The sequence below is a fragment of the Microbacterium sp. UFMG61 genome, assembly GCF_015354505.1.
GTDB lineage: Bacteria > Actinomycetota > Actinomycetes > Actinomycetales > Microbacteriaceae > Microbacterium.
This window is the reverse complement of sequence record NZ_JACAFP010000016.1, coordinates 1-48,233: the sequence shown is the minus strand read 5'-3', so window position 1 is coordinate 48,233 and position 48,233 is coordinate 1. Positions and strand designations below refer to the sequence as shown.

At 69.8% G+C, this 48,233-nt stretch carries 45 protein-coding genes; 35 read left to right on the top strand and 10 right to left on the bottom strand.

Annotated elements, in window-relative coordinates; genetic code table 11:
* From IXW21_RS16615 to IXW21_RS16545, 15 genes are all read left to right on the top strand, one after another.
* Positions 1 to 1,650, top strand: a 1,650-nt coding sequence (locus tag IXW21_RS16615; protein ID WP_228528682.1) for a sensor histidine kinase, incomplete at its 5' end; no start/stop codon positions are given.
* A 1-nt stretch (position 1,651) separates the two neighbouring features.
* Entirely contained in the window at positions 1,652 to 2,311 is a 660-nt protein-coding gene (locus IXW21_RS16610) for a response regulator transcription factor (RefSeq protein WP_194765352.1), read from the top strand.
* Positions 2,308 to 3,918, top strand: coding sequence for an SLC13 family permease (locus IXW21_RS16605; RefSeq protein WP_194765351.1), 1,611 nt, complete (start codon positions 2,308 to 2,310; stop codon positions 3,916 to 3,918). Before IXW21_RS16610 ends, IXW21_RS16605 begins: the two co-directional genes overlap by 4 nt.
* A 112-nt stretch (positions 3,919 to 4,030) precedes the next feature.
* Positions 4,031 to 5,233: a glycerate kinase gene (locus IXW21_RS16600; protein WP_194765350.1), complete on the top strand. Its 1,203-nt coding sequence runs from the start codon at positions 4,031 to 4,033 to the stop codon at positions 5,231 to 5,233.
* Between the two features lie 37 nt (positions 5,234 to 5,270).
* Positions 5,271 to 5,738: an FAS1-like dehydratase domain-containing protein gene (locus tag IXW21_RS16595; protein WP_194765349.1), complete on the top strand. Its 468-nt coding sequence runs from the start codon at positions 5,271 to 5,273 to the stop codon at positions 5,736 to 5,738.
* On the top strand, positions 5,738 to 6,136 hold the full coding sequence (locus IXW21_RS16590) for a MaoC/PaaZ C-terminal domain-containing protein (RefSeq protein WP_194765348.1): 399 nt from the start codon (positions 5,738 to 5,740) through the stop codon (positions 6,134 to 6,136). The genes IXW21_RS16595 and IXW21_RS16590 overlap by 1 nt, the downstream gene beginning before the upstream one ends.
* Positions 6,137 to 6,150: 14 nt before the next feature.
* The gene (locus IXW21_RS16585; RefSeq protein ID WP_194765357.1) at positions 6,151 to 7,281 is read left to right on the top strand and encodes a UDP-N-acetylmuramate dehydrogenase; all 1,131 of its coding nucleotides are present in this window, start codon (positions 6,151 to 6,153) and stop codon (positions 7,279 to 7,281) included.
* Between the two features lie 9 nt (positions 7,282 to 7,290).
* Positions 7,291 to 7,902: a nicotinamide riboside transporter PnuC gene (gene pnuC, locus IXW21_RS16580; RefSeq protein ID WP_194765347.1), complete on the top strand. Its 612-nt coding sequence runs from the start codon at positions 7,291 to 7,293 to the stop codon at positions 7,900 to 7,902.
* Entirely contained in the window at positions 7,899 to 8,969 is a 1,071-nt protein-coding gene (locus tag IXW21_RS16575; RefSeq protein WP_194765346.1) for an AAA family ATPase, read from the top strand. Before pnuC ends, IXW21_RS16575 begins: the two co-directional genes overlap by 4 nt.
* Before the next feature lie 5 nt (positions 8,970 to 8,974).
* The gene (locus tag IXW21_RS16570) at positions 8,975 to 10,561 is read left to right on the top strand and encodes an AAA family ATPase (protein WP_194765345.1); all 1,587 of its coding nucleotides are present in this window, start codon (positions 8,975 to 8,977) and stop codon (positions 10,559 to 10,561) included.
* 11 nt (positions 10,562 to 10,572) lie between these two features.
* Positions 10,573 to 11,232 (top strand): potassium transporter Kef, encoded by a 660-nt coding sequence (locus IXW21_RS16565; RefSeq protein ID WP_323742288.1) that lies wholly within the window; start codon positions 10,573 to 10,575, stop codon positions 11,230 to 11,232.
* Positions 11,229 to 13,142 carry a VWA domain-containing protein gene (locus IXW21_RS16560; RefSeq protein WP_323742287.1) on the top strand — a complete coding sequence of 638 codons (1,914 nt, stop codon included), beginning with the start codon at positions 11,229 to 11,231 and terminating at the stop codon, positions 13,140 to 13,142. The genes IXW21_RS16565 and IXW21_RS16560 overlap by 4 nt, the downstream gene beginning before the upstream one ends.
* Positions 13,135 to 13,743, top strand: a complete 609-nt coding sequence (locus IXW21_RS16555) for a phosphohydrolase (RefSeq protein WP_194765343.1) — start codon at positions 13,135 to 13,137, stop codon at positions 13,741 to 13,743. Before IXW21_RS16560 ends, IXW21_RS16555 begins: the two co-directional genes overlap by 8 nt.
* Positions 13,736 to 15,115, top strand: a complete 1,380-nt coding sequence (locus tag IXW21_RS16550) for an AMP-binding protein (protein ID WP_194765342.1) — start codon at positions 13,736 to 13,738, stop codon at positions 15,113 to 15,115. Before IXW21_RS16555 ends, IXW21_RS16550 begins: the two co-directional genes overlap by 8 nt.
* A 62-nt stretch (positions 15,116 to 15,177) precedes the next feature.
* Positions 15,178 to 15,579 carry a VOC family protein gene (locus IXW21_RS16545; RefSeq protein WP_194765341.1) on the top strand — a complete coding sequence of 134 codons (402 nt, stop codon included), beginning with the start codon at positions 15,178 to 15,180 and terminating at the stop codon, positions 15,577 to 15,579.
* Between the two features lie 3 nt (positions 15,580 to 15,582).
* On the opposite strand, the gene IXW21_RS16540 is transcribed toward IXW21_RS16545, so the two are convergent.
* On the bottom strand, positions 15,583 to 16,782 hold the full coding sequence (locus IXW21_RS16540) for a pyridoxal phosphate-dependent aminotransferase (RefSeq protein ID WP_194765340.1): 1,200 nt from the start codon (positions 16,780 to 16,782) through the stop codon (positions 15,583 to 15,585).
* 49 nt (positions 16,783 to 16,831) lie between these two features.
* A complete protein-coding gene (locus tag IXW21_RS16535) occupies positions 16,832 to 18,259 on the bottom strand; it encodes an amino acid permease (RefSeq protein ID WP_194765339.1) in 1,428 nt (475 codons plus the stop codon).
* A gap of 196 nt (positions 18,260 to 18,455) precedes the next feature.
* On the opposite strand from IXW21_RS16535, the gene IXW21_RS16530 reads away from it, so the two are divergent.
* The 8 genes from IXW21_RS16530 (at position 18,456) to IXW21_RS16495 (ending at position 26,532) form a co-directional block, all read left to right on the top strand.
* The gene (locus tag IXW21_RS16530; RefSeq protein WP_194765338.1) at positions 18,456 to 18,914 is read left to right on the top strand and encodes an Lrp/AsnC family transcriptional regulator; all 459 of its coding nucleotides are present in this window, start codon (positions 18,456 to 18,458) and stop codon (positions 18,912 to 18,914) included.
* A gap of 37 nt (positions 18,915 to 18,951) precedes the next feature.
* Positions 18,952 to 19,776, top strand: a complete 825-nt coding sequence (locus IXW21_RS16525) for a PaaX family transcriptional regulator C-terminal domain-containing protein (protein ID WP_194765337.1) — start codon at positions 18,952 to 18,954, stop codon at positions 19,774 to 19,776.
* Between the two features lie 79 nt (positions 19,777 to 19,855).
* Positions 19,856 to 20,296 carry a cupin domain-containing protein gene (locus IXW21_RS16520; protein WP_194765336.1) on the top strand — a complete coding sequence of 147 codons (441 nt, stop codon included), beginning with the start codon at positions 19,856 to 19,858 and terminating at the stop codon, positions 20,294 to 20,296.
* Positions 20,293 to 21,159 carry an acyl-CoA thioesterase gene (locus IXW21_RS16515; RefSeq protein ID WP_194765335.1) on the top strand — a complete coding sequence of 289 codons (867 nt, stop codon included), beginning with the start codon at positions 20,293 to 20,295 and terminating at the stop codon, positions 21,157 to 21,159. The genes IXW21_RS16520 and IXW21_RS16515 overlap by 4 nt, the downstream gene beginning before the upstream one ends.
* A 33-nt stretch (positions 21,160 to 21,192) precedes the next feature.
* Complete coding sequence (locus IXW21_RS16510) at positions 21,193 to 22,866, top strand: AMP-binding protein (protein WP_194765334.1); 1,674 nt, start codon at positions 21,193 to 21,195, stop codon at positions 22,864 to 22,866.
* Position 22,867: 1 nt separating this feature from the next.
* Complete coding sequence (locus tag IXW21_RS16505) at positions 22,868 to 25,252, top strand: bifunctional salicylyl-CoA 5-hydroxylase/oxidoreductase (protein ID WP_194765333.1); 2,385 nt, start codon at positions 22,868 to 22,870, stop codon at positions 25,250 to 25,252.
* Positions 25,253 to 25,291: 39 nt separating this feature from the next.
* The gene (locus IXW21_RS16500; protein WP_194765332.1) at positions 25,292 to 25,699 is read left to right on the top strand and encodes a RidA family protein; all 408 of its coding nucleotides are present in this window, start codon (positions 25,292 to 25,294) and stop codon (positions 25,697 to 25,699) included.
* Positions 25,699 to 26,532, top strand: a complete 834-nt coding sequence (locus tag IXW21_RS16495; protein WP_194765331.1) for a fumarylacetoacetate hydrolase family protein — start codon at positions 25,699 to 25,701, stop codon at positions 26,530 to 26,532. Before IXW21_RS16500 ends, IXW21_RS16495 begins: the two co-directional genes overlap by 1 nt.
* 68 nt (positions 26,533 to 26,600) lie before the next feature.
* On the opposite strand, the gene ald is transcribed toward IXW21_RS16495, so the two are convergent.
* Entirely contained in the window at positions 26,601 to 27,695 is a 1,095-nt protein-coding gene (ald, locus tag IXW21_RS16490; protein WP_194765330.1) for an alanine dehydrogenase, read from the bottom strand.
* Between the two features lie 115 nt (positions 27,696 to 27,810).
* Between ald and IXW21_RS16485 the strand changes: the two genes are divergently transcribed.
* Positions 27,811 to 28,320 (top strand): Lrp/AsnC family transcriptional regulator, encoded by a 510-nt coding sequence (locus IXW21_RS16485; protein WP_194765329.1) that lies wholly within the window; start codon positions 27,811 to 27,813, stop codon positions 28,318 to 28,320.
* Positions 28,321 to 28,484: 164 nt separating this feature from the next.
* Positions 28,485 to 29,555: an AraC family transcriptional regulator gene (locus IXW21_RS16480; RefSeq protein WP_194765328.1), complete on the top strand. Its 1,071-nt coding sequence runs from the start codon at positions 28,485 to 28,487 to the stop codon at positions 29,553 to 29,555.
* Between the two features lie 453 nt (positions 29,556 to 30,008).
* Here IXW21_RS16480 and IXW21_RS16475 read toward each other — a convergent pair whose 3' ends face one another.
* The 3 genes from IXW21_RS16475 to aceA all read right to left on the bottom strand — a co-directional run bounded on the left by IXW21_RS16475 (position 30,009) and on the right by aceA (position 33,572).
* Entirely contained in the window at positions 30,009 to 30,443 is a 435-nt protein-coding gene (locus tag IXW21_RS16475; protein WP_194765327.1) for a hypothetical protein, read from the bottom strand.
* Between the two features lie 111 nt (positions 30,444 to 30,554).
* On the bottom strand, positions 30,555 to 32,222 hold the full coding sequence (gene aceB / locus IXW21_RS16470; RefSeq protein ID WP_228528680.1) for a malate synthase A: 1,668 nt from the start codon (positions 32,220 to 32,222) through the stop codon (positions 30,555 to 30,557).
* 24 nt (positions 32,223 to 32,246) lie between these two features.
* Positions 32,247 to 33,572 (bottom strand): isocitrate lyase, encoded by a 1,326-nt coding sequence (gene aceA / locus IXW21_RS16465; RefSeq protein WP_194765326.1) that lies wholly within the window; start codon positions 33,570 to 33,572, stop codon positions 32,247 to 32,249.
* Positions 33,573 to 33,708: 136 nt separating this feature from the next.
* Between aceA and IXW21_RS16460 the strand changes: the two genes are divergently transcribed.
* Entirely contained in the window at positions 33,709 to 35,181 is a 1,473-nt protein-coding gene (locus IXW21_RS16460) for a helix-turn-helix domain-containing protein (protein WP_194765325.1), read from the top strand.
* A 13-nt stretch (positions 35,182 to 35,194) separates the two neighbouring features.
* Here IXW21_RS16460 and IXW21_RS16455 read toward each other — a convergent pair whose 3' ends face one another.
* The gene (locus IXW21_RS16455; protein ID WP_194765324.1) at positions 35,195 to 35,752 is read right to left on the bottom strand and encodes a TetR/AcrR family transcriptional regulator; all 558 of its coding nucleotides are present in this window, start codon (positions 35,750 to 35,752) and stop codon (positions 35,195 to 35,197) included.
* 55 nt (positions 35,753 to 35,807) lie between these two features.
* On the opposite strand from IXW21_RS16455, the gene IXW21_RS16450 reads away from it, so the two are divergent.
* On the top strand, positions 35,808 to 36,515 hold the full coding sequence (locus IXW21_RS16450) for an MBL fold metallo-hydrolase (RefSeq protein WP_194765323.1): 708 nt from the start codon (positions 35,808 to 35,810) through the stop codon (positions 36,513 to 36,515).
* Positions 36,516 to 36,578: 63 nt separating this feature from the next.
* Here IXW21_RS16450 and IXW21_RS16445 read toward each other — a convergent pair whose 3' ends face one another.
* Together IXW21_RS16445 and IXW21_RS16440 are read right to left on the bottom strand one after the other, a co-directional pair.
* Complete coding sequence (locus tag IXW21_RS16445; RefSeq protein ID WP_194765322.1) at positions 36,579 to 37,901, bottom strand: MFS transporter; 1,323 nt, start codon at positions 37,899 to 37,901, stop codon at positions 36,579 to 36,581.
* 107 nt (positions 37,902 to 38,008) lie between these two features.
* Complete coding sequence (locus IXW21_RS16440) at positions 38,009 to 38,668, bottom strand: amino acid deaminase (protein ID WP_194765321.1); 660 nt, start codon at positions 38,666 to 38,668, stop codon at positions 38,009 to 38,011.
* A gap of 126 nt (positions 38,669 to 38,794) precedes the next feature.
* Here IXW21_RS16440 and IXW21_RS16435 point away from each other — a divergent pair, with 126 nt between their 5' ends.
* The 6 genes from IXW21_RS16435 to IXW21_RS16410 all read left to right on the top strand — a co-directional run bounded on the left by IXW21_RS16435 (position 38,795) and on the right by IXW21_RS16410 (position 43,830).
* A complete protein-coding gene (locus IXW21_RS16435) occupies positions 38,795 to 39,439 on the top strand; it encodes an HAD family hydrolase (RefSeq protein ID WP_194765320.1) in 645 nt (214 codons plus the stop codon).
* Between the two features lie 74 nt (positions 39,440 to 39,513).
* Positions 39,514 to 40,503: a phosphate/phosphite/phosphonate ABC transporter substrate-binding protein gene (locus IXW21_RS16430; protein WP_194765319.1), complete on the top strand. Its 990-nt coding sequence runs from the start codon at positions 39,514 to 39,516 to the stop codon at positions 40,501 to 40,503.
* A gap of 1 nt (position 40,504) precedes the next feature.
* A complete protein-coding gene (gene phnC / locus IXW21_RS16425) occupies positions 40,505 to 41,329 on the top strand; it encodes a phosphonate ABC transporter ATP-binding protein (protein WP_228528679.1) in 825 nt (274 codons plus the stop codon).
* Complete coding sequence (gene phnE, locus IXW21_RS16420) at positions 41,326 to 42,153, top strand: phosphonate ABC transporter, permease protein PhnE (protein ID WP_323742286.1); 828 nt, start codon at positions 41,326 to 41,328, stop codon at positions 42,151 to 42,153. Before phnC ends, phnE (IXW21_RS16420) begins: the two co-directional genes overlap by 4 nt.
* Entirely contained in the window at positions 42,150 to 42,983 is an 834-nt protein-coding gene (gene phnE, locus IXW21_RS16415) for a phosphonate ABC transporter, permease protein PhnE (RefSeq protein WP_194765318.1), read from the top strand. The genes phnE (IXW21_RS16420) and phnE (IXW21_RS16415) overlap by 4 nt, the downstream gene beginning before the upstream one ends.
* Positions 42,970 to 43,830 (top strand): MurR/RpiR family transcriptional regulator, encoded by an 861-nt coding sequence (locus tag IXW21_RS16410; protein WP_194765317.1) that lies wholly within the window; start codon positions 42,970 to 42,972, stop codon positions 43,828 to 43,830. The genes phnE (IXW21_RS16415) and IXW21_RS16410 overlap by 14 nt, the downstream gene beginning before the upstream one ends.
* A 397-nt stretch (positions 43,831 to 44,227) precedes the next feature.
* Here the strand turns inward: IXW21_RS16410 and IXW21_RS16405 are convergent, their stop codons facing one another.
* Entirely contained in the window at positions 44,228 to 45,736 is a 1,509-nt protein-coding gene (locus IXW21_RS16405) for a PucR family transcriptional regulator (RefSeq protein ID WP_194765316.1), read from the bottom strand.
* A gap of 116 nt (positions 45,737 to 45,852) precedes the next feature.
* Between IXW21_RS16405 and gabT the strand changes: the two genes are divergently transcribed.
* Both gabT and IXW21_RS16395 read left to right on the top strand, forming a co-directional pair.
* Complete coding sequence (gabT, locus tag IXW21_RS16400; RefSeq protein WP_194765315.1) at positions 45,853 to 47,214, top strand: 4-aminobutyrate--2-oxoglutarate transaminase; 1,362 nt, start codon at positions 45,853 to 45,855, stop codon at positions 47,212 to 47,214.
* A gap of 1 nt (position 47,215) precedes the next feature.
* The coding region (locus IXW21_RS16395) for an amino acid permease (protein ID WP_194765314.1) at positions 47,216 to 48,233 on the top strand (1,018 nt) is incomplete at its 3' end.

Sequence of the window (48,233 nt, the reverse complement as noted above, 5' to 3'; positions counted from 1 at the left end):
CTCCCGCACCGCAACCCCAGGACGACGACGGAGACGATGACGGAGACGACGGCGGCGATGATGACTGACGCTCCGACGCTGCCGATCGACGTGATCGAGACGCCTACCCCTCGCCAGACCGATCGTCCGGCACCGCACCGCGGAGGCGAGCCGCTGCGCACCCTGCGACCGCGCACCCTGCCCGCACGCTGGCGCATCACACTGTGGATCATCCTCAGCACCCTCATCACGCTGGTCGCCGTCGGATTGATGGGGCGGAGCATCTTCCTCGCGAGCGTCGAGCAGACGGCCAACACCGAGATCGAGCAGGAGGCGGCGGAGTTCACGCGGTTCGCCGAGGATGCGGCGGCCGGCGGGTACTCGTCGGCCACGGCGCTGCTCAGTGAGTACCTGGCTCGTCAGTCGGTCCACGAGGACGAGGTGGTGGTCGCCGCCGTCGACGGAGCGCCCATCGCGATCGCGAGCGGCCGCACCGGCACGCCGCACGCCGCAGCGTCGGGCGCCGGCGGTCGTGCAACGGGCGACAGCGACGTCGACTTCTCCGGGGTCCCCGGGGGCGAAGCCCTCGTCACGGCGCTGCTCGCGGACGATGCGCGCTCGGGGGCGACGGAGTCCTCCGACTCGGGGCCGTTGCGCTGGGGACGACTCGACTTCACCGCCGGAGAGCAGCAGGGGGCGGTCCTGATCGTGCAGTACACGCAGGATGCCCGCGACCAGGTCGACGGCACCTTCGCCACGATCGCCTGGGTCGCACTGATCGGTCTGCTTCTCAGCTCGGGCGTCGCGTGGCTGGTCGCAGGTCAGATCCTCGCTCCGGTCCGTGAGGTCTACCGGGTCGCCCGTGACATCAGCGAGCACGATCTCACCGCTCGGGTGCCCGTCGAGGGCACCGACGACATCGCCGCCGTCGCCGCGACCTTCAACGGGATGCTCGACAGGCTCGAGACCGTGCATGCGACCCAGCAGCGGTTCGTCGACGATGCCGGCCACGAGCTGCGCACACCCATCACGATCGTCCGCGGGCAGCTCGAGCTGCTCAGCGAAGACCCCGAGGAGCGCGCCGCGACCCTGCGTCTGGTGAGCGGGGAGCTCGATCGCATGAGCCGCATCGTCACCGACCTGCTGGTGCTCGCGCGGGCCGAGCAGCCCGACTTCGTGCGCGTCGCCAACTGCGAGGTCTCGACCCTGACCCTCGACATCGAGGCGAAGGCACAGGCACTGGGCGATCGGCGCTGGCAGCTCGTGGAGATCGCCGAGGGACCCACCGCCCTCGACCCTCAGCGCGTGACCCAGGCAGTACTGCAGCTCGCCGCGAACGCCATGCAGGTGACCGAAGCCGGTGACCGGATCGAGCTCGGTTCGCGGTTCGACGGCAGCGGAGCAGACCGTCGCCTCCGCGTCTGGGTGCGAGACAGCGGCCCCGGAGTGGCGGCCGCGGATGCCGAGCGCATCTTCGAGCGTTTCGCCCGGGGTGACAGCGCCGGTGTGCGCCGGGGGTCAGGGCTCGGCCTCGCGATCGTCCGCGCCATCGCCGACGGACACGGCGGATCCGCCTGGGTCGACAGCGTGCTCGGCGAGGGCGCCACCTTCGGCATCGACATCCCCGCTCCGTCAGACGCGGTCGCAGACACCGCGGAGAGGAAGGCCTGACATGCGCAGCATCCTGATAGCCGAGGACGACCCGCACATCACGTCGTTCGTGCGACGCGGCCTGCGGTCCGCCGGATACGACACCGCCGAGGCGGCCGACGGCCACACCGCGCTGCTGATGGCCCGCAGCGGAGCCTTCGATCTCGTGCTTCTCGACATCGGTCTCGGCGGCATCGACGGGTTCGACGTGCTCGCGAACCTCCGCGGCGAGGGCGTCACGACCCCCGTGATCATCCTCACCGCACGCGATTCGGTCATCGACACGGTGCGCGGACTCGAGAGCGGCGCCAACGACTACGTCACCAAGCCGTTCCAGTTCGCCGAGCTCGTCGCCCGGGTGCGCCTGCGCATCGGAGACGGCGAGGGGCGTTCCACGGGACCGGTCCTGTCGCACGGCGACGTGAGGGTCGATGTGCGGGCCCGCAGTGTCACCGTCGCCGGCGCGATGCGCGAGCTCACCTCGCGCGAGTTCTCGCTGCTCGAGGTGTTCCTCGAGAACGCCGGGCAGGTGCTGTCCCGCGATCAGCTGATCGGACACGTGTGGGGCATGGACTTCGATCCCGCCTCGAACGTCGTCGATGTGTACGTCCGTGCGCTGCGCGGCAAGATCGGCGCCGATCGCATCGAGACCGTGCGCGGGGCAGGATACCGATTCCGATGAACACCTCCGTCGACAGCACCACACCGGTCGCCGAGCGCGCGCGTTTCGCCACGGTCCCGCCGCAGCGCTCCGGCGCGCGGTGGACCGATCCGCAGACCCTTTCGCTCCGCACCCCGGCGGAACGCCCGCCCCGGCCCCGTCGCCGGCGGACACCCCTCCGACGCAGCACCGTGATCCGGCTCGTGATCGCTGCGGCGATCCTGCTGGCCGGCGTCGCGATGGCGACCGTCGGCTCCGCCCCGACCGGCAGCGGCGGCATGACCCTGCCGATCGCCGTGACGATCACGGTGTTCCTCCTCGCAGTGTGGGCGTGGGCCGCCACGGCGCTCGACGACACGCTCGTCGCATTCCTCGCCGCTGTCGCGCTGATCGTCACCGGCATTCTTCCGGCGACCACGTTCTTCGCGTCGCTCGGAGACGAGACGATCTGGCTTCTCATCGGAGCGTTCGTCATCGCAGCGGGAGTCTCGTCATCCGGGCTCGCCCTGCGCGGTGCCGCGCACCTGCTGCGCTTCGCCCGCGGACCGCGCAGCCTGTTCCACCTGACCACCGTGGCGCTCACGATCACCGCCTTCGCCGTGCCCGCCACGTCGGGGCGCGCGGCGCTCGCCGTGCCGGTGTTCACCGCGGTCGCCGACCTCCTGCCCGGTCGCGAGCGCGTCGTCAGGGCACTCGCTCTGCTCATGCCGACGGTGGTCCTGCTGTCGGCCGTCGGATCCCTGCTCGGCGCGGGAGCGCACATCATCACCGATCAGCTGCTTCGTGCGGCAGGAGAGCCGGGATTCAGCTTCCTCGGATGGCTGTGGCTCGGGCTTCCGCTCGCGGTCGTGTCGTCGCACGCGGCGTGCGAGATCATCCTGTGGCGCTTCACGCGTCGTGCCGACCGGGCGACACCGCTGCGCCTGACCCCCGCCGACATCGCTCGCTCTGCCACGACGCATGTGACCGGCCCGCTCAGCGCCGTCGAGCGTCGGGCGGCGATCCTGCTCGGAGCCGTGATCGTGCTCTGGGCGACCGAGCCCCTGCATCACCTCACTCCGGCGCTGGTCGCCCTGCTGGGAGCCGTCGCCGCCGTGTCGCCGGGCATCGGATGCACGACGTTCCCCTCCGCCGTCACACGCGTCCCCTGGTCGCTCCTCCTCTTCCTGTCGGCCACGCTCGCCCTCGCGTCCGCACTCACCAGCACCGGGGCGGCGACCTGGTTGAGCACGACGGCGCTCGCTCCGCTCAGCGGTCTCGGCACCGCCAGCGCCGTGGTGTTCGTGCTGGTGGTGATCGCGGTGTCGACCGCGGCCCATCTGCTCATCCCGTCGCGGTCCGCACGCTCGGCGGCGATCATCCCCGTCGTGATCTCCCTCGCTCCCGCCCTGGGAGTCGATCCGATGGCGGCGGCCTTCGCGTCGACGGCCGCCGCGGGTTTCTGCCACACGCTCCCCAGCTCGGCCAAGCCGGTCGCGATGTTCGCCGACCCCGATGTCGTGCCGCACGGCTTCACCCCGAAGGATCTGCGCCGACTGTCGGTGCTGCTCGCCCCGGCGATGTTCGTGCTCGTCGCCGTCTTCGCCCTCTGGATCTGGCCCGCGATGGGTCTGCCGCTTCTGCGCTGACCTCCCGTTCCGGACTCCCCGTCACACCCGTTCCGCGTGCACCGCCGGTGCAGCGGTGATCGTCGTGCCCGAAAGGGCGAAGCCGCCCTCCGGGGCGCATAAGGAGGAAATCATGTCCATCCACATCCCGCAGCGCATCCTGATCGCACCGAGCGGTTTCAAAGAGAGTCTCAGCGCCGAAGTCGTCGCGCAGGCGATCGCCTCCGGTGTGCGCCGGGTCATCCCGGGCGTGCAGGTCGACGAGTTCCCGGTGCCCGACGGCGGTGAGGGCACGGCAGCGGCGCTCGCCGCGGCCACCGGGGGCGAACTGGTGCCGCTCACCGTCACGGGGCCGGTCGGCGCACCGGTCGCTGCTCACTGGGCGCGTCTGGGCGGACACGCACGAGGCACGGCCGTCGTCGAGATGGCATCCGCCGCAGGTCTGCGGCTCGTGCCCCGCGACCGTCGAGACCCCGGCGAGACGACCACCCGCGGTGTCGGCGAGCTCATCGCCGCGGCGCTCGACGACGGAGCCGAGCGCATCGTGGTCGGGTGCGGAGACTCCGGCACGAGCGACGGGGGAGCGGGAGCCCTCGAGGCTCTCGGCGTGCGCATCCTCGACGCCGACGGCGTGCAGATCGCGGCGGGTGGCCGCCACCTCGCCGAGGCGGTGCGTCTCGACCTCGACGGTCTGCACCCGCGCATCGGGGATGTCGAGATCATCCTCGCCTGCAACATCCACAACGTGCTGTGCGGACCGCGGGGCGTCGCGCGTGTGTTCGGGCCGCAGAAGGGCGCGACGCCCGAACAGGTGGAGGACCTGGCCGTGGCCTTCGATGCGTGGGCGGGGCTGCTCGAGGAGCAGAGCCCGCACGGCTCGAGCATGGACGTGCGCACGGGCGGCGGCACCGGAGCATCCGGCGGTCTCGGTGCCGGACTGGCGGCCGTGCTCGGCGCCCGACTGGCCCCCCGCTTCGAGGTGCTGCTCGACAGTGGCCTTCTGCCCAATGAGCTCGACGAGCTGATGGCCGTGGCCGACCTCGTCATCACGGCGGAGGGCGCGATCGACTTCCAGACGCCGCGAGGCAAGGTGCCCGCGGAGATCGCCATGCGAGCGCGCGTCGCCGGAGTGCCGGTGCTCGGGATCGCAGGGTCGCTGGGACAGGGGGCGCCGACGGTGCACGACATCGGGATCGACGCGATCGCCTCGATCATCACGGTCCCGATGCCCTTGGAGCAGGCGGTGGTGCACGGCGAGGCGCTGCTGCGCGACGCGGCGGAGCGCTGCATGCGCATGGTGCTGCTCGGCTCGGCCATGTCGGCGCGGGCGGCCTGAGGGCAGGTTCACCGCCATCCCTCGATAGGATCGAGGGGTGGCAGTGAACCAAGATCTGGTCGGCCGGGAGTTCCCGCCGACGACCCCCTACCTCGTCGGCCGCGAGAAGGTGCGCGAGTTCGCGCGTGCCGTCTTCGCCGACGCTCCGCAGCACACCGATGTCGAGGCCGCTCGGGCAGCGGGCTTCGCCGACGTCGTGGCGCCCCCGACCTTCGCGATGGTCATCCAGGACCACACCCTGCAGCAGCTGCTCGCCGAGCCCGACTCGGGCATCGTGCTCGCACGCACGATCCACGCCGAGCAGAAGTTCTCGTACACCCGGCCGATCGTCGCGGGCGACGAGCTCACGGGGCAGCTGCGCGTCACCGGCATCCGCATGATGGGCAATAACGCCATGATCACGAGCGAGGCTCAGATCACGGATGCCGAGGGCGAGCACGTCGTGACCGCCACCAGCGTGCTGCTGGTCGGTGCGGACGACAGCGCAGAAGAGGGAGCCGAGTGATGCCGTACGCCGTCGGAGACGTGATCGCCGAGCGCACCGTCCACCTCACGCGCGAGTCCCTGGTGCGCTACGCCGGCGCCTCGGGCGACTTCAACCCGATCCACTACCGTGACGACGTCGCCGCCGCCGTGGGGCTGCCCGGCGTGCTCGCGCACGGCATGCTCACGATGGGCATCGCCTCGTCGGTGGTCGTCGCGGCACTCGAGCCCGGCACGCGCATCCTCGACTACGGCGTCCGCTTCACGAAGCCGGTCGTCGTCGACCCCGAGAACGGTGCCGACCTGCACGTGGTCGCGACCGTGGGTGCGGTCGACGAGACGGCCAAGCGCGTCGACCTCAAGGTCACGTTCGGCGAGACCACCGTGCTCGTCAAGGCGCAGCTGCGCATCGCCGCCTGATGAGCGACGCCCTGCTGCACGAGATCGAGCCGCTGCGGCTCTCGACGCTGACGACCCTGCGCACCGGCGGTGCACCGGAGCGGATGCTGGATGCCACGACGACCGACGAGCTCGTCGCCGCACTGCGCGACGTCTGGGCGCGCGGTGACGAGTGGTTCGTCCTCGGCGGCGGCTCGAACCTGTTCGTCGGCGACGAGACGTTCGACGGCACCGTGATCCGCGTGCTCACCCGGGGGATCGAGGAGCTGCCCTCGCCCCATGACGGCCGCATCCGCCTGCGCGTGCAGGCCGGGCACGGCTGGGACGACCTGGTCGCCTACGCGGTCGAGCACGGCTACGCGGGGCTCGAGGCCATGAGCGGCATCCCCGGCACGGTCGGCGCATCGCCCGTGCAGAACATCGGTGCGTACGGGCAGGAGATCCAGGAGACCCTGGTCGAGGTCGAGCTCATCGACGAGAACACGGGCGAGGTCTCGGTGGTTCCGGCATCCGATCTGGGACTCGGCTTCCGCACCTCGGTGCTGAAGCACCACTACGGCAGCGTGCCCGAGCGCCGCGCGGTGATCCTCTCGGTCACGGTCGATCTGCTCGTCGCCGGTGAGCGCGTCGTGCGCGGTGAGCAGCTGCGACGCGCCCTGGGACTCGACTCCGACGCCCCCGTGCCGCTGACCTGGGTACGCGAGCGCATCCTCGCCACCCGCGCGTCCAAGGGGATGCTGCTCGATGACGACGATCCCGACACGCACAGCGTCGGCTCGTTCTTCCAGAACGCGATCGTGCCCGAGGTCGTCGCTCGTGCGCTGCCGCCCGAGTGCCCGCGCTGGCCCGTGGCTCCCGACCTCGACGCCGTCACGGTGATCCCGCTCGCGTCATACGACGGACTCGTTCCGACCTCGAAGACGGAGGCGCCCGATGTCAAGGTGAGCGCCGCCTGGCTGATCGAGCACGCCGGCATCCGCAAGGGCTTCACGCTGCCGCGTTCGCGCGCCTCGGTGTCGACCAAGCACGCGCTCGCTCTGACCAACCGGGGCGGGGCCACGGCCGCGGAGGTCTCGGAGCTCGCACGCTTCATCCAGAGCCGCGTCCACTCCGAGTTCGGTCTGGTGCTGCAGCCCGAACCGGTGCTGCTCGGCGTCGAACTGTAGGGCCCGCTAGTGCTCGAGTGGCTCCAGACCGAGTGGCCCCAGGTGCTCGGCTTCGTGACAGGCGCCGTGTGCGTCTGGCTGGCGGGCCGCCGCAACGTGTGGAACTATCCGATCGGCATCGCGAACAACGTCGTGCTGTTCATCGTGTTCATCGGCGCGGGGCTCTACGCCTCATCGGCGCTGCAGGTGGTGTACCTGCTCATGGGTGTGCACGGCTGGTGGCGCTGGACCCGCGGCGCCGAGCAGAGCCGCACGTACGTCGCGCGCACTCCGAGTCGGGCATGGCCGTGGCTCGCGCTCGCCGCGGTCGTGGGCACCGTCGTGCTGGTCTGGGTGCTCACGACGTTCACCGACTCGCAGGTCGCGATCGCGGATGCCGCGACGACCGCCGCGAGCCTCGTGGCGCAGTACATGCTGAACCGCAAGTGGATCGAGAACTGGTTCGTCTGGATCTGCGTCGACATCGCGTTCGTCGGTCTTTCGATCGCCGCAGGCCTGTGGGTCATCGCGGCGCTCTATCTGCTCTTCATCGGACTGTGCGTGATCGGCTACCGATCCTGGCGGCGGGCCGCGAGCGATGAGCTCGCCGGAGCGCCGGATGCGGCGACCGCCCCCGCATGAGCGGTCACGGACTCGTCCTCGGGAAGTTCTATCCCTTCCATAGCGGGCATTCGCATCTGATCCGCCAGGCGCAGCGGCTGAGCGATCGCGTCACGGTGCAGGTGCTGGGCGCGTCGGTCGAGTCCATCCCTCTCGACGTGCGAGCCGACTGGATCCGCGAGTCGCACCCCGGAGTGCGCGTCGCCGCCGCGATGGACGACGCCCCGGTCGACTTCGACTCGGAGTCGGCGTGGGATGAGCACATGGCGGTGATCGAGGCGCTGCTCGACGGACCCGTCGACACCGTCTTCTCGTGCGACGCATACGGCGGCGAGCTCGCCCGACGGCTCGACGCGCGCTGGGTGCAGGTCGATGAGGGGCGACGGATCAACCCGATCTCCGGCACGGCCATCCGCGCGGATGTCGCCGGGAACTGGCACGAACTCGCGCCCGCGGTGCGCGCCTGGCTCACGGCGCGTGTCGTGGTGCTGGGCGCCGAGTCGACGGGCTCGACCACGCTCGCCGAGGCTCTCGCCGACAGGCTCGGCACGTTGTGGGTGCCGGAGTACGGTCGCGAGCACTCGGTCACGCGCGAGGGCGGGCTCGACGCGCCGTGGCAGAGCCCCGAGTTCGACCTGATCGTCGACCGGCAGATCGCGCTCGAGCGGCAGGCACGGCGCGAGGTGCCGGTTCCGGTGCTCGTGTGCGACACCGATGTCCTCGCGACCGCGTTGTGGCACGAGCGCTACGTCGGCGCGAGCGCACGGCGTCTCTTCGACGCCGCCGACGCGCACCGGCCGCTGCTCTACGTGCTCACGGGTGACGAGATCCCGTTCGTGCAGGACGGCATGCGCGACGGCGAGCACATCCGGCACGACATGCAGCAGCGCTTCCGCGACGTGCTCGCGGCGCAGCCGGTGCCATGGATCGAGGTGCGTGGCGGTGTCTCCGAACGGGTGGACGCCGCGGCATCCGCTCTCGAACCGCTCCTGGCCGCACACCTGCGGTTCGCCGTGCCGCTCGAGGCGCGACCCGTCGACGAGCAGCGCGCACTGCAGCGGGACGCCGAGGCCTCGTCGTTAGGATGAGACGCATGCCAGAGCGCGGGAACAGGCCGGATCGGTGGAGCAGAGTCTCTTCGTCGCCCACGAACCCCGGCACCGGGCTCGGCGTCCGCGAGCTGACCGCGGAAGACCTCTTCCGGCCCGCCGAGGCCAGCACCGTCCCTCTCGACGAGAGACTCCGCCAGGTCTACTACTGGATCGTGAACCGTGCGGTGATCTCGCCCTACTACGACATGGAGTTCTCGCACGGCGAGCCGCTCTCGATCGAGCTGGGCGATGCCGGAGCGACGGTGTCGCTGCCGACGCAGGCGTCGTTCTCGTCGAACGTGCTCGTGCCGCTGCTGACGTTCGCGGTGGGCGGCAAGTGCCTGCTGATCGGCGGTCCGGGGCGCGGCAAGACCACGGTGGCGGTGCTCATGGGCGTGCTCGCGGGCACCGCATCCGACGACGTGCGGCGCGCCGTGCAGCAGGGGCAGCCGCAGCTGACCGTCAGCGATCTCGTCGGCATCCCGCTTCCGCGCGATCTGGTCGGCGCGGAGCGGCTGTCCGACATCCGCATCGCCTGGCGCGAGTGGCTCGGCCTGCCCGTCAAGATCATCGACGAGTACAACCGCATCCCCACCAAGACGCAGTCCGCGCTGCTGACGATGGTGGCCGAGGGGTACGTCGAGAGCCATGATCAGATGCGCCGCACCGCGCCGGACGGGGGAGTGGAGAGCTGGTTCTTCACCGCGAACGACGATGCCGGCGGCGGCACGTTCCCGGTGATCCAGGCCCTGCGCGATCGCATGGACGTCACGGTGCAGGCGGCCGGATTCAACAGTCGCTTCTTCGACGAGCTGATCACCCGGGTCGAGGCGGGGGAGAAGCCCGAGGAGCATCTGCCCGCTGAGCTCGCCTTCGACGCGGCGCAGCAGTCGGAGATGCGAGCGGCCATCCGCACGGTGCCGATTCCGGATGCGGTGCGCGACCGCCTGCGGTTCTTCCTCAGCCACTTCGAGTTCGTGCAGCACGGCGGACGCCGGTTCGAGTACCGCACGAAGGACGTGGTGACGACGGCGGGCGGCCGCGTCGGCGAGGTCATCGAGGCCAACAGCGGCGCCGACCTCGACGTCGACCTCGGTGCCCAGACCCGCAACGGGCTGTCGGTGCGGGCGCTGCAGACCCTGATCCTCTACTCCAAGGCGATGGCGTGGTTCCGCGGCGTGGATGCCGTCGAGCTCGACGACGTGGCCGCGGTGCTGCCCTTCGTGCTGCGCGGCAAGCTGCTGCCGAACGCCACCCACCCGCGCTTCGACGTGGGCGCGGAGCGCGAACTCAGCACGGACACGGTGAGCTGGCTGGCCGATCTGTTCGCGCAGTCGTGCCGACAGTACGACTCGCTCGGACGCGATGCCGATGACGAGGTCGCCGCGCTGCTCGCCGAGTTCGATCGGGGACTCGACGGCGTCTCCGCCCTCGAGGCCTCGCGGCGGGTCACGGCCGTCGAAGCGCAGCTGCGCCGCATCGCCACGGTCGGCAAGCTCTACGGTCGCGACTTCGACGACGTCATCGCGCTGAAGTACCTGCACCAGCGCTACACCGCCTACGTGCGCTGGCAGGAGATGCGCGGGTGAGGGGCCTCCCCGTGCAGCTGGCGAATGCGCCGGCTCCCTTCGCCCCGGCGGCACTGCCTGACCTCTCCTCCGTCGGACTCGACGCCGCGCTCGCCGCGATGTCGGTCTCGCAGGCGCACGGCGATTCCGAGCTGTTCACACGAGCGCTCGGGGCGGGCGTCGCCGCAGACCCGTCAGCACTCGACGACAGGGACCGTGCGCTCGACCTCGTCGCCATCGCGGCCTGGCGTGCCGGTGCGCTCGGCCTCCGCGGCGATGCGCTGGCCAGACTCGGCGCGCTGCCGACCGCCGACGCGCGCGTGGCGGCCGCCGCGGCACTCGGGATCGGCGTCGACCAGCTCGATCACTTTCTCCGTCGCCAGCAGAGCGACCGGTTCTGGTGGCCGGGCCGCGCCGACCAGCGGGGATACGTGCTGGCCGTCGGCGGGTTCCGCGGCCTCGGCGGCGCCTGGATCCGTCCCCCCGAGCGCATCGAGCACCTCACCGACCCCGGAGCCTTCGCGTTTCTCGTCGCGGGCACCTGGTGGCGCCTCGACGCCGACGCCTGGGGCTCACGACTCGCGGTGCTCGCAGAGGAGCCCGAGACGGCACCCGCGGTGCATGACGGCGTGACGGTGGTGATCGGCCCCGACACGCATCTCGCGTGGGTGCACGTGCGGGAGGGCGCGTGAGCGCCGAGTCCGAGTCCGAACGCGGAGCCGCAGCGTCAGCGGCGCCGGAGTCGACCCCGGCGCCGCTGGGCGACGAGGCTCGGCAGGCCTGGGAGCGAGCGCTCACCCTGTGGCGGGTGCGGCTCGATGACCCACGGATGCATCCCGGTGCCGCCGCTCGTCACGGAGCTCCGGCGTGGTTCAGCTTTCCGCCCTCGGTCACCGTGGACCCGCAGTATCTCGCCGAGCGCGGACTCGGCGACGAGCTGTGGAGCATGTTCGCGCACGAGATCGGTCACCACGTGCTCGCCCCCAGCACCCGCATCGACGCGCTCAAGATCGATCACCAGATGGCGAGGGCGATCACGACGGTGTCGCCGAGCCGCGATGCCGGCGAGGGCGCCCGGCGGCTCGGCAACATGTGGAGCGATCTGCTCGTCAACACCCGTCTCGCGCAGCTGCAGCGCCTCGAGGTAGGCGCATCCTCCACCGCGACCCGCGATCTGGGCATCGTCCGGCTCGGGCGTGCGCTCTACCCCGCGCCCGCCGGCAGCGCCGATCGTCTCTGGTGGGTCTACTGCCGCGCCTACGAGCTGCTGTGGCAGCTTCCGCAGGGCACGCTGTGTCCGGCCGATCCGCCCGCCCGTCCGATCGCGAGGCCGCTCACTCAGCGGTTGACGCCGCTGAGTGAGATCCCCGAGAAGCATCGCGAGAAGGAGCGACTTCTGCGTGAGGCGAGCGCGGAGCGCGCGCGCGTCGCCGCAGAGCTCGCGGATGCGACGGCCACGAACCCTCCGGTCGACGCGACACTGGTGGCCGACGCCGTGCGCACCTTCGGCACCGACCCGGTGTCGGGGGCGGCACTGTTCGGAGTCATCGCGGCGCCGTACCTCGCCGAGCAGGATGCCGCCGGCGGGTGGCCCCTCGAACCTCCCGTCGGGTGCGGTGTCGACGATCGCCCGCCGACCGGCGCGGAGCTCGGTCGTCTCCTCGCCGATCAGCGTCTGCGCGGCGATCTGCCGCGGCATCCGGGCACCGTGCGCGACGGCGCCGACGAGACCGACCCCGACGATGCGATCGACGAGAAGAAGCAGAGCGCCGGGCAGCGTCTCACTCTCGCGCGTACGCTGCAGCTCTACCGCGACAGCGGCAAGGACGCCGTCGTCGCCGCGTGGTACCGCAACGAGGCCTCGGCGTGGGTGCGGCCGTACACACGGCCCGCACCGTCGATCCCGACCGGAGGCATCCCCGGGCCGCTCGAGCTGTGGGAGGTCGGCGACGCCCTCGGCGACATCGACTGGCCCGTCACGATGCGGTCGGGAGCGGTGATCCCCGGCGTGACCACGCGGCGCCGCTCCGAGCTCGACGACGAGCCGATCGTGCGCGAGACGAGCCTCGAACTCGACCTCTACATCGACTCCTCGGGGTCGATGACGCATCCGCATCGCGGCTCACCCGCCGTGCTGGCCGGCACGATCCTCGCCCTGTCGATCCTGCGCGGCGGCGGACGCGTGCGGGTCACGAGCTTCTCGGGCACCGGCGAGGTCGCGGGGATGCCGCGTTTCGGCCGCGATCCGGACGAGATCATCGCAGCGATCTCCCTCTTCTTCGGCCGGTCGACGTCGTTCCCTCTCGACCTGTACTCCGCCCGATATGCGAACCTCCCGCCGGCGGGCGACGACGCCCAGCGTCACGTGGTCGTGCTCTCCGACGACGGTCTCGTCTCGATGTTCGGGGTCGGCAACGAGCCCTACGCGGGCGTCGCCCGCGCCGTTCGCGAGGTGCTCACGACGGGTACGCTCGTGCTCATGGATCCCCGTCGTCAGGTCGCTCAGCTCGCCGAACGCGACGGCTACGACGTGGTCTACCTGCAGACGATGGCCGATGCCCCCGCGGCATGCGCGGCCCTGGCGGCGACCCTGCATGGCTGACACCGAGGCGCTGCTCGCGGCGTGGAGCGAGAGGTCGGGGGGAGAGGCCGAGGCCTGGGCGCGCGCGACACCGGGACCCTCGCTCGACTCGGTCGCCGCTCGGATCTCCCGGGTCCCGCAGGAGTTCCTCGACGAGCGGGTGTCGCTCCGGGCGCTCGCCGGCGACATCCTCGGCGGGCCGATCGCCGCGCAGGGCATCGATGACGACCCGCGGGTGCGCCTCGGCGCAGGCATCGCGCTCTGGCTCGTCGCCAGCGAAGGCGTCATCGGGCCACTCGAACCCGCGCTGGCGCACGGACGCACGGCACTCGCGGTCGACGCGCTCGCGCTGCGGGTCGCACCGGTCGCGGACCCCGCTTCCTGGACGTCCGACGATGAGCGCCGCATCGAGGCCGCCCGCACCTTCCTGCTGTGGTGCGGATATCTGCCGGCGGGGGAGGACGCACCCACGGCCGCCTCGCTGCTCGCCGCCTGCGACTCGCTCGCGCGGGACCGGGCGCTCGCGGATGCCTACGAGGGCCACCGGCACCGCGCCGAGATCGCCCGCAAGCTCGACGAGGCGCGCCGCCGAGAGGCGGCGGCGCGGTACTCCAGTGAGTGAAGCGACGTCGCCGGCCGACCCCGACCTTCTCGGCGGACTCGCGCTCGCCGAGTACGCGCCCGGCGAGGCGGCCGTGCTGAGCGACACCGAGCGCTGGCCGACGCTCGACTCCGCGGGTGCGGCCAGGCTGTCGCGATGGCGCACCCACCCCGATGCTCCGCAGTGGACGCATGCGACCGGCGACCGGCTCACGGCCCCGCAGGCGGAGCGGGTCCGGCATCCGCTGCCGCTCGACGGCTGGATGACCGAGCACCTGGACCTCGCACGGCGCACGCTGCGCTATCGCGGTATGCCCGAGTACGCCGTGCTCGACGACTTCCCGACGATCTCGCGGCGAGACCTCGTCGACGATCTCGCCGCGTTCGTGCCGCTCGACGCGGATCTCTCGCGCATGCTGCACGGCACCAGCTCAGGCTCGACCGGGGCTGCGCTGCTGATCCCCGACGACGTCGAAGAGGTGGCGCGCGGTTTCCATCTGCTCGTCGCGCTCGCCGCATCCGCCGGGGTCTCGATCACAGCCGAGGGTGAGCGCATGGCCGTGGCCAACCTCGTGTTCCAGCGACAGGCCTTCACCTACGTCTCGGTCATCTCGAGCTTCGAGCAGCGGGCGATGGCCCGGCTCAACCTGCATCCGTCGGCGTGGCCCGGACCCGATGCCCGCGAGCGCTTCCTCGCCGAGGCCGATCCGCAGATCCTGAGCGGTCACCCCACCAGCCTCGCCGAGCTCCTCGACGGGGGCCTCGACGCCGTGCTGCATCCGCGGGCCGTCTTCTCGGGAGCCATGGCGTTGTCCGGTCCGCTGCGGGCGCGTCTTGAGACGGCCTTCGGATGCCCGGTGTTCGACGTGTACGGCCTGCACGAGACCCGGCCGATCGCGGTGCGAGCCGACGACGGGCCCTTCCGGGTGCTCGATCGCCGGGTGCATGTCGAGGTGCTCGATCCGCTCCGCGATGTCGCGGTCGCTGACGGCGCGATGGGGGAGATCGTCGTGACCGCGGGCGAGAACCCGCTGCTGCCGCTCGTGCGCTATCGCACCGGCGATCACGGGCGGCTCGTGGCGCTCGACGACGGCGCGCTCGGAATCGCCGATCTGGAGGGGCGGGAGAACACGCGCTTCCGTGCCGCGAGCGGTGCGCTGGTGCCGTGCGTCGAGCTCACGCAGCACCTGCAGGCCCACGGCGCGGAGGGCTGGTCGGTCGAACAGGGCGCGGACGGACGCGTGAGTGCAGTGATCGCCGGAGGCGATGAGGTCGGCGCGCGGCATGCGCTCACCGCGCTGCTCGGCGAACCGGTCGAGCTGCGCCGAGTCGCCCGGGTGATCGATCTCGGCGAGGGCAAGCCGCGACGCTACCGGAGCGCCGTGCCAGACTGACGAGCTGACCGATCGGGTGCGATGGCCCTGACAGTGTCGCCCGACCGTCGTACACTCGCGGGATGAGCGGACTGATCCCCTACCTCCTGTTCCCCGGCAATGCCGAGGAAGCGCTCGACCACTATCGGTCGATCTTCGGCGGTGAGCTGCAGACCGTCGACTACGCCACCGCGGGGCGGCACGACGGCCCTGCCGACTCGATCGCGCACGGTCAGCTGTCCGGTCCGGTCGAGCTGGCCGGAGCGGATGCCGGCGCCGACGACGACGCGGTGCAGATGAGCGGCATGTTCCTGTCGCTGCTCGGCACCGCCGACGCGACCACCCTGACGAGCTGGTTCGACCGACTGTCGTCAGGGGGCCGCGTGATCGACGCCCTGCAGAAGAGGCCCTGGGGCGACTACGACGGCACTCTCGTCGATCGCTACGGCATCCGCTGGCTCATCGGCTTCCACGACGAGGAGTGATGATCAGCTGAACAGGCGCTGCAGCCGCTGCACTCCTTCGAGCAGCTGATCGTCGCCGAGGGCGTACGACATGCGGATGTAGCCCGAGGGACCGAACGCCTCGCCGGGGACGACCGCGACCTCGGCCTGCTCGAGGATCAGGTCGGCGAGCTCGAGCGAGGTGGTCGGCGTCACGCCGCCCCAGGTGCGGCCGAGCAGGCCCTGCACGTCGGGGTAGACGTAGAACGCGCCGAGCGGGTTCGGCACCACGAGGCCGTCGATCTTCGACAGCTCCGAGACGATCAGGCGGCGGCGGCGGTCGAACGCCTCGCGGAACTGCTCGGCCTCGGTCTGCGGGCCGGTGAGCGCGGCGATCGCGGCCTTCTGCGCGACATTGTTCACGTTGCTCGAGAGGTGCGACTGCAGGTTGCCGGCGATCTTGATGGCATCCGCCGGTCCGACCATCCAGCCCACGCGCCATCCGGTCATCGCGTACGTCTTGGCCACGCCGTTGACGAGGATCGTCTGACCGGCGAGGGCCGGTACGGCCTCGACGATGGAGGTCGCTGTGACGCCCTCGTAGGTGAGGTTCTGATAGATCTCGTCGGAGATCACCCAGATGCCGTGCTCGAGCGCCCACTCGCCGATGGCCGCGGTCTCCTCGGCGGTGTACACGGATCCGGTCGGGTTCGACGGCGAGACGAACACGAGCACGGTGGTGCGCTCGGTGCGTGCGGCCTCGAGCTGCTCGACCGTGACCTTGTAGTCCTGGTCGGCTCCCGCGAAGACCTCGACCGGGGTGCCGTCGGCGAGACGGATCGCCTCGGGGTATGTGGTCCAGTACGGCGCGGGGAGCAGCACCTCGTCGCCCGGGTTCACCACGGCCTGGAAGGCCTGGTAGACAGACTGCTTGCCGCCGTTGGTCACGATGACCTGGCTCGGCGAGACCTCGAGGCCCGAGTCGCGGAGCGTCTTCGCCGCGATCGCCTCGCGCAGCGCGGGGAGTCCGGGTGCCGGCGTGTAGCGGTAGCTCGCCGGATCGGCCAGAGCCTCGGCCGCGGCGTCGACGATGAACTGCGGTGTCGCGAAGTCGGGCTCGCCCGCGGCATACGAGATGACGGGCTTGCCTTCGGCCTTGAGAGCCTTGGCCTTGGCATCGACCTTGAGGGTCGCCGACTCGGCGATGGCGGACAGCTTGCGAGAGAGAGGAGCGCGTTCGGTCACGACTACGAGCGTACTCGGCCGAGCGCGCGTCGTGAGGGGGCGACCGTCATCAAGAACGGGCATTCTTTCCGGTCGACTCGACGCTCGCCGCATCCATCGCGACGGACGCCTGCGCGCGACGGCGCCTCTGCACGAAGAAGAACGCGACGATCGCGATCACCAGACACGGGATGCCGAACGGCAGCGTCGCCCGGAACTCCTCGGTCAGGGCCGTCGAGACGGCGATCGCGATCATCAGCAGTGCTCCGACGACGGCTCCGACCCGCGCGCCCCACACCGTGTAGGCCGGCTTCTCGCCCCGCGCGGCCAGCGTGCGGCGGAAGGCGACGTGCGTGACGAAGATCATGAACCAGGTGAAGAGCGCCCCGAACATCGAGATCGCGAACATCATCGTGAAGGCCTGGTCGGGATTCAGCACGTAGATCACGGTGGCCACGACGATGCCGCCTGTCGAGAGCAGGAGGGCGTTCAGCGGGGCGCCGTTGCGCCCGACCTTGCCGAACACGGCGGGTGCCTCGCCGGCGCGCGAGAGCGAGAACATCATGCGGGTCGAGATGTAGAGCTGGCTGTTCATCGCCGACAGGGCGGCGATGATGACGACGAAGTTCAGCACCGAATCGGCGAACGGGATGCCGATGACCTGCATGACCGTCACGAAGGGGCTGGACCCCGACAGGATCTCGGAGACCGGGGCGATCGAGACGATGAGCGACAGCGTCAGGATGTAGAAGATCAGCAGACGGAAGGCGCTGACCTTGAACGCCTTCTTCACGGCTTTCTCGGGCTCTGCCGCCTCGCCCGCGGCCACCGCGATCATCTCGATGCTGAGGTAGCTGAAGATCGAGACGATCACCGCGAACCACATGCCGCTCAGGCCGTTCGGCATGAAGCCGCCCTCGGCACCCCAGTTGTGCAGGCCGCGCTCCTGGTCGCCCGAGAAGAACACCAGCCATCCGGCGACGACGATGAACGCGAGGATGGCGAAGACCTTGATCGTCGAGAACCAGTACTCGAGGGTGCCGAAGCTCTTGACGTTCATCGCGTTCACGAGGATCAGCGCACCGCCGAAGAGCACCACCCAGATCCAGGGCGGGGTGCCGGGGAACCACAGCTGCATGTACTCGCCGACGGCGGTCACCTCGGTGCCGACCGCGAGGACGATGCATCCCCAGTACATGTAGCGCACGAGGAACCCGGCGAGCGGGCCGACGTAGTGCTCGGCATAGGCGCCGAACGACCCGGAGGTCGGGTGCTGCACCGTCATCTCGGCGAGCCCCGCCATGAGCAGCAGTGCGATCATGCCGCCGATCAGATAGCTCAGCACGACGCTGGGGCCCGCGAAGCCGATCGCGAACCTGCTCCCGAGGAACAGGCCGGTGCCGATCGCGCCGCCGAGGGCGATCATGCTCAGCTGCCGTGCCGTGAGTGCCTTCTGCAACCCGATCTCTCGGGTCTGGATGTCGGAGAATTCGGCCATCATCGTCCTTCCACGCGTCGTCGCCGGGGATGTCCGAGCGACGCAGCACTGCGGCGCGGACGGTCCTGCCCGGAAGTCGATTCCGGCACGGAGGCAGAGTCTTGCAAGAATTCGACCCGCATGGCACTGTTTCGAACAGGATTCAGAGATCGAGCGTTTTTCTGTACAGGATTCGATCCGGGAGTGAGGAGAAGCCGTGGGGATCGTGTTGACCGAGAGCGACCGCGGGATCCTCCGCGCGCTCGCCGCAGACGGCCGGCTGTCGAACAAGGAGCTCGCCGACCGCGTCGGTCTCGCGCCGTCGACCTGCCACGGGCGCGTGCGTGCGCTCGAGGAAGCCGGGGTCATCCGCGGATATCGAGCCGTGGTCGATCCGGTGGCGGCGGGGGCGGCCATCAGCGCGCTGATCTCGGTGGCCGTGCTCGATCACGCCCGCAGCCAGGTCACCGAGCTCGTTCCGATGCTCCGCGCGATCCCGGGGGTGCAGCAGGTGTTCCTGCTCGGCGGCGACCGCGACATCGTCCTGCACGCCTCGACGGCCGACGTCGCGTCGCTGCGCGAGCTGATCCGCGTGCACATCGGTTCGCACCCGGATCTCGGTCAGTCCCAGACGCAGCTGATCTTCGAGCACGCGGTCGGAGAGGCGCCCGCATGAGGCGTTCGTCGACGCGCCACTACGCTGAGGAGACGTGATGACGGACGGGGAAGTCGTGGATGCCGACGAGTTGACGCCCGAGGCCGCGGTGCGTCCGCAGCATCTCATCGTGACGATCTTCGGGCGGTACGTGCGAGCGCACGGCGGGGAGATCCGCATCGCGGATCTCATCGAGATGATGGGTGCCCTCGGGGTGGACCCCGGCGTCGTGCGGTCATCCGTCTCGCGCCTCAAGCAGCGCGGCATCCTGGTCGCCGAGGGCGGCGGCGCCTATCGGCTCGCGCCATCGCTCGACGAGGTGTTCGCCGCGGGTGACCGGCGCATCTTCGAGCCGCGCCGTGCGCAGCTCGACGAGCCGTGGCTGCTCGCCTCGTTCAGCGTGCCCGAGAGTGAGCGGCCCGTGCGGCACCGGCTGCGCAGACTCCTGCAGCGCCTCGGATTCGGTCAGGTGAGCGGTGGTCTGTGGGTCGCGCCAGGACAGCTCGTCGACGAGACGGCGTCCGCTCTGCGCAGTGCGGGACTCGACGGGTACGTCGAGCTGTTCCTCGGCTCGCGGGTGTCATCCGAGCCGCTGGAGGACGCGGTGCGTGAGTGGTGGGATCTGTCGGCGATGGAGCCCCTGTATCGCGGGTTCGTCGATGCCTTCCGGGAAGAGATCGACGAGAGCGATGAGAGCGCAGCCTTCGCAGCGCACGTGCGAGCGATCACCCAGTGGCGACGACTCGTGTACCTGGATCCGGGACTCCCTCTCGGCATCCTTCCGCAGGGGTGGGTGGGCGTCGAGGCGGGGCAGCTGTTCGCCCGGCTGCATGCGCGGCTCGAACCGCACGCCGAGCGTTTCGTGACCTCGGTCATGAGCTGACGCTTCATATCGCTATCGCACTTGCGTGACGGTCGTCACGTATGTGACACTTCTTCGACACGCAAGCGAAGGAGCTTTCATGACCGAGCACGAACTGCGCTGGGACCGGTCGCCGCAGGTGACCCGCGCCGGCGAGGAAGACACTCAGACGATGTCGTCGGGCGGATGCATCCGCGTCTCCGGTGTCGGCCCGCAGCACACCGAAGCGACGAAGATCTGGTTCGGTCAGGTCTCGAACGACCCCGGCTATCGATCGCTGCCGCACCATCACGGCGAGGCCGAGACCGGCGGCTACGTCCTCCGCGGCTCCGCCCGCATCTACTTCGGCGAGGGCTTCCGCGAGTACCTCGACATGACCGCGGGCGACTGGGTCTTCGTGCCGCCGTTCATGCCGCACGTCGAGGCGAACATGTCGGTCACCGACGAGCTGATCTGGCTCACCACGCGCACGCCGGACAACATCGTCGTCAACCTCGACGACGTCGACGACGCGACGCTCGACGGCTTCCGTCGCGCATGAGCACCTCCGACGCCTTCCGCCGCGCGACAGCCCTCACCGAGGTGCGCACCGCTTTCGGAGGGAGGGCGTTCGAGGCGCAGCCGCAACCGGTGCCGTGGCCCAAGGCCTACGGCGGCGACACGGTCGCGCAGAGTGTGGCGGCGGCGCTGCGCACGGTCGGTGACGACCGCGCACTGCACTCGGTGCACAGCACGTTCCTGCGCGGTGTCGACGTCGCCGAGCCGGTGCACTACGACGTCGAGATCATCCGCGACGGGCGAGGTTTCTCGACGCGGCACGTGCGCGGCCACCAGCACGGCAAGCTCGCATTCATGGCGACGGCGTCGTTCCACGTGCCCGAGCCGTTCTCCGAGCACGGTCCGGCGATGCCCCCGGTGCCGTCGCCCGACACGCTGCCGTCGTCGGCCGACGCGCTCGCCGGTCACGTCGGGCCTGACATCGAATACTGGTCGTACGGCCGCAGCTTCGACATGCGTCACGTGCCCGGCCCCGTCTACCTCGAGGTCGAGGGCGGAAGGGCGGCGCATCAGGCCGTCTGGGTGCGCTCGTTCGACAGGCTCGACGACGACCCGCGCACGCATCAGGTGGCGATCGCCTACGTGTGCGATTACACGATCCTCGAGCCGGTCCTGCGCGTGCTCGGCCTGCCCTGGCGGGCGGAGGGGCTCGTGACCGCGAGCCTCGACCACGCCATGTGGTTCCATTCGGCGGCGCGAGCCGATGAGTGGCTGCTCTACGCGCAGGAGAGCGCCGGCATCGCCGACGGCCGAGGCCTCGGTCTCGGTCGGTTCTACACGCAGGACGGTCGCCTCGTCGCCACCGTCGCCCAGGAGGGGATGATCCGCCCGGGTCGTCCGCTCTGACTCCACCTCTCATCCGCTTCCGAAGGGACCGCAATGACGCTTTCCCCCTCCGCGCACGTCGACACGTACACGCGCGAATCACTACCGCCGGCCGATCTGTGGCCGACGCTCGAGTTCACGATCCCCGAGGTGCAGTACCCCGAGCGACTGAACGCCGCCGCAGAACTCCTCGACCGCACGATCGACCGATACGGCGCCGACCGGCCCGCGATCCTGCTGGCCGACGGATCCTCGTGGTCGTACGACGATCTGCAGCGTCGGGCCGATCAGTTCGCGAAGGTGCTCACCGAGGACCACGGACTGGTGCCCGGCAACCGCGTGCTGCTGCGCATGCTCAACGGGCCGTGGACGGTGGCCTGCTGGCTCGGGGCGCTCAAGGCCGGCATGGTCGTCGTCACGACGATGGTCGCCTGGCGCACGCAGGAGCTGCACCCGATCGCGGCACGCGTGCGACCGGCTCTGGCGGTTGTCGATCATCGCGGACTCGACGACGCGGATGCCGCCTTCGGCCGACTCGACCGACCGCCGGCCGTCATCGTGGCCGGCGGTGAGCACGACCTGCTCATCGAGGCGTGCGAGACGAAGAGCGGTCCGTTCACCGCGGTCGACACCGCGGCCGACGACGTGGCCCTTCTCGGCGCGACGAGCGGCACCACCGGCGTGCCGAAGATCACGATGCACTTCCATCGCGACATCCTCGCGAATGCCGACACGTTCGGGCATCACGTGCTTCACCTCACATCCGACGATGTGAGCGCGAGCACCGCACCTCTCGCCTTCACGTTCGGGCTCGGCGGCAATGTCGTGTTCCCGCTCCGCAGCGGGGGAGCGATGGTACTGGTCGAACGGGCCACCCCGGTCGAGCTCGCCAAGCTGATCGAGCCGCTCGGCATCTCGGTGCTGTACACCGCGCCGACGGGATACCGGAGCATCATCAAAGAAAGGCTCGCCGGCGAACTCCGGAGGCTGCGGATCGGCATCGCGGCAGGCGAGCACCTCACGATCTCGACCTTCGAGGCGGTCGAGGCGGCGAGCGGCCTCCGGCTCATCAACGGCATCGGCTCGACCGAGATGCTCCACGTCTTCGTGTCGGCGTCGGGCGACGACATCCGCCCCGGCGCGACGGGGCGCGCGGTTCCCGGTTACCGGGCCGTCATCCTCGACGACGACGGTGCGGAGCTGCCCGCCGGTGAGCCGGGGCGCCTCGGTGTGATCGGTCCGACCGGATGCCGGTACCTCGACGACGACCGTCAGCGCGTCTACGTGCAGGGCGGCTGGAACGTCACCGGCGACACCTTCGTGCAGGACGACGACGGCTACTTCACGTTCCAGGCGCGCAACGACTCGATGATCGTGACGGCCGGCTACAACGTGGGCGCCCCCGAGGTCGAGGAGGCCGTCCTCGATCATCCCGACGTCCTCGAGTGCGCCGTCGTCGGGTGTCCTGACGACGACCGCGGCATGATCGTCGTCGCCTTCGCGGTGGTGCGCGACGGCCTCATCCCGTCGGACGACCTCACCTCGAGCATCCTCGATCACGTCAAGTCCCGACTCTCCGTCTACAAATGCCCCCGGCGCGTCGAGTACGTCACGGAGCTGCCGCGCAATCCCAGCGGCAAGGTGCAGCACTTCATCCTGCGAGAGCGGGCGGCCGCGCAGGCCGCCGTCTCGCAGTCCCGGATCCAGCCCCAGAAGCAAGGAGCCTGACATGCGCGTAGCAGTCATCGGCGGAGGCCCCGGAGGTCTCTACTTCGCCGCACTCATGAAGCAGCTCGACCCCGCACACGAGATCACGGTGTGGGAGCGCAACGCGCCCGACGACACCTTCGGATTCGGCGTGGTGTTCAGCGACGAGACCCTCGGCGGCATCGAGAACGCCGACCCCGTGATCGCCGAGCGCATGAGCGAGCAGTTCGCGCGCTGGACCGACATCGACATCATCTTCGGGGGCACGACCCATACCGTCGGCGGGCAGGGGTTCGCCGCGATGGGACGCAAGGAGCTGCTGCAGCTGCTGCAGCAGCGGTGTCTGGAGCTCGGCGTGACGATCCTCTTCCGCACGCCGGCTCCCGACGCCGAGGCGCTGATGGCGGACCACGACCTCGTGCTCGCCGCAGACGGGGTCAACTCGCAGGTGCGCGGTCAGTTCGCCGACAGGTTCGGGCCGAACCTCGATCGTCGGGTGTCGAAGTACATGTGGCTGGGCACGGATCGCGTGTTCGAGGCGTTCACCTTCGCCGTCGTGCACACCCCGCACGGCATCATGCAGCTGCACGGGTACCCGTACTCCGACCAGGGCAGCACCTTCCTGATCGAGATGCACGAGGACGTCTGGCGCGCGGCAGGTCTCGACGCCACCGAGCACGAGATCTTCCCGCCCGGGGTGAGCGACCAGTACTCGGTCGACCGGCTCCGCGGCTTCTTCGAGGAGGTGCTCGACGGTCACGACGTGCTCACGAACAACTCGAAGTGGCTGAACTTCACGACGGTGAAGAACGAGCACTGGCACCACCAGAACCTCGTGATCCTGGGGGATGCGGCGCACACCGCGCATTTCTCGATCGGATCCGGCACCAAGCTCGCGATGGAAGACGCGCTCGCGCTGGCGGCGTGCCTGCACGAGCATCCGTCGCTCGATGTCGCGCTCGACGCCTATGAGACCGAGCGCCGCCCGGTGGTCGCGTCGACGCAGCGTGCGGCGCAGGCATCGCTGGAGTGGTTCGAGCGCATCGGCCAGTACGCCGATCAGGACCCGCTGCAGTTCTCGTTCAATCTGCTCACCCGCAGCCGCCGCATCACGCTCGACAACCTCGCGGTGCGAGACCCGGAGTTCGCGGCCGAGCTGCTGCACGGTGTGCCGCTGATCGCGCGCGAACCCGACGAGCCCGCCATGTTCCGTCCGCACCGCATCGGCACGCTCGAGCTCAAGAACCGCATCGTGGTGTCGCCGATGGACATGTACTCGTCGCATGACGGCGTGCCGGGGGACTTCCACCTCGTGCACCTCGGATCCAAGGCCATGGGCGGCGCCGGACTCGTCATGACCGAGATGGTGTGCGTGTCGGACGAGGGGCGCATCACCCCTGGGTGCGGAGGGCTCTATACAGACGAGCAGCGGGACGCTTGGGGGCGGATCGTGTCGTACGTGCATCGCCACTCGACCGCCCGTATCGGCGTGCAGATCGGCCATTCCGGACGCAAGGGTTCGACCCGCAGGATGTGGGAGGGCATCGACCAGCCCCTCGACACCGGCAACTGGGACACCCTGGCGCCGTCGGCCCTCCCGTACGGGCCGGAGAACCGCGCGCCGAGAGAGATCGATCGCGAGACCATGACCCGGGTGCGCGAGGAGTTCGTCGCCGCCACCGAACGCGCCGCCGCGGCGGGATTCGATCTCGCCGAGCTCCACGCCGCGCACGGGTACCTGATCTCGTCGTTCCTGTCGCCGATCTCGAACCGACGCACAGACGAGTACGGCGGGTCGCTCGAGAACAGGCTGCGGTACCCGCTCGAGGTCTTCGACGCGATGCGCGCGGCCTGGCCTGCGGAGCGCCCCCTCACGGTCCGGCTCTCGGCGGAGGACTGGATCGAGGGCGGCAACACCGTCGACGACGCCGTCGAGATCGCCCGGGCGTTCATCGTGCACGGCGCCGATGCCATCGACGTGTCGTCGGGGCAGATCGCGACGCACGAGCGTCCGCAGTTCGGACGCAGCTACCAGACGCCCTTCGCCGATGCGATCCGCAACCGCGTCGCGGCCCCGGCCGGTGTCAGTGTGATCGCGGTCGGCGCGATCTCGAGCCACGACGACGTCAACTCGATCCTGCTGGCGGGGCGTGCCGATCTCGTCGCCCTCGGACGCACGCACCTGTGGGATCCGCAGTGGACGCTGCACGCCGCGGCCGACCAGGGATACCGGGGCGCGGGGGCCGACTGGGTGCCTCAGCTGCGCGCCGGGTCGCGCAAGCCCCCGTCGTCGCGCACGGATGCGGTGCGTCCGCGCCTCGCCCTCGTGCGCGACGCGCTCGCCGACGCCTCGGTGAGCCACCGGCGCTGGCGGCCCGAACCGGCCGCCGATGCGCTCGCGCGCTGACCATCACCCGATACGTCCACCACACGAAGGAGACCGCTCATGACGCGGCAGATCATCAACCCCGACTCTCTCGTGAAGCCGATCGGCTTCGCCCACGGCGTCCGCGCCGGAGAGTTCGTCTACCTCGGCGGCCAGACGGCCATGAACGCCGAAGGTGCGATCGTGGACGGAGGAATCGTCGAGCAGTTCGTGCAGGCGTTCTCCAACGTGCTCACGACCCTCGCCGCGGCGGGCGGTCAGCCGAGCGACCTCGTCGACGTCACGATCTACCTGACCGACGTCGACGACTATCAGCGCAACGGCCGCGAGATCGGTCGTCGGTGGCGTGAGCTCGCGGGCATCGAGTACCCGGCGATGGCCGGCATCGGCGTCACGCAGCTGTGGCAGCGCGAGGCGATGATCGAGATCCAGGGCGTGGCCCACATCGCGGCACCGCAGGAGGGCTGATGCGCCTCGCCACGGTGCGTCGCGCCGACGGCAGCCGCGCTGCGGTCGGAGACGAGTCGGGCTGGGTGCTGCTCGACGAGGCGGATGCGCAGGAACTCGTGTCCGTCCCGGGATGGCGGGAACGCGCGGACGCCGCTCTGCGGCATCCGGCTCGCGTCTCCCTCACGCCCGACGAGTTCGCGAACCCCGTGCCCCGGCCGACGAAGATCTTCTGCTGCGGCCTCAACTATCGGGATCACATCGTCGAGACCGGGCGGCCCGTGCCGGAGTACCCCACCCTGTTCGCGAAGTTCGCCGACACCCTGACCGGCCCGGTCGACGAGATCGTCGTGCGCGACACGGATCGCCTCGACTGGGAAGCCGAGCTCGCCGTCGTCGTGGGTGCCGAGGTGTATCGAGCCGATCGTGACCGGGCGCGCGCTGCGATCCTCGGGTACGCGGTGGCGAACGACATCTCGATGCGCGATTGGCAGCAGCGCACCCTGCAGTGGCTGCAGGGCAAGGCCTTCGACGCCACGACGCCGGTCGGTCCGTGGATCGTCACCGCCGACGAGATCGACCCGAGCGAGGGGCTGCGCATCAGCTGCGCGGTGAACGGCGAGGAGATGCAGATCGGCGACACCGCGGAGCTCGTCTTCGACGCCGCCGACCTCATCGCCTACGTCTCGCAGATCACCGTGCTGCGGCCCGGTGACATCGTGCTCACCGGCACCCCGGGTGGCGTGGCTCTCGGCATGGCCGAGCCTCGATGGCTGCGCGACGGCGACGTCGTCACCACCGAGATCGAGCGCCTCGGCACGCTCCGCAACGTCATCCGCTTCGTCGAGGGGTGAGGCCGATAGCCGCCTCGCGGGATGTGCAGAGGGGCGGGGATCGTTCCTCGACCCCTCTGCACCCGGAGTCAGGCGTTGGCGAAGCCGTGTGCCGTGGCCACCGCGTCGAGCGTGATGCGGCCGCCCTGCACGTTCAGGCCCTTCGCCAGAGCAGGGTCGTTCGCCGCAGCGGCTTCCCAGCCCGTGCCCGCGATCGCCGACACATACGGCAGCGTGGCGTTCGTGAGTGCGCGGGTCGCCGTCTCGGGCACGGCACCCGGCATGTTCGCGACGCAGTAGTAGATCGAGTCGTGCACCGCGAAGGTCGGGTCGTCGTGCGTCGTCGGGCGAGAGCCCTCGAAGCATCCGCCCTGGTCGATCGCGATGTCGACGAGCACCGAGCCCGGCTTCATCGCCGCGACCATGTCGTCGGTGACCAGCTTCGGGGCGGCGGCGCCGGGGATCAGCACCGACCCGATCACGAGGTCTGCCGTGAGCAGCTCGTGCGCGATGTCGTAGCGGCTCGACGCACGCGTCTCGAGGGCGCCTCCGTAGCGGTGCTCGAGCTCGCGCAGCCGGGGCAGCGAGATGTCGACGACCGTGACCTTCGCGCCGAGGCCCAGGGCGTTCGCTGCGGCATGCTCACCGGCGACGCCGCCGCCGATCACGACCACCTCGGCGCGCGGCGTTCCGGCGATGCCGCCGAGCAGCATCCCGCGTCCGCCGGCCGAGCGCATCAGCGAGTACGAACCCATGGTGACCGACAGGCGTCCGGCGATCTCGCTCATCGGGATGAGTAGCGGCAGGCTGCGGTCGGGAAGCTGCACGGTCTCGTAGGCGACCGCCGTCGTGCCCGCGTCGACGAGGGCCGTGGTGAGTGCGCGGTCGGCCGCGAGGTGCAGGTAGGTGAAGAGCGTGAGGTCGGAGCGGAGGAAGCCGTACTCCTGGGCGATCGGCTCCTTGACCTTGATGAGGAGGTCTGCCTCGCCCCACGCCTCCTCGGCGGTGGCGACGATCTCCGCCCCCGCGGCCCGATACGCGTCGTCGGAGATCCCCGAGCCGACGCCCGCTCCCGACTGCACGAGCACGCGGTGCCCCTCGTGCACCAGGCGATCGGCGCCCGCGGGTGTCAGCGCGGTGCGGTTCTCGTTGTTCTTGACTTCGGTCGGCACGCCGATCTTCATCGATCCTCCAAATTGCGGTTGCGTGAGTGCATCTCAGAATCGCAGAAACGTCGGTTCATCGACAGAATGCCTGAAGAACATTCGCTCGTCCAGCGGATCCTGCATAATCGTTCGTATGGAGACGTCGCCTGAGGCCCCGCCGTCGAACACCCTTCGGGCGCCGGCGCTCGATGCGGTGGATGCGCGGATCGTGCAGCTGCTCAGCGCGGACGGGCGGATGACGAATGCCGAACTCGCGGGACACCTGGGCGTCGCGCCCTCGACGGCCCACGCGCGTCTGCGGGCGCTCGTCGACCGGGGAGTGATCACGGGCTTTCACGCGAGCGTCGACGAACGGAAGCTGGGAGCGGGACTGCAGGCGATCATCGGGGTGAGTCTGCGCCCGAGTGCCCGACGCGAGAGCATCGTCGAGTTCGCCGACCGCGTGCGGGCGCTGCCCCAGGTGATCCAGGTCTTCTTCCTCGGGGGCGACGACGACTTCCTGCTGCACATCGCGGTGGCCGATTCGTCGGAGATGCGCGAGTTCGTGCTCGAGCACCTGTCGGCGCAGAGCAGCGTCGCCTCGACCCGCACGAGCATCGTTTTCGACTATCACCGTAACTCCGTGGCGGCATCCTTCCACTGATCCGCTGATCGGCTGATCGGCTGATCGGCTGATCCGCTGATCGGCTGATCGACTGACGCCGGCGGACATGCAAGATATTGCACGCGACTCGCTGCGTGCCTATCGTGAGGCCGGGGATCGGCCGCGACGCCGTGGGGGTGGCGCGCAGAGTTCTGGGGGACGCGATGGCGCGCATGATCGACGACGGGCAGCTCAGCGCATGGGCGCGGCGACTGGCTGGAGGGGCGGAGCCCGAGGGTGGCGCGTCGGACGGGGCTGTGCCCGACTGGATCGCCTCGAACATGATCAGACTCGACGGTCAGATGGGGATGATGCAGCTGTCGAACTTCGGTTCCATGAGTGCGCATGATCCTTCCGTCTTCGAAGCTGCGCTTCTGCGACGATCGATCGGCGCGACGATGCTGTACAGCACGCTCGAGACCCCGCACACCGTGAGCTACGACCGGGGGGCGCCCAGCGGTGAGGACATCGTGATCATGGGGATGTCGAACCAGGGCGGGCAGCGGCTGCGCACCGCAGCGGGCGTGCAGCCCTTGGCCGTCGGTCGCATGGGCTTCATGTCGAGCCTCGGCAGCTCGGCGGTGGAGCAGTTCGGCGTGAGCGCGACGACGGGCGTCGTCGTTCCGGTCTCGGCGCTGCCCGACCATCGGCATGTGCTGGCCAGAGGTGCTGATGTCTTCCCTGACACCCCGCTCACACGGGCCGCCGGCGCGGCCTTCGCACGCATGCTCTACGAATGGATGCGTGACCCCGACCAGGGGATCGGGGCGGTGGCCGGCACCGAGTCCGCACTGGTCGCTCTCGTGCGAGGACTGTTCCGGCAGTTCCCGAGCGACGGCGAGGCGGGTCGGACGGGCGAGCTGCGTGCGGAGGCGATTCGGATCATCGACGCGCGTCATCGCGATGCGCAGTTCAGCATCGACATGCTGGCCGCCGAACTGCATGTGAGCCGGAGGCAGCTGTTCCGCCTGTTCTCAGGTGCCGACGAGACGCTGGCCGAGAGGCTGCTGCGTCGTCGACTCGATACAGCGAGGGAGGAGCTCGTTGCCGTCCCGCCGCAAGACCTCACGACGGTGGCATCGCGCTCCGGATTCCTCGACGCCGGTGCGCTGCGCGCACAGTTCGCACGTCACGTCGGTGTGAGTCCGAGTGCCTTCCGCCTGTCGGCGGCGGCGCAGCCGCGCCTCGCCGAGGCGATGCTGTTGTCCGATGAGCAGGAGAGCACACCTTCCTGACCCGGGATCCGGTGCGAAGAGTCGAGTGGGCGCCTCCGGTGCGGGTACTCACCGGGTGACACCCGAGCGCGGATCCCGTGCCAAACAGGGTCTGCAGTGCCCGCGTGCGCGCGGCGGGTGACAGGACGCCTCCGACCCGTTCCGCGCGCCTCGCCGTGTGCATAACCTGAACCTGCCCGTGCCCCCAGGCGGGCCATGACGGGGGAGGACGGAGGCGCCGCGGCCCCTCTCAGAATTCCCGGTCACGGCTTCCGGACGTGGCGGTGACGCCCGTCCGGAAGTTCGGGGGGGCAGGCGCGAAGAGCGTCGGGCACAGCGGATCGCACGCGCAGGAGAGCGCGGCGGACGTGCGGGTGTCTCGGTCGGGGGGACGATCGGGGCACCCGCGAACCGCTGGCCGTCCGAGGAGGGATGCCGGCCGCAGCGCGGCGGTCGGCAGGCTCGCCGGCGGCGTCAGGCGCCGAACGACGCGGGCAGTGCGCAGTAGTCGGCGAACCGGCGGGTGGGGTTCGCGGGATCGGAGACGTCGACGATCGCGGAGGCGATCGAGTGCGGCTGTTCGTCACCCGCGAGCTGCCAGAGGATGTGGTTCCAGATCCCCCTGGTGGACTCGCTCAGGAGCGCTGCCGGTCCCGACACGATCAGGACCGACCCCGTGTCCTCGCGCTGCCGGAACGGCGCGATGATGTCGTCGCGCAGCGGCTGCTCGGCGCCGTCGGAGGTGTGTGCGCGCTCGACCGTCTGACCGGCGGAGGTCAACGCCGCGGCGAGGTCGTCGGCGGCCAGGCGCGAACGCTCGGCATCCGCTCCTGCGACGACGAGAAGTCGCCGCCCGCGCGGGTACAGGTGCAGGAACTCGGACGAGATGTCGGTCCAGACGTCGCTCATACGCCCAGGCTACGCCTGGCGCGAGGGGCGCAGGGCCGTGCGCGGCACAGCACGCACAGGAGAGCCCCTCGGAACCGGATCGCGGCTGCCGAGGGGCTCTCGTGGGGGTCGTCAGGCCTCGTCGACGAGGAAGCGACTGTAGGCGCCGAGCGTCAGGAACGCCGGGAACTCCTCGCGCAGGGCGACGTCGCGGAAGACCGATGCCGCGTCGTCGAAGCGGTCGCCATCACGGCGCTCGACCTCGCCGAGCACCTCGCCGATGAGCCCTTCGACGTAGTCGGGCGTGATCGGCGTTCCGTCTTCCGTGGCGCGGTCCTGGTGGATCCACTGCCACACCTGCGAGCGGCTGATCTCGGCGGTGGCGGCGTCTTCCATCAGGTTGTCGATCGCGACGGCACCGAGGCCCCGCAGCCAGGCCTCGAGGTAGCGGATCGCCACCGACACGTTGTCGCGCACGCCTCGTGCAGTGATCGGTCGCCCGATGTGCACGTCGAGCAGCTGCGCCGCGGTCACCGTGACCTCCGGCCGCTGACGGTCCACCTGGTGCGGGCGGTCGCCCAGCACGGCATCGAACTCGGCCTGAGCCGTGGGGATCAGGTCGGGGTGCGCCACCCAGGTGCCGTCGAAGCCGTCGCCGGCCTCGCGCTTCTTGTCGGCCGAGACCTTCTCGAACGCCCGCGCCGTGACCTCGGGGTCTCGACGGTTCGGGATGAAGGCGCTCATGCCGCCGATCGCGTACGCGCCCCGCTTGTGGCAGGTCTGCACGAGCAGCTCGGTGTACGCCCGCATGAACGGCACCGTCATCGTGACCTCGCTGCGGTCGGGGAGCACGAAGCGCGCGCCGCGGCCGCGGTAGTTCTTGATGATCGAGAAGATGTAATCCCAGCGACCCGCGTTGAGGCCGGCGCAGTGATCGCGCAGCTCGTAGAGGATCTCATCCATCTCGAACGCCGCGGGCAGCGTCTCGATGAGCACGGTCGCGCGGATCGTGCCGTGCGGGATGCCGATGTACTCCTCGCTGAAGGTGAACACGTCGTCCCAGAGCTTCGCCTCTTCGCTGGACTCCAGCTTGGCGATGTAGAAGTAGGGCCCGCGACCGTTCGCGATGAGCTCGGTCGCGTTGTGCAGGAAGTAGAGCCCGAAGTCGGTGAGCGACCCGGATGCCGCGGTGCGGCGCCCTGCGCGATCGGTGAACTGCAGGTGCTTCTCGGGCAGGTGCCAGCCGCGTGGGCGCATCACGATCGTGGGTGTGCGGTCGGCGGTGACGCGGTACTCCTTGCCCTCCGGTGAACGGAACGACAGCTCGCCGCGGATCGCGTCGCGGAGCGACAGCTGTCCCTCGATGACGTTCTTCCAGGTGGGGCTCGTCGCGTCCTCCTGATCGGCGAGCCAGACGCGAGCGCCCGAGTTCAGCGCGTTGATCGTCATCTTGGGATCCGTCGGTCCGGTGATCTCGACCCGACGATCCTCGAGACCCGGGCCGGCACCCGCCACGCGCCACTCGGCATCCTGTCGGATGTGTGCGGTGTCGTCGCGGAAGCGCGGGTCGTGACCGTTGCCGATCTCGAACCGGCGACGCATGCGGTCGGCGAGCCGGTCGTGACGACGGGAGGCGAAGCGGTGGTGCAGTTCGGTGAGGAACGCGAGCGCCTCGGGGGTGAGGATCTCGTCGTAACGCTCGCGCAGCGGGCCGGTCACCGTGATGGCGGGTCCCTGCTGCGTCGTCTGGATCGGAGCGGTGGTCGGTTCTGTCGCCGGGGGAGCGGTGGGAGTGGTCATGATCGTGTGTCCTTCACAAGAGGTTCAGTGGAACTGCGCGGTCTCGGTGGAGCCGGCGAGGGCGAGGGTCGCGCTGTCGGGGTTGAGCGCGGTGGAGATGACGTCAAAGTAGCCGGTGCCCGCCTCGCGCTGGTGCTTGGTGGCGGTGTAGCCGTTCGCCTCGGCGGCGAACTCGGCCTCCTGCAGCTCGACGTACGCGCTCATGGCGCGCTCGGCGTAGCCGCGAGCGAGGTCGAACATCGAGTGGTTCAGGGCGTGGAAGCCGGCGAGCGTGATGAACTGGAACTTGTAGCCCAGGTCAGCCAGCTCTTGCTGGAACGTCGCGATCTCGGCGTCCGACAGATGGCGCTTCCAGTTGAAGCTCGGCGAGCAGTTGTAGGCGAGCAGCTTGCCGGGGAATTGTGCGTGGATCGCCGCGGCGAACTCGCGAGCCAGCTCGATGTCGGGTTCGCCCGTCTCGACCCACAGCAGGTCGGCGTACGGCGCGAAGGCGAGACCTCGGCTGATGACCGAATCGATGCCGGGGCGGATGCGGTAGAAGCCCTCGGTCGTGCGCTCGCCGGTGGTGAACCGCTGGTCGCGCTCGTCGACGTCGCTGGTGAGCAGGTCGGCGGCCAGAGCATCCGTCCGGGCGATGATGACCGTCGGCACACCTGCCACATCGGCCGCGAGACGCGCCGCGTTGAGGGTGCGGATGTGCTGCTGCGTGGGCACGAGCACCTTGCCGCCCAGATGGCCGCACTTCTTCTCGCTCGCGAGCTGGTCCTCCCAGTGGATCGCCGCGGCTCCGGCCTGGATCAGCGACTGCGCGAGCTCGTAGGCGTTCAGCGGCCCACCGAAGCCGGCCTCGGCGTCGGCGACGATCGGGGCGAGCCAGTCCTGGGTGACGTCACCCTCGGCGTGCTCGAGCTGGTCCTGACGGATCAGCGCGTTGTTGATGCGACGCACGACCGCCGGCACCGAGTTCGCCGGGTAGAGCGACTGGTCCGGGTAGGTCTGGCCGGCGAGGTTGCCGTCGGCGGCGACCTGCCAGCCCGAGAGGTAGATCGCCTTGAGCCCTGCGCGCACCTGCTGCACGGCCTGGCCGCCGGTGTAGGCGCCGAGCGCCCGCACGTAATCCTCGGTGTGCAACAGGTTCCAGAGGTTCTCGGCACCGCGGTGGGCGAGCGTGGAGTCCTCGCGGACCGACCCACGGATGCGGATGACGTCCTCGGCCGAGTAGGTGCGCTCGACGCCGTCCCAGCGGGGATCCGTCTCCCAGATCTCCCGGAGCTCGGCGGCCGTCTGAACCTGGTCGCCGGCGCGCAGACCTGCGGGGCGAGGTGCGGGGTTCTGAGCGGTGTTCGTCATGGTGTCTCCTCCGTTGGATGCCCGGACCGTGAAGCCGGGTGGCGTGTTTCCACTGTGGGTGAAGAAGTCGCACTCGCCTGACCGATCTGCGTGTGAAGATCGCCGGAAATTCTGTTTCTGTGACAGAATCGGCCGCATGAGCCCTTCGACACGCTCAGGTACCCAGGTCTCTGAGGCAGAAGACGCCGACGCCCTCACGATCGGGCGCCGCATCCGTCAGCTCCGCACGGCGCGGGGGATGACCCTCGACGACCTGGCCGCGGCCGTCGATCGGGCACCGAGTCAGATGTCGATGATCGAGACGGGAAAGCGAGAGCCGAAGCTCACCCAGCTGCAGGCGATCGCGCGGGCGCTCGGCGTCACGATCGACGCGCTGCTCGAGGGGGAGCCGCTCGACGAGCGCAGCGCGATCGAGATCGCCCTCGAACGCGCCATGAAGGGGCAGACGTTCCAGGCGCTGGGGATCGAGCCGTTCCGGATCGCCAAGAGCATGCCGACGGATGCTCTGAAGGCACTGCTCGCGCTGCACGGCGAGATCGACCGGCTCAAGGACGAGCGGGCCGCCACTCCGGAGGAGGCCCGGCGTGCGAACGTCGAACTGCGCCACCTCATGCGCCGACAGGACAATCACTTCGCCGACCTCGAGCAGAAGGCTGCCGAGATCCTCGCGGCGGTCGGACACCCGGGTGGTCCGCTCACCCAGCGGACGGCCTCCGAGATCGCCGCCTATCTCGGGTTCACCCTGCACTATGCGCCGGACCTGCCGCAGACCACGCGCAGCGTCGCCGACCTCGCCCACGGGCGTCTGTACCTCTCGAGCAGCGTGCCGGCCAAGGGCGACGCGCGGACGGCCGTGCTGCAGGCCCTGTCGAGCCGCATCCTCGGACACTCCGAGCCGCGCAGCTACGCCGAGTTCCTGCGCCAGCGCGTGGAGACCAACTACCTCACCGGTGCGCTGCTGGTGCCCGAAGCGCACGTGGTTCCCGCGCTGAAGGATGCGAAGACGCGGAGGGCCATCTCGATCGAGGATCTGCGTGACGCCTACTCGGTCTCATACGAGACAGCCGCGCATCGCTTCACGAACCTGGCCACGCGCCACCTCGACATCCCCGTGCACTTCCTCAAGGTGCACGAGTCGGGCACGATCACCAAGGCGTACGAGAACGACGACGTCAACTTCCCGACCGATCGGCTCGGCGCGATCGAGGGGCAGATGTGCTGTCGCCGGTGGACCAGCCGCGTGGTGTTCGACGAGGACGACCGCTTCAATCCGTACTACCAGTACACCGACACCGGCAACGGCACGTACTGGTGCACGGCCCGGGTCGAGGCGTCGAGCGAGGGGCTGCACTCGGTCAGTGTCGGCGTGCGCTTCGACGACACCAAGTGGTTCGTCGGTAGGGACACTCCGCATCGCGGAGTCTCGAAGCACTCGGTCGAGGTCTGCTGCCGCAGGGCCCCCGCCGACCTCGAGGGGCGCTGGCGCGAGAACTCCTGGCCCAACGTGAAGACTCCACGCACCCTGCTGGCGACCCTGCCCACAGGATCCTTCCCCGGCGTCGACACGACCGACGTGTACGAGTTCCTCGAGGCGCACGCGCCCCGCTGAGTGCTCGAGCGGATCAGGCCTCGATGCCGCGCAGGACGATCTCGAGCCCGCGGTCGAACGCCTCGTCGACATCGCCGCCCTGACGGAAGCCGCCGTTCTGCTCCATCATGCAGAATCCGTACGCCCAGGCCGTGAGCGTGCGCGCGACGGGGAGTGGATCGGCCGTCGTCAGTGCGCTCACCGCTCCGAGCAGAGTGCTCATCAACGGTGCGAGGGTCTGCTGCGAGGGCGTGGCCTCGGGGCTCGGCGCGTTGAACAGCAGTGTGGTCACGCGAGGTGATCGGGTCGCGAAGGCGCGCAGGGCGCGGGCGACGCCGGCGAGGATCTCGCGACCGTCGGTCGATCTCTCGACGACCTTCTCGATGGCGATGCCGAGTTCTGCCGCGGCGTCGTCCGCCGCGAGCCGGAGGAGCTCGTGTCGATTCGCCGCGCGCTTGTAGAGGCTGGGGGCGCGCACTCCGACGGCTGACGCGACGGCGCTCATCGTCACGGCATCCACTCCGTCTCTCTCGGCGATCGTGCGGATGGCGGCGACGAGCGCGGAAGTGCTCACTCTCTGCGGTGCAGGCATGCTCCCAGCATAAAGCTATTGACTGTAGCCATCAAGGCTATGTAGTGTAGCCAACATGACAGCTCAGCTCCTCCGCATCGGCGACGACATCATCGCCATCCACGCGATCGTCACCGACGACGGCGTCACGATCATCGATGCAGGCCTCTCCGGAGACCTCGACATCCTCATCGCGGCGCTCGCCGGGGTCGGGCGTTCACTCGACGACATCCGCGGGGTCGTGCTCACGCACGGAGACACCGATCACATCGGCATCGCCGAAGCCCTGCGTGCCGAGCACGGCGTCCCCGTGCACATCCTGGCGGCCGACGCCGAGCTGGCGACGGGTGTGGTTCCGGCGCGCGGTGTGAAGGCCGATGCGTGGCGGATCGGCCCCACACTGAGATTCCTCTGGACAGGGCTGCGCCGAGGGGCGCTGCGCACCCGGCGTCCGTCGAGCGTCGTGCCGATGTCCGACGGAGACGTGCTCGATCTGCCGGGTGCTCCCGAGATCATCGCGATCCCGGGGCACACGAACGGATCGGCTGCGATCAGGGTTCCCGCGGTCGACGCGCTCTTCCTCGGTGATGCGATCACCACGCGGCACGTGCTCACCGGGGTTGCCGGTGCACGGCTCGCACCGTTCAGTGATGATGCTCCGCGAACGAGGGTCAGCCTCGAGAAGCTGAGGGGTCTGCCCGAGGCCAGGATCTTTCCCGGGCATGGGCCCGAGTTCGCCGGCACCGCGGTCGATCTGCTGGATGCGCTCGACTCGCGAGGCTGAGGCGCACTCCCTTCCTGCGAGAGCGGAGGTGTCGCAGGAGGGGAGTGCGCGGCCGGATGCCGCTCAGACGAGAGCGGCGGGCTTCTTCGGCACCAGCGACACCGCGACGGCCGCGAGCAGTGCCACGATCGCGAAGGCGACGAAGTTCCACTCGACGCCGACCGCCATCGCGGCCAGCCATCCGCCGACCATCGGCCCCATGATGGCGCCGATGCGAGCGAAGCTCAGCGCCCATCCGGCGGCGGTGGCGCGCACGGATGCCGGGTAATAGTCGGTGATGTAGGCCGTGAGCACGAGTGACGTCGAGATCGACCCGACGCCCGAGATCGCGACGAACACGAGGTTCACGAACATCGAGTTCGGGAACATCATCAGCAGGCAGGCGACGCCGCCGAGCGTGTAGAAGATGATGAGCACGGGCTTCGACCCGAAGCGATCCGCCAGGTGACCGAGGACGAGACCGCCCGCGGCCGACGCGAGACTGAACACCATGAGGAACGTCAGCGCAGGGCCGAGGTCGTAGCCGGCGGCGCGCATGATCGAGGGCAGCCACGAGTTCAGGCCGTAGACCAGCAGCAGGCCGGCGAACAGCGAGATCCACAGGAACACGGTCGAGCGCAGGTATCGGCGCGAGAACAGCTGCTGCAGGATGCTGTGCCACGGCATCCGCTCGCCGGGCATGACCTCGGGTCGCGGTGCGGGTATGTAGGGATCGATGCCGAGCCGCGTCGCCTGTGCGACGGCGCGATCGTGCAGACCGCGGTTCTCGAGCGACTCGAGCGATTCCGGCAGCACCTTCGCGATGATCGGCAGGAGCAGGATGGGGAATGCGCCGACCGCGATGACCCAGCGCCAGCCGAGGTGGGGGAGCAGCCCCATCGCGACCAGGGCCGAGACGACGATTCCGAGCGAGTAGCCGGAGTACATGATGCCGTAGTTCAGGGAGCGCCTCCTCGGGGCGGAGAACTCGATCGTGAGAGCTGCGGCGACCGGGATCACGCCGCCCATGCCGAGCCCGCCGAGGAAGCGGAAGAGTCCGAACAGCTCGGGCGTCGGCGCGAGGGCGGCGCCGAGCTGCATGGTCGTGAAGATCGACATCGACACGAGCAGCATCCGCTTGCGGCCGACCCGGTCGCTCAGTGTTCCGATGAAGAGGGCTCCGATGAGCATGCCGACGAGTGCCCACGAGGCGAGTCCGCCGAGTTCGACGGGGCTGAGCGCCCAAGCGGAGTCCTCGGCGAGGGCGGGCAGCACGGCGCCGATGACGCCGATGTCGTAGCCGTCGGCGAGGATCGCGAGCCAGCAGCTGAACAGGACGATGCCGGTGACCCCGCGGGGTACGGGCCAGACGGTTTCGGGGGAGGTGGTCGGTGAAGTGGCAGACAACGTCGTCTCCTTCGCGGTGACGCGACAGTGCGTCGGGGTGGATCGGTCGATCAGACCGCTATTGCGAAAATATGACGATAGTCATGGAAATGCAATATACGGATCGATCAGACGGCGTTCCAGCGCAGTCGAGGAGTGCTCGTGAACTCGGTCAGGACGGCGCCTGCATCGCCGACGGGGAAGATCGTGATCAGCCGCGGAACGGTCTCGGAGGGTGCGGCGACCGCGTAGGCCAGAGCCGCGGGGCCGCGCTCGCGGGTGACCCCGACGCAGGAGCGCCGACCTTCGACCGTCGATGTGCGCGATGAGGCGGCGGCGAGGATCGCGGATGCGGCGTCGCCCGCCCTCTGTAGCAATGTGTGGCCCTCGCGCCACGGGAGGAACGCATCGGGCGAGAGGTCGCACGCCGCGGCGAGTGCCGAGCCGATCCATCGCTCGCGTTTGAGGCCGTACGGCGTCTCGACGAGTGACAGCAGATATCCGTAGCAGTGCAGCAGACCCGCGTTTCCGACCGGCCACGCGGCTTCGACGTCGACCCGACGGTGCAGTTCGTCAAAGAGCGCCCGAGAGATGACGGGTGCGCCGATGTTCTCGTCGATCACGGTCGACCGACCCCACGCGTCGAAACGCCCGTGTGCGCGGTCGTCGTCGAGTGAGGTGCCGAGCCAGGGCAGGCTGTCGATCGCGGCGCGTGCGGCGTCCGTCGAGTCGGACTGCGCTCGGATCGCAGCGGTCGTGAGCTCGTCGAGTGCGGACACGGCGTTCACGCTACAAGACTCGTGTGGACGGATTGTTCACGCGGCGTTCACATGTTCGGGACTTTCTGTCCACAATGACTGAGCATGCTGGACGGAGCGTCCGCGAGATCAGAGTGCGGATGCGGAAAGAACTCCGTGAACTCCATTCTCCTCTTCGACTTCGACGGCACGATCGCCCTCGGGGACGGTCCCGTGCTCGCGTATGCGGCGCAGGTCGCTGCCGCCCTCGATGACCGGGACGGGTTCGTCGACGGCATCCGCGCCACGCTCGCCGCCGCCGACGGCGAGGCACTCGACGGCTATGACGCGGTGCGCCGCGCCGCGGTCACCCGAGGGGCGGACGCCCGGCTCCTCAGCGCCGCATACCTCGCGAGCCGCGAAGAGCTCGCGACGGACGCCGCACCGATCACGGCTCCCGACGGTCTCGCCGAGTTCCTCGCCGACGCCGCGTCCGAGGCGGAGCTCGTGCTCGTCACCAACGCTCCCGCGATCCGCATCGATCAGGCGCTGGACGCGCTGGGCCTCGCCGGGCTCTTCGACCGCATCGTCACGAGCGCCCGCAAGCCGGTGGGCCTCGACGCGTTCCTGGCCGACCTGCCGGCGGACGCCCGGGTGCTCAGCGTCGGAGACATCTGGCACAACGATCTCGCTCCCGCCCACGCCCGGGGCCACGCGACCGCTCTGATCGGCGGCTTTCCCGATGCCGAGGCGACCCCCACCTACCGCGCTGACGACTTCTCGACGCTGATCCCTCAGCTCGAGGCGTGGCTGCGCCCCTGAACCGCACCTCTCCTTGAACCGCACCTCTTACCGTCCCCACCCCCTCCTCACCTCCACCCCATCGAAGGATGACAATGCGTACCTCCCCCCTCCGCCGCTCCGCCGCGGGCCTCGTGGCCGCCGGCGCGCTGCTCACCGTCGTGCTCGCGGGCTGCTCCAGCAGCACGGCAGCGCCCGAGGACTCGGCGGCGCCCGCCGCCGATCCCGATTCCCTGGTGCTCGCACTGGTGCCGTCGCAGGACCAGGACGGCCTCGTCGAGACCGCCGCACCTCTCACCGACTACCTCACCGAGGAGCTCGGCATCGAGGTCACCGGTGTCGTCTCGAAGGACTATCAGGCGGCCGTCGAGGCGATGGGTGCCGGACAGGCGCAGATCGGCTTCCTGCCGTCGCTGCAGCTGTGGCAGGCGAACGACATGTACGACGCCTCTGTGGTGCTGCAGACCGAGCGCAACGGCAACATCACCTACCCGGCGCAGTTCATGACGAACAACCCCGACAAGTACTGCGACGACGAGCCGGTCGAGCGCGACGGGATGCTGTTCTGCAACGGCGCCGACGCGATGACCGGTCCTGCCGGCCTCGACAGCATCGACAAGGTCGAAGGCGCGAAGGTCGCCGTGCTCGGCCCCGGCTCGCCCGCCGGCTACATCTACCCGATCCTCGCTCTGCAGGAGGCCGGCCTCGACACCGACACCGACATCCAGCAGATCCCCGTGACCGCGAACGATGCCTCGGTGCTGGCCGTCTACAACGGCGACGCCGAAGTCGGCTTCAGCTTCTGGGATGCCCGCACGATCGTGCAGAAGGACACCCCCGACGTCGGGCAGAAGGTCGTCGTGTTCGCGATGACCGAGGAGATCCCGAACGACGGCGTCGCCGTCTCGGCCGACCTGTCGCCCGAGCTGCAGGACCGCATCACGACGGCGCTCGAGGACTTCTCGAACACGGAAGAGGGCTCCGAGATCCTCACCAGCATCTACTCGATCACCAAGCTCGCGCCCGCCGACCCCGAGTCGCTCGACGTGGTCGCCCGTGCCGCCCAGGCTCTGGGGCTTCAGTAAGTTGTCCGACCTCATCAGCAACGTGGACGCCGCAGCCCCGGCTGCGGCGTCCACGCCGTGGTCCATCCGCCTCGACGATGTCACGGTGCGCTACCCCAACGGCACGGTCGGCCTGAACCGCGTGTCGCTCGACATCGCGGCGGGCGAGATGGTGGTGGTCGTCGGCCTCTCGGGCTCCGGCAAGTCCACGCTCATCCGCACCGTCAACGGCCTCGTGCCGGTGACGGGCGGCACGCTCGACGTCGGCGAGCACCGGGTCAGCGGGGCCTCGTCCCGCACCCTGCGGCGGCTGCGCGGCGACATCGGAATGGTGTTCCAGGGCTTCAACCTGGCCGGCCGTGCGAGCGTTCTGCAGAACGTGCTCGTCGGTCGCCTCGCGCACACCCCGCTGTGGCGCACGCTGCTCGGCGCCTACCCCGACGCCGATCGCCAGCGCGCGTACCACGCACTCGACCGCGTCGGCATCCTGCAGAAGCTGCACTCCCGAGCATCCGATCTCTCCGGCGGGCAGCAGCAGCGCGTCGCGATCGCCCGGGCGCTGGCCCAGGAGCCTCGCATCGTGCTCGCCGACGAACCCGTCGCGAGCCTCGACCCGCCGACCGCGCACGGCGTGATGAACGACCTGCGGCGCATCAACCGCGACCTCGGCATCACCGTCGTCGTGAACCTGCACCTGCTCGACCTCGCCCGTGAGTACGGAGCGCGGATGATCGGCATGCGTGCGGGAGAGGTCGTCTACGACGGCCCGGCGACCGGGGCGACGGATGCCGACTTCGAGAGCATCTACGGCCGCTCGCTCACTCCGGAAGACCGGTTGGACGCGTGACTGACACAACCCCTCCCCTCGTAGGCACGCAGCGCGCGCTCGACATCCCTGCGCGCCCCCGCGGCGCATGGAAGGCGCCGGTCGTCGTCGCGGTCGTGATCGTCGTCACGGCCGTCATGTGCCTGCCCGGCATCGGTATCGGGGTCGACCTCGGGGCGATCGCACGCAACTGGCAGAACGGCGCCGACAAGATCGTCCAGCTGCTGATGCCCGACTGGAGCTTCTTCCCGCGCACGATTCCGCCGCTCATCGAGACCCTGCAGATGGCGGTCATCGCGACGGCGATCGGCGCTGCGGTCTCGCTGCCGCTCAGCTTCTGGGCGGCGCGCGCGACCAACCCGAACGCGCCGGCGCGCATCGCCGTGCGCGGAGTGCTCAACGTCATCCGCAGCGTCCCCGATCTGCTGTACGCCGCGATCCTCGTCGCGATGGTCGGCGTCGGTGCGCTCCCCGGCATCCTGGCACTGCTGCTCTTCAACGTCGGCATCATCGTCAAGCTCGTGTCCGAAGCCATAGACACGAACGATCGGGGTCCGCTCGAAGCCGGCCGCGCTGTCGGCGCGACCCAGGCGAAGATCAACCGCACCCTGGCACTTCCCGACGCGTGGCCCGCATTCGCCAATCAGACGCTCTACGTGTTCGAGCTGAACGTGCGCGCCTCGACCGTGCTCGGGCTCGTCGGGGCGGGAGGTATGGGCCTGCTCATCGACGCCGTGCGCACCTTCTACCGCTACGACCAGCTCTCGCTCATCATCCTGGAGATCCTCATCGTCGTCATCGTGATCGACCTCGTCTCCGACGCGATCCGCCGGAGGCTCGTATGACGTCCGTGCTCACCCCGCCCGCCACGATCACGGCCATCCCCGACAGGCCGCGCCGACCGTGGCTCGTCGCCGGATGGCTCATCGTCACCGGCATCGTCGTGCTGGCGTTCTGGTCGATCGACATCAACTGGGCCCGCCTCGCCGACCTCCCTGCCGAGATCGTGCGCTACACCGTGCTGATGTTCGGCAGCCCCAACTGGGAGAAGCTGCCCGAGGCGCTGTGGCAGACCTGGCGCAGCATCGAGATGGCCTGGGTCGGCACCATTCTCGGCATCCTGCTCGCCACCCCGCTGAGCCTGCTCGCCGCACGCGGGTTCGGCCCCGCCTGGCTGCGCGCGCTACTGCGCGGACTCTTCTCGCTGATCCGCGCGGTGCCCGAGATCATCATCGCGATCGTGATCCTCTCGGTCACAGGCCTCACGCCGTTCACCGGCGCGCTCGCCCTGGCGATCAACGGCATCGGCACGCTCGGCAAGTGGGGGTACGAGGCGGTCGAGGCCGTTCCCCGTGGACCGATCGAAGCCGCACGTGCCGCCGGTGGTGGCACGCTGCAGGTGCTCCGCTGGGGCGTCTGGCCGCAGGCCGAACCGGCCTTCTGGTCGTTCTGGCTGTACCGCTTCGAGATCAACGTGCGATCGTCGGCCGTCCTCGGCCTGATCGGCGTCGGCGGAATCGGTGACATGCTGACCTCGTACACCCAGTACCGTGAGTGGTCGACGGTGGGTGTCCTGCTCATCGTGGTCGTCGTCGTGACGATGCTGATCGACGGGGCATCCGGTGCCATCCGCCGACGCATCATGGAGGGAGCCCGCGCCCGTGTTCTCTCCTAGCGCGCCGCCCACCGCCCGCATCGCCGCGGTGCTCAACACCCTGCAGCCGGCCGAGCGTCGCGTCGCCGAGCTGATCGTCGAGTCGGCCGACGCCGTCGTCGAATGGACAGCCCAGGAGCTCGCCGAACGCGCGGGCGTCGGACGCGCGACGGTCGTGCGCACCTGCCAGACCGTCGGCTACCGCGGATACCCGCAGCTGCGCGTCGCGCTCGCCGCGGAACTCGGCGGCGGCGGGGGAGAAGCGGCGATCGATCACGGGCCCGGTGCGCTCGGGCGGATGCGCGGCGAGATCGACCGTCTCGCGGCATCCCTTCCGGCGCTGGCGAGCCTGCTCGATCCGGATGCGGTGAGCGAGGCGGTGCGTCTCGCGGCATCCGCCCGTCGCCTGCTCGTGCTCGCGAACGGGCTGTCGTCGCCCATCGCGAACGACCTGGCCATGCGGCTCACGGCCTCGGGGCGGTCGGCGGAGTTCATCGCCGATGCGATCGCCCAGCAGATCGCCGCCCGCCACCTCACGGCGGAGGACGTCTGCCTGGTGGTGAGCGGATCGGGTGCGAACGAGGCGAGCCTGCGTGTGGCGACGGCTGCCGCGCGCGGAGGGGCGACGGTCATCGCGCTCACGTCGTTCGCGTCATCGGCGCTCACCGAGGCGGCGACGCTGTCGCTCGTGATCGCGCCGACCGGCGTGAGCTTCCGCGACGAACTCGAGCACACCTCGCGTGTGGCCTACCTGGTGTTCGCGGAGGTGTTCGCCGCAGCGGTCACCACCGAACGCGGAGCGGATGCCGTCACGGCGCGTGCCCACGCGCTCGAGGTCGTCTCCGACAACCTCGGCGAAGGCGCGTAGGCCCAACCGCCCACCCGCTGTTGCGCTCAGCGGGCGGCGGCGGGGCGCTTCTGTCGAGACCGGTTTTGCGGCGTGAGACCCGTGTGCAGGGCGTGGGTCTCGTGCGGGAATGGCTGTTTCGTTGGGCGGTGGCGGGTACTTCTGGCGAGACCCATGTTGCGGGATGAGACCCGTGTGCGGGGCGTGGGTCTCGTGCGGGAATGGCTGTTTCGTTGGGCGGTGGCGGGTACTTCCGGCGAGACCCATGTTGCGGGATGAGACCCGTGTGCAGGACGTGGGTCTCGCGCAGCGACGGTGGTTTCGCAGGTTTCGCAGGGGTCGCCAGGGGTCGCCAGGGGTCGCCAGGGGTCGCCGGGGTTCGGCGGGGTTCGCCGGGCTTCGCGACTCTCGGCGCCCGCTAGTCCCGCGCGGTCTGCAGCAGCGTCCACAGCTCGGCGCGGGCGGGGAACGTCGACAGATCGGTGCCGAGGATGCTGCCGGCCTGTGCGATGCGCGAGCGCAGCGTGTGACGATGCACCCCCAGTGCGGTGGCCGCCGGCTCCGCTGTGGCATCGTGTTCGAGCCAGACGCGGAGCGAGCGTTCGAGTTCGGTGCCGGATCGCGCATCGTGATCGCGGAGCGGCGCGAGACGCGACTCCGCGACGAGCCGGGCCTCGTCTGTGGCGAGTGCGCTCAGGATGCTCGAGCCCACGGTGTCGGTGTAGTGCGCGACCCCGGCATCCGTCTGCTGCCTGAGTGCCGCGAGGGCCTGCGCGTGCGCGCGGGAGAACGCGTCGTACGACTCCGATCCCGAGGCCCCGATGCGGATGCCGAAGCGCATGGCGACCTCGTCGAGCAGCGCCTCGTCGGTCATCGAGATGCAGAGCACGACGCCCTCAGGCGACTCCGCGAGGAAGCCGGGCGTGCCGTGTTCCGATCGCCGTCGCTCCCACCAGTCGATCAGCGGGCCGGCCGGCGCATCCGCCGCGACAGCGACCACGACGGGCGCCGGAGGCATGCTGCCGAGAACCCGCCTCGCCAGAGACGGGTCGTCATCGAGCAGCGACCTGAGCAGCTGGGAGTGCAGTCGTCTGCGGCTGCGGGCGAGCTGGTCGCTCTGCTCGAGGGCGAGCCCCGCCATGGCGATCACCGATGTCACGACGGTGCGCGCCTCGGGGTCCAGCGCATCGACCGCGAGCGCGATCACGCCCCGCAGCTGACCGCCGCGTCCGACCGTGAACAGCATGAATGTCTGCTCGTCGATCGTGAGCGACTGGCCGGCCTCGAGTCCGCGGGCGAGCACCTCGGTCGCCCGCGCGCCCAGCGCTGCCAGACTGCTCGCCGGCAGCTCCGTTCGGGGATGCGACGTCTGCAGGATGCCGGCGGTGTCGTACATGCCGACCCATGCGCCGAGGCGGCGCCCGAGCTCGGCCAGAGTCGCGTCGAGTCCACGCGGACGCAGTGCCGCCAGGGCGAGCGCGCGCTGCGTGTCGAGCGCCCACGACCTGCGGGCGTAGGCCTGAGCGGCGATCGCCTCGGAGTGCGCGCGGGCCACGGCGATGAACGGCGTGCGGTACGGCACCTCGAAGAGCGGAATCCCGTGGCGCGCGCACTGGGTGATCAGGTCGTCGGGGATGCCGGCTCGATGCACGTCGGTGCCGAACCCGAGGCCGAGCACCCCGCGATCCGAGAGCCGCCCGACGTAGACGGCGAGATCGGCATCCGCATCGAACTGGGTGCCCGTGGTCAGCAGCGCGAGGTCTTCGGCGAGGAACGGCGTGGGGTCGGCGAGGTCGGAACTGTGCACCCAGCGCAGCGGGCGATCGAGGGCTCCGGGGGAGAGCGCGGATTCGGTCGAGACCAGGCGCAGGCCGAGATCGCGGCGACCCAGCAGGGCGCGCAGCGTGGGCTGCTCGGCGGCATCCATCGCAGCTCCCTCGATCGATGTGCGACTCCGAGCGTGTACAGCTCGGCGATTCTCTCCTGCAGATTGTACAGAACGGCGAGTGCGCGGGGCTGCTCGGCGGTCGTACGCTCGCCCACATGGCACTCCTCGACACCGCAGCTGTTGCAGTTCCCCTCGGCGGACCCGAGCTCCCCCAGGAGCGTCGCCTGGTCACCGAGCTCCCCGGCCCCCGGTCGGCGGAGATCCTGGCTCGCAAAGCCGCCGCGGTGCCCGCGGGCGTCGGACACACCGTGCCGGTCGCGACCGTCGCGGCGGGCGGTGGCGTCGTCGTCGACGCCGACGGAAACTCGCTCATCGACCTCGGCTCCGGCATCGCCGTGACGACGGTGGGCAACGCCCACCCGAAGGTCGCCGCCGCCGTCGCCGCTCAGGCCGCGCAGTTCACCCACACCTGCTTCATGATCTCGCCCTACGAGTCGTACATCGAGGTCGCCGAGGCCCTCAACCGGATCACCCCCGGTGACGTCGCCAAGAAGACCGCGCTCTTCAACTCGGGCGCCGAGGCCGTCGAGAACGCGATCAAGATCGCCCGCAAGCACACCGGTCGTCAGGCCGTCGTCGCGTTCGACCACGGCTACCACGGCCGCACCAACCTGACCATGGCGCTCACCGCCAAGTCGATGCCGTACAAGAGCGGATTCGGACCGTTCGCGCCCGAGGTCTACCGCGCGCCGATGTCGTACCCGTTCCGCGACGGTCTCTCGGGCGCCGAGGCCGCTGCCCGCACGATCCTGCAGCTCGAGAAGCAGATCGGCGCCGACAACCTCGCCGCCGTCATCATCGAGCCCATCCAGGGTGAGGGCGGATTCATCGTCCCGGCTGACGGCTTCCTGCCGGCGATCCTCGACTGGTGCCGCGCGAACGGCGTCGTCTTCATCGCCGATGAGGTGCAGACCGGCTTCGCCCGCACCGGACACATGTTCGCGAGCGAGATCTTCGGCATCGAGCCCGACCTGATCACGACGGCCAAGGGCATCGCGGGCGGTCTGCCCCTCGCGGCGGTCACCGGCCGCGCCGAGATCATGGACGCCTCGCATGCGGGCGGCCTGGGCGGAACCTACGGCGGCAACCCCATCGCGTGTGCTGCGGCACTCGCCGCGATCGACGTGTTCGAGAACGACGGAGTGATCGAGCGGGCGCGCGAGATCGGCGAGATCCTGACGACGCGCCTCACCGCCATGCAGCAGCAGGATGCGCGCATCGGCGACATCCGCGGACACGGCGCCATGATCGCGGCCGAGTTCGTCGACCCCGAGACCCAGGCTCCGGATGCCGCGCTCACCGCGGCCGTCGCCAAGGCCGCCATCGCGCAGGGCGTGATCGTCCTGACGTGCGGCACCTACGGCAACGTCATCCGCTTCCTTCCGCCGCTCGCGATCGGCGACGAGCTGCTCAACGAGGGCCTCGACGTCGTCGCGGCAGCGCTCGCCGCGGCCTGACATGTCGACCGAACCGGAATCGCAGTGGGATCGGCCCGTCTCGCCTGAGACGTCGGCCGGTTTCGCGGGCGCGAACCCGCGCACGAAGAAGCTGCGGTCCCGTCACGTCACGATGATCACGCTCGGCGGGATCATCGGCGCCAGCCTGTTCGTCGGATCCGGCAACGTCATCCGTGCCGTCGGACCCGCCGCCGTGCTGTCGTACCTCATCGGCGGTCTGCTGGTGTTCCTCGCGATGCGCATGCTCGGCGAGATGGCGGCCTCGCGTCCGGCCATCGGGTCGTTCATGGAGTACGCGAGGGTGGGCCTGGGCAACTGGGCCGCCTACCTCGTGGGCTGGCTGTACTGGTACTTCTGGGTCGGCGTGCTCGCCTATGAGGCGGTGCTCGGCGGTGAGACGATGGCCAGCTGGTTCCCGGTGGTGCCGTCGTGGGCGTGGTCGCTGGTGCTGATCGCGATCTTCGTCGGCACGAACGTCATCTCGGTGCGCACGTTCGGCGAGGTCGAGTTCTGGCTCGCCAGCATCAAGGTGCTCGCGATCGTCGTGTTCCTCGGGGCCGGTCTGCTCTTCGCCTTCGGGCTCTGGCCGAACTCCGAGGTGTCGATCTCGAACCTCTGGGAGCACGGCGGATTCGCCCCGAACGGCTACGGCGTCGCCTTCACCGGCGTCGCGCTCGTGATCTTCTCGTACTTCGGCACCGAGATCGCCGTGATGGCGTCGGCCGAGTCCGAGGATCCGGCCAAGGGCATCCGTCAGGCGACGAGCACCATCATCTGGCGCATCCTGCTGTTCTTCGTCGGCTCCGTGCTCATCATCGTCACGGTGGTTCCGTGGGACGAACTCCCCGTGCCGACCGACGTCGCGAACGCGCCGTTCACGTACGCGCTCGAGCAGTTCGGCATCCCCGGAGCGAGTGTCATCATGCAGCTCGTCATCTTCACCGCGGTGATCTCGGTGCTGAACTCCGGCCTGTACTCCGCGTCGCGCATGTTCTCGGCGCTCGCCGAGCAGGGCTTCG

Excerpts from the sequence above, each read along its gene's own strand:
- IXW21_RS16485 (WP_194765329.1), top strand. The coding sequence starts at position 27,811 with ATGGAGACGTCGCCTGAGGCCCCGCCGTCGAACACCCTTCGGGCGCCG.
- aceA (WP_194765326.1), bottom strand. The coding sequence starts at position 33,572 with ATGACGAACACCGCTCAGAACCCCGCACCTCGCCCCGCAGGTCTGCGC.
- IXW21_RS16570 (WP_194765345.1), top strand. The coding sequence starts at position 8,975 with ATGCCAGAGCGCGGGAACAGGCCGGATCGGTGGAGCAGAGTCTCTTCG.
- IXW21_RS16480 (WP_194765328.1), top strand. The coding sequence starts at position 28,485 with ATGGCGCGCATGATCGACGACGGGCAGCTCAGCGCATGGGCGCGGCGA.
- IXW21_RS16455 (WP_194765324.1), bottom strand. The coding sequence starts at position 35,752 with ATGCCTGCACCGCAGAGAGTGAGCACTTCCGCGCTCGTCGCCGCCATC.
- IXW21_RS16590 (WP_194765348.1), top strand. The coding sequence starts at position 5,738 with ATGCCGTACGCCGTCGGAGACGTGATCGCCGAGCGCACCGTCCACCTC.
- IXW21_RS16545 (WP_194765341.1), top strand. The coding sequence starts at position 15,178 with ATGAGCGGACTGATCCCCTACCTCCTGTTCCCCGGCAATGCCGAGGAA.
- IXW21_RS16495 (WP_194765331.1), top strand. The coding sequence starts at position 25,699 with ATGCGCCTCGCCACGGTGCGTCGCGCCGACGGCAGCCGCGCTGCGGTC.
- IXW21_RS16600 (WP_194765350.1), top strand. The coding sequence starts at position 4,031 with ATGTCCATCCACATCCCGCAGCGCATCCTGATCGCACCGAGCGGTTTC.
- gabT (WP_194765315.1), top strand. The coding sequence starts at position 45,853 with ATGGCACTCCTCGACACCGCAGCTGTTGCAGTTCCCCTCGGCGGACCC.
- IXW21_RS16500 (WP_194765332.1), top strand. The coding sequence starts at position 25,292 with ATGACGCGGCAGATCATCAACCCCGACTCTCTCGTGAAGCCGATCGGC.
- IXW21_RS16510 (WP_194765334.1), top strand. The coding sequence starts at position 21,193 with ATGACGCTTTCCCCCTCCGCGCACGTCGACACGTACACGCGCGAATCA.
- IXW21_RS16605 (WP_194765351.1), top strand. The coding sequence starts at position 2,308 with ATGAACACCTCCGTCGACAGCACCACACCGGTCGCCGAGCGCGCGCGT.
- IXW21_RS16460 (WP_194765325.1), top strand. The coding sequence starts at position 33,709 with ATGAGCCCTTCGACACGCTCAGGTACCCAGGTCTCTGAGGCAGAAGAC.
- IXW21_RS16525 (WP_194765337.1), top strand. The coding sequence starts at position 18,952 with ATGACGGACGGGGAAGTCGTGGATGCCGACGAGTTGACGCCCGAGGCC.
- IXW21_RS16515 (WP_194765335.1), top strand. The coding sequence starts at position 20,293 with ATGAGCACCTCCGACGCCTTCCGCCGCGCGACAGCCCTCACCGAGGTG.
- IXW21_RS16450 (WP_194765323.1), top strand. The coding sequence starts at position 35,808 with ATGACAGCTCAGCTCCTCCGCATCGGCGACGACATCATCGCCATCCAC.
- ald (WP_194765330.1), bottom strand. The coding sequence starts at position 27,695 with ATGAAGATCGGCGTGCCGACCGAAGTCAAGAACAACGAGAACCGCACC.
- phnE (WP_194765318.1), top strand. The coding sequence starts at position 42,150 with ATGACGTCCGTGCTCACCCCGCCCGCCACGATCACGGCCATCCCCGAC.
- IXW21_RS16610 (WP_194765352.1), top strand. The coding sequence starts at position 1,652 with ATGCGCAGCATCCTGATAGCCGAGGACGACCCGCACATCACGTCGTTC.
- IXW21_RS16555 (WP_194765343.1), top strand. The coding sequence starts at position 13,135 with ATGGCTGACACCGAGGCGCTGCTCGCGGCGTGGAGCGAGAGGTCGGGG.
- IXW21_RS16575 (WP_194765346.1), top strand. The coding sequence starts at position 7,899 with ATGAGCGGTCACGGACTCGTCCTCGGGAAGTTCTATCCCTTCCATAGC.
- IXW21_RS16535 (WP_194765339.1), bottom strand. The coding sequence starts at position 18,259 with ATGGCCGAATTCTCCGACATCCAGACCCGAGAGATCGGGTTGCAGAAG.
- IXW21_RS16505 (WP_194765333.1), top strand. The coding sequence starts at position 22,868 with ATGCGCGTAGCAGTCATCGGCGGAGGCCCCGGAGGTCTCTACTTCGCC.
- IXW21_RS16405 (WP_194765316.1), bottom strand. The coding sequence starts at position 45,736 with ATGGATGCCGCCGAGCAGCCCACGCTGCGCGCCCTGCTGGGTCGCCGC.
- IXW21_RS16430 (WP_194765319.1), top strand. The coding sequence starts at position 39,514 with ATGCGTACCTCCCCCCTCCGCCGCTCCGCCGCGGGCCTCGTGGCCGCC.
- aceB (WP_228528680.1), bottom strand. The coding sequence starts at position 32,222 with ATGACCACTCCCACCGCTCCCCCGGCGACAGAACCGACCACCGCTCCG.
- IXW21_RS16475 (WP_194765327.1), bottom strand. The coding sequence starts at position 30,443 with ATGAGCGACGTCTGGACCGACATCTCGTCCGAGTTCCTGCACCTGTAC.
- IXW21_RS16520 (WP_194765336.1), top strand. The coding sequence starts at position 19,856 with ATGACCGAGCACGAACTGCGCTGGGACCGGTCGCCGCAGGTGACCCGC.